We start from the raw sequence: 57671 nt of genomic DNA, 5'->3' as shown, positions 1-57671 counted from the left end.
CACACCGGCAGCGAGGCGGCGTGGGTCGGGTAGTCCATGATCTTCACGTCGAGCACGGTGGTCAGGCCACCGAGGCCCTGGGCGCCGATGCCCAGCTGGTTGACCTTCTCGAACAGCTCCAGACGCATTTCTTCGATGCGGTTCTGCGGGCCACGGGCTTTCAGCTCGTGAATGTCGATGGATTCCATCAACACTTCCTTGGCCATGACAGCGGCTTTCTCGGCAGTGCCGCCGATGCCGATGCCCAGCATGCCCGGCGGGCACCAGCCGGCGCCCATGGTCGGAACGGTCTTGAGTACCCAGTCGACGATCGAGTCGGACGGGTTGAGCATGGCCATTTTCGACTTGTTCTCGGAACCGCCGCCCTTGGCCGCCACGTCCACTTCCACGGTGTTGCCCGGGACGATGGAGTAGTGAATCACGGCAGGGGTGTTGTCCTTGGTGTTTTTGCGAGCGCCCGCCGGGTCGGCGAGGATCGAGGCACGCAGGACGTTTTCCGGCAGGTTGTAGGCGCGACGCACGCCTTCGTTGATCATGTCGTCCAGGCCCATGGTGGCGCCATCCCAGCGCACGTCCATGCCGACACGCACGAACACGGTAACGATACCGGTGTCCTGGCAGATCGGGCGGTGGCCGGTGGCGCACATGCGCGAGTTGATCAGGATCTGCGCCATCGAGTCACGCGCCGCTGGCGATTCTTCGCGCAGGTAGGCTTCGTGCATCGCCTGGATGAAATCCACGGGGTGGTAATAGGAAATGAACTGCAGGGCGTCGGCAACGCTCTGAATCAGGTCGTCTTGCTTGATCACGGTCATGAGTCGCGCTCCTCTAAAAGACGGGAACATTCAATAAGGTGCCTGCGGCTTGGGTGCATCGGTCGGTCGCAAGCACCTTTCAAGGCACGCCGGGGCTGCTGGCGCGACGCTAAAAAGGCGCGGCAGTATACCGCGCCTCGGTGGCGGGCACATCTGCCGGGAGTCATTCGTTGGTCGCATGGCTGCAGGTTTTTGACGCCAAATACCCGGCCCGAAAATCAATGGTCATTTATCGCCTGCGCCACTAAAGTGGCAGCCGGTCTGTAGGGTAGGACACTCGGTCAGCCTCTTATCGCACGGTGAGTCAACGATTGACCCATAACGCCATTCAACGTCTTTTGCTCAAACGCTTCGCCCTCGCTGCAGCCACCTACGGATTGGCTTTGCTGCTGCTGTGGCTGGCGTATTTCACCGGTCACTACAACGATTCGCTGGCCGGCGTCGCCATCGGCAGTGCGCTGGTGGTGATCAGCCAGGCGATCCTGTTCGCCCTGTTCTTTTCCGGCTGCAACCTGCGCTTCTCCGACCCGAGCCTGACCGAAGCCCAAGTGCTGCTGGGCCTTGGCTGGCAGACGTGGCTGATTGCTCATCTGGAGGAGGCTCGGGGCGAGTTTCTGGTTTTCTATGTGCTGGTCCTGCTGTTCGGCCTGTTCCATCTGTCACAGCGGGCGTTCGTACGCTGCGCGATGCTGGTGTTCTTCAGCTTCTGCGCCATCACGCTGTGGGACGGTTACCACTTCCGTCTGCACGATCCGGCGCTTTCCGCGTTGCAGGCCTGCATCCTGCTGATCGTGCTGGCCTGGCTGGTGATCTATGCGCGTTTCGTCCAGACCTCGCGCCAACGCATGCGTCAGCGCCGGTTCGCCCTGCAGGCGCATCAGGACACCCTGCGCGGGATGATGCGCCAACTCGAAGACCTTGTTGCCACCGACGAGCTGACCGGGCTGTTCAACCGCCGGCATTTCCTGCGCCTGGCCACCCGCGAGTTGAATGCGATGGAGCCCGACGTGGTGCACGGTCTGGCGCTGATCGACCTCGACCACTTCAAGCGCATCAACGATATCCATGGCCACGCTGCCGGCGACCAGGTGTTGCAGGCGTTCGCCGGGGTAGCCGGGGCCTGCCTGCGCGACGGCGATGTGCTGGCGCGTTATGGTGGTGAAGAATTCGTGGTGCTGCTGCCCGATTGCAACGCTGAAAGCCTGACCGCCTGTTGCGAACGCCTGCGCATCGCCTTCACCGACGTTGAACTGGTGGGCCTGAATGTGAAAAACCTGAGCCTGTCCGCCGGCATGACCTTGCTGGAACTGGGCGACGATCTGGACGACGCCTTGCAGCGTGCCGATCAGGCGCTGTACCGGGCCAAGCGTGACGGGCGTAACCGTTGCGCGGCGGCATGGGAGAACGTCGATGCCTGAACTGCGAGTGGGTGAACGACAGTGGTCGGTGGCGTCGGGCAGCAACCTGCTCGATGCCCTCAATCAGAACGGCGTGGCGGTGCCTTATAGCTGTCGCGCCGGCAGTTGCCATGCGTGTCTGGTGCAATGCGTGCAGGGTTTGCCCGCCGACAGTCGCCCCGATGCCCTGAGCGCCGAACAGCGTGATCAGGGCTGGCGGCTGGCATGCCAGTGTCAGGTGATCGACGATTTGCAGGTGCACACCTTCGATCCCGTCACCGATGGTCGCCCGGCCACGGTCGAGGCGCTGGACTGGCTCGGCGACAGCGTGTTGCGTCTGCGCCTGACACCCCAGCGGCCGTTGCGCTACAGCGCCGGTCAGCATCTGGTGCTGTGGGCCGGCCACATTGCGCGGCCGTATTCGCTGGCGAGTCTGCCGGAAGAAGACCGCTTTCTTGAATTCCACCTCGATTGCCGCCAGCCCGGCGAATTCAGCGATGCGGCGCGACGCTTGCAGATCGGCGATCCGATCCGCCTCGGCGAACTGCGCGGCGGCGCGCTGCATTACGACCCGGACTGGCACGACCGGCCGCTGTGGCTGCTGGCCGCCGGCACCGGGCTCGGCCCGTTGTTCGGCGTGTTGCGTGAGGCCTTGCGTCACGATCATCGGGGCGCCATCCGCGTCATTCACCTGGCCCATGATGCCGCCGGGCATTACCTGGCCAAACCCCTTGAAGCACTCGCTGCGCAGCGGGAAAACCTCAGCGTCGAGCTGTGGACGGCGGCCGAGTTGCCGGGCGCTTTGGCGCAACTGCGCCTTGTTTCCCGGCAAACCCTGGCCTTAGTCTGCGGCTCGACGGCCAGCGTCGACGCGTTTGCCAAGCGTCTGTTCCTGGCCGGACTGCCGCGCAACCAACTGCTGGCCGATGTCTTCCTGAGCCGTGGTTGAGCGCTGATTCTTCAGACGCGAGACACACCATGACCGATGCCATCCTGCTGCACCGCGAACGCGGTTTGCTGACCCTGCGCCTCAACCGCCCGGACAAGAAAAACGCCCTGACCCGCGCCATGTACAGCCAGTTGGCCGAAGCGCTCAAGCAAGCCAATCACGATCCCGAAATCAACGCCGTGCTGATCACCGGCAGCGCCGAGTGCTTCACCGCCGGCAACGACATCGCCGACTTCATCCAACAACCGCCGAGCGACCTCGACAGCCCGGTGTTTCACTTCATGCTCAACTTGCTTGAATGCTGTAAACCGGTGATCGCCGCCGTGGCCGGGGCGGCGGTGGGGATCGGCACGACGCTGCTGTTGCATTGCGATCTGGTGTACGTGGCGCGGGATGCACGGTTACGCATGCCGTTCGTCAATCTAGGGTTGTGCCCCGAGTTTGGCTCCAGCCTGATCCTGCCGCGCTTGCTCGGGCAGGCCAAAGCCTCGGAGTTGCTGCTGCTCGGTGAAGGCTTCACGGGTGAGCAAGCCGCGCAATGGGGGATCGCCACCGAGGCGCTGGGCAGCGGCGAAGCCGCATTGACCAAGGCGCGGGAGATGGCGCTGCGGTTTGACGAGTTGCCGGCCGAGGCGGTGCGCATCAGCAAGCAATTGATGCGCGCGCCGGATCGCGAGTTGATTCGCAAAGTGATCGAGGAGGAGGGCGCGCTGTTCACCCAGCGGCTGCGCTCGCCGGAGGCGCTGGCGGCGTTGACGGGGTTCATCAAACGGCATTGAGATATCCGCCGACCGCTCCGCGCATCGATCGCCCCCGCACTCCGCGCATCGACCGCGGCCACACTGCGCGCACGGACCGCCGCCGCACTCCGCGCACCGATCGTTCCCACGCTCCGCGTGGGAATGCAGCCCGGGACGCTCCGCGTCCCATGCCGAAGCGGACGCGGAGCGCCCATTGAGGCATTCCCACGCAGAGCGTGGGAACGATCAACGTAGTAACGATCAACACTCCTGAAATGAAAAAGCCCCGCCATTCAAATGGCGGGGCTTTTCGTTTTCAGCGACCGGTCATTCAGACCTGCGGATCGCCTACGTGCAGGATCTTCATGCCGTTGGTGCCGCCGGTGGTGTGGTAGCTGTCGCCCTTGGTCAGGATGACCCAGTCGCCTTTCTCCACTACGCCGCGCTTGACCAGTTCGTCGATGGCTTTCTGGCTGACTTCGTTCGGGGCCAGCGAAGCCGGGTCGAACGGTACGGTGTACACGCCACGGAACATCGCCGCGCGGGCCTGGGCTTCGCGGTGCGGGGTGAAGCAGTAGATCGGCACCGACGAACGGATACGCGACATGATCAGCGGGGTGTAGCCGCTTTCGGTCAGTGCGATGATCGCCTTGACGCCCGGGAAGTGGTTGGCGGTGTACATGGTCGCCAGCGCGATGCTTTCGTCGCAGCGCTCGAATTCCTTGCCGATACGGTGGCTGGAGGTCTTGCTGGTCGGGTGCTTTTCAGCGCCGACACAGATGCGCGCCATCGCCTGCACGGCTTCCAGCGGGTAAGCGCCGGCAGCGGACTCGGCAGACAGCATCACGGCGTCGGTGTAGTCGAGCACGGCGTTGGCCACGTCGGACACTTCGGCGCGGGTCGGCATCGGGTTCTGGATCATCGACTCCATCATCTGGGTCGCCACGATCACCGCCTTGTTGTGGCGGCGTGCGTGCAGAATGATTTTCTTCTGGATGCCCACCAGCTCGGCGTCGCCGATTTCCACACCGAGGTCACCACGGGCAACCATCACCGCGTCGGAAGCCTTGATCAGACCGTCGAGGGTTTCGTCGTCGGCCACGGCTTCGGCGCGTTCGATCTTCGCCACCAGCCAGGCGGTGCCGCCGGCTTCGTCGCGCAGTTGACGGGCGTAGTTCATGTCGGCGGCGTCACGCGGGAAGGACACGGCGAGGTAGTCGACTTCCATTTCAGCGGCGAGCTTGATGTCGGCCTTGTCTTTTTCAGTCAGGGCCGGCGCGGTCAGGCCGCCACCGCGACGGTTGATGCCTTTGTGGTCGGACAGCGGACCGCCGATGGTCACGACGCAGTTCAGCTCGGTGGCGGTGGCGGTTTCAACGCGCATGACCACGCGGCCGTCATCGAGCAGCAGCTCGTCGCCCACGCCGCAGTCCTTGACCAGGTCCGGGTAGTCGATGCCGACCACTTGCTGGTTGCCTTCGGTCAGCGGATGGCTGGTGGAGAAGGTGAACTTGTCACCGATCTTCAGCTCGATGCGCTTGTTGGCGAATTTGGCGATACGGATTTTCGGGCCTTGCAGGTCACCCAGCAGGGCGACGAAGCGACCGTGCTTGGCCGCGAGGTCACGCACCAGCTTCGCGCGAGCCTTGTGCTCGTCGGGGGTGCCGTGGGAGAAGTTCAGACGGGCGACGTCCAGGCCAGCCAGAATCAGCTGTTCGAGAACTTCCGGCGAGTTACTGGCCGGGCCAAGGGTAGCGACGATTTTGGTACGACGGACGGACATGCAAAGACTCCTCAGGTTCAAGCGCCAGCGAAGGCTACTATGCTCGAAGGGTGTAGTCATTGTTCGTTTGCACTACTTATTGGTTTCTTTATTGAAACGAACATTTTTGAACATTCGGCCGGCGTAGGCCTACCGCTCGTCGAGACTGTTATTTCTATCAGGTGGCGTGGTTTTTACGGCGCGATATAAAAAGCTGAACCTCGCCAATGGTTGGCGAGCCTCCGAGGCAAATGATATGACCAGTGAAAACGATACTCAGATTCAAAATGAGCCTCCCCGTGTTCTGGAGCCATTGGACGGGTCTGCTCCCGGAGTGTTTTTTATCGTGCGAGGAACTGGTACACCAGGGAATGTGGCGGTTTGCTACAGCACGAAAGACCCAATGAATCCGATTTTTGGGCAGTCAATTAGCGACACTGGCCAGTGGCAAAACCACATTGACCTTCGTAAATTTGGTTTCTATATGGTCGAAAAGACCAGGGATGGCACTGTTGTTTCCCCACGCTCGGAGGTTGTGAACATCAATTTGGAATGAGACGGCAGCTCGATTGGGAGGAAAAGGGGCCTCGACACAACAGCGTGCATTGAAGATTTTCGGCGTTAGGTCGATACAGTGCACAAGACAGGAGAACCTCCCATGCGATTGTTGCCCATTGCCGCCCTTGCCCTCAGCGTCCTCGCCGCTTCGGGCTGCACCCGTTGGTCGATGAACCATCATTTGAACAACGCCTACAGCGCCTATGACCGGGGCAATTGCGAGCAGGTGATGCTTGAACTGTCCAAGGTCGAACGCGCCAGCCGCGCCCGCCCTTATGTGTGGCCGGAAGTGTCGATGATGCGCGGCCAGTGCCTCGAACGGCAGAAAATGTTCGTCGATGCGGCGCAGACCTATCAGTTCATCATCGCCTCGTACCCCAACAGCGAATACGCCTACCGCGCCCGCGCGCGTCTGGAAACCCTGCAGAGCCTGGGTCACTACCCGACTCGCAGCGCCGCCGCCGTGGTACGTCCAACCCGCTTCTGATGGCGGTTGTCATACAAAAGCTGGCTGCTTGTATAGGGTGAGCTATAGTCGAATGACACCGGTACAAATCGATATCTGTACCGGCGCAACACCTGCGACTGGCATGTGAAGTACGTGGCAAGCGCCACACCGGGAGCGGGGAGAGCGGGCCTGAAGGACGGGTTCGTTCCGAAGCACAGTGCGGCCCGGGCATCGGGCCCTGCATGGCGATACGTTCATGTTTACCGACCGTCGAATCGAACGGCACCAGTTGCCGTATTTTCTGCGAGTGTTCAACAGCGTCACCGATAAACCCGTCGGTTTTCTGGGCAACGTCTCTGAAGACGGTTTGATGCTTATCAGCCAGTTGCCGATGATGATCGGTGCGCAGTTCAATCTGCGCCTGAAAATTCCCCTGGGGCAAGGCAGCCAGCAGGTCATCGACCTGACGGCGTGCTGCCTTTGGTGCCACGAAGACGCGACCCCTCAACATTACGACGCCGGCTTCAGCCTGTTTCGGACACCGCCGGAATACGGGCAATTGATCGAGGCGTTGAAGCAATACTTCAGCTTTCAGCCGTTGCCGGCTTCTGCCTGACTCAAAACCTTCAAAAGCATCGTCGGAACGCCGCCCGGAGCAAGCCCGCTCCCACAAGGACAGCGCTGATCCCTGTGGGAGCGGGCTTGCCCGCGAAGGCGCCAGTACTGACACCGTCTATTTGACGGCTGGCTAGCCGATAGCAATCGCCCGCTCGTTATCCAGCGTCCTCTCCGCCAGCAACAACCCCATCTCACTCAACTGATAGATCGCCATCGCCAGATGCCGCGGCTTGTCGTCCAGGCTGTCGGCCAGGTCCAGCAACAGAATGCTCACCGAGGAAAAGGTCTCGTAGGTCTGGATGGCAATCGCCTCGGGGTTGATATCCGGGTCGACCTTGAACATCTGCATGCCGCGATCCACGGAATTGCGCGACTTTTCAGGTTTGGGGTTGAGGTAGAAGTCGAGGGCCTTGTGGGCCGCGTCGTGGAGTTTCTTTGAATCGACTGAAGCGTAGGGGGAGACCGGATCGGGTTGATCGGTCGGGTCCGTTGGATCGGTGTTCAGCGGTGGATTTGGTGTCGGTTTTTTCATTTCGCAATTCCTGTTTTAGAGCCACCACCCGATCGCGACTAAGCAAAAGGGTGGTGGCTGTGAGCAGGTTAGTCGACCGGAGGAATCGCGAAAACCGGTGCGCCCGAGAGCGCCCTGCACACAGCCACCATCGAGTGCGGGGATAGGGAATACCCGACTTGATGACGCTTATGCACCTTCGCGATACCTCTCGGGCGACTAAACCCGGCCGCTGATTGGCAGCGACGGGGATCAAGTTACGGGGCAACGCCAAGGCGCACAAGCCGGCGGATTCTGAGGGATTTGTAGGCAATGGCACAAGGCATCGTAGCCCGTTGTTACGACTTGCAGGACGCTGTCTGACTGGGTTGTGGGAAGAGTTACCGTTTGTCGGGACTGTCAACTCTGACAGGTCTTTTTTTTCTACCCAAGGATTAAAAGAGCGGAACAGATACCTGCATAGTGCAGATCAAAAGGAGTGTTCAGATGGCTGACGAAACCGATGACTCTGTTACCGGCCCTGTAGCCCCGCACATTGTGCCAACACTGGATGGCACGACTCAGACGCTTCCTTTTTCCAGAAATCTACAAGTTCCGGGGGGGGACTTCACCCATCAACGGACCTGGCAGGTTGATCTCTATAACGAATCAACTTTCGAGAGGACGCTTTCGTATGGTCAGACACCTTATCCCAGCATCGGCGTAACGATTAACGACACACACGGTTTACGTCAGGGTCGCTGTCAGCTTCACGTCCAGTACAAGATTGTTGATGGTGGATCTTCGGAGTGGGGATTTTCGGGTTTTTTTACGGTAATCCTCCCGGTGCGAATTACCGCACCCGCACAAAATTCCAATGTACAAAGGACGGTAACCATTTCGGGCACGGGGGCTTATTCAGGCGCAACAATAAAGATTTTGGTGGGTGAGGACGAATATGGGTCTGGGTCCGCGACCTCCTCCAGCTGGAGTGTTCAGGCCAGTAACCTCCCGATAGGCACGGCAATAAAAATCGTGGCCACTCAGACACTGAATGGCGTAACCACGCCGGCTTCGCCCCAGCTGTTGGTGAACGTTCTGGATGACGCAAGGGAGCCCATAATAAATCAGCCAAAAAACGGTGATGTGTTAACCGACCACGCAACCACGTTTTCCGGAACGGGAGAGAACTCCGCAACTATTAATCTCTTTGAAGCCGGAAATGAAACTGTAAGTTACGGTTCGACTACGGTCATGGGCAATAGCTGGAGCGTGTCCGCAACCCAATTACCAGAGAGGGTCATCACCTTTCAAGCCCGGCAAAGTCACAACGGAACTACGAAAAGGTCCAATCTCGTCTCTGTCACGGTACAGATTACGCCCGAGCGTCCGGTTATCGATAACCCTGCGCCCGGTTCAGTTCAGAACAGTACATTCCCCATGGGCGGCACAGGGGGCGTTGCTGGAGCTGTCATGGAGATACTCCAGGATGGCAACCATTCAATCAAACTCGGTGAAGCTCCAGTCGTCGGCGACAGATGGACTGTGCAGGTGAATGTCGACCCGGGGCGGCACTCACTGGTCGCCCGGCAAACCAAAAAAAATGTCCCATCCGACGTCAGCGACCCTCGATACTTCGACATCCGCCCACCCGCATTGACCAAGGTCAACGTCACTGTTCCAGTCGCAACCACCGTGAAGTTTGACGGTGATGGTCATGAAGGTGCCACGGTCGTGATAACGGTGGTCAGTGGCCCGGGTGGAGCGGCGCCGGGGGAAGCAAAAGTCGTAAGCGGCAAGTGGGAAACCAGCGCAACGAACTGGCCCGATGGCCTCTACAAGATGAGTGCGATCCAGAAGGTTTCCAACAACGCGGGGGGCTGGATCGAATCTGCGCCATATTCGTTCGAACACCTGTTCAAGTTTCCACCTCCCTCCGATGTGGTCTCCACACCGGACTACACGACGACGCTCTCCGGCAAAGGTGTTTCAGGCGCTACGGTGTCGCTTTATGACTCTGACGGAACCACCAAAATCGCTCCGGATGCCCAGGTCAATTCCGGCCAATGGTCCAGTAGAGCCTATGTCGAATGGGGGCCTACGTATGATCGAATCGTTCGCATCCGACAATCCCTGAATGCCCAGCAATCCGAATTCGTCGAGCACAAAGTCCGCATTCCTCCGATTGCGCCCGGCATTGACAGGGTTCCACCTGAGGGGCTGTCGCCCACCTTCACCGGTATCTGCGAACTGAACGCCCGGGTCAATCTCGTGTTCAGCGGTAGCGGCACCTCGTACCCCGCCACGGTGACCGGCAGAACCTGGAGCTATCAGCGTGCGGCACCTTTTGCCCCGGAGATCGACCATACCGTCACAGCGACCCAGATTGCCGCCCAGCAGACTTCGCCTGCGGCCACCGAAACGTTCCGGCTCTTCAAGCCCATGATTCCGCCGGTCATCACTCAACCTGTAAAGGATTCCGAAGTCGGTCGTGACGTGATTTTTCAAGGAAGCGACGGTATGAACGGTGCCACGGTGTATTTGTGGGACTACGTGAGCGGCGATCCTTTGGGCGATAAAAAGCTGACTGCCGACGGGCCATGGGAAATCCTTGTTGAGAAGCTGAAATTTGGCCCTTGGGTGGTTCGGGCAAAACAGGAGATCGATGGGCGGGAGTCGGCGGACAGTGAGTCGCATCCCTTTGATGTCGTGTTGCTTGCCCCGGAGTTCACATCACCGCAAGAGGGCGGCAGACTGACACGAACTTCGATGATCGAAGGTCAGGGGGAACCGCTGGGGACGGTCGATGTTTTCCTGGAAGGTACTACCGAGCCGATACTCAAACAGGTGCCAATAGGCCTCGACGGCAAATGGAAAGACGAAGTGACATTGCCCGTGGGACAGAAAGTCATTCGGGCCAGGCAATATTTCGAAGACCAGACCTCCAGAGACAGCGTGCCGGTGAACTACAGCGTGGTTCCAGCCCCTCCGGTGTTGGAAACTCCTGTGCCGGAAGCGCATGTGGGCCAAGGCTCGGTCGCGTCAGGTTTCGGCGTGCCGGGGGACAGGATCATCGTCTGGATGATCCGTGTCGGGGCGGTGAAGGCAGGAGAAACCACGGTGCAGGCCGATGGTACCTGGTCAGTCGCCATGAACGTCACGCAGCCCTCTCGAGAAAACCACTTGGTGGTGACGGCCACGTCGGACGATTTCCAGTCCGACGGTTCCGCTGCGCGGAGAGTGATTCTGGGCACCTACCAACCCGTCATCGAGAAACCCGCCGAGGGGCAACCGGTCAGTGATCCGGTTCGTTTTGCAGGTTTGGGCCGAGCGGGCGTCTTGCAGGTCCGAAGCTGGTTCAACCCTGAGCGAGAGTGGGCGCAGGCCACGGTTTCCGGCGGCAGCTGGCAAGGCGATGCGACGGGACCGTTACCCTCCGGCGGCCAATGGTGCTGGATCCACCAAACCATCACCGACGATGCTGGCGGCGCGACGATTTCCGACCATGTAATGAGCTCGCGCTTTGAGGTCGACCCGACGTCGCCAGGCAAAAATCCACCTGATCATTCCGATAAACGGCGTGCATGACTGTCATTTCTGACAGTTGTCATGAGCCGCCGACTGGCGCCAAATCGAATCAACCGAACAGATGACCTGCCAACACGTGCGGGTCGTCGGGATGGCTTTTACCGCAAGGAAATTCACTATGGCCAAGACCCGCAAACGTCCCGCCGAGCAAATGTATGAACAATTGTTCCCTACCGGTGCGCGCCGCCAAGAATATCCTGACCTGCAAGCCTATCTGAGCCAGGGTGGCTCGATTTTTCCCTTGGTGGAAAAGGGTATTGAGGGTCTGGTGAAGGATTACCGGATGAGTCGCGAAGATGCGCAAGCGTTCCTGCGCCAGGCCAGCAGTATGGCCATCTACATCAGGCGTCGGTTCATCGAGCATTCCTTGACGGGCGGCCAGCAGGAAAAAACCGGGAAAGCGCTGAAAAAAGCCTCATCAAGCGGGCTGCTGTCAATGGTTCCGGGACCCACTTTCGAGACATTGTTCAACCCGGACTTTGACGGTTCCTGCCCACCGAATGCGCTGGAAAGCAGGTGGTCACCTGTGGCTTATCTGGTCGAGCTGTTGCAATGGGTCAGCGAGCGTATCGAGAGTGTCGGGGACACCGAGTCTGATTACCTTCTGCACAACCGTCGCACCGACCTGAAACAGTTGGATGTTGATTTCAACGCGGTTTATCAGTCGATCTCTGCGGTCGACATCATCAACCATGTGCTGGAAACGTTCATCAAGACACACGGGGCAGTGACCGATCTGGTAGATGCCTTGCTCAAGGCGCGTTACCCCAATGAGCTGCCTTACTTCCAGCATTGGGTCACCATCGACTCGATAACCCGGCAGTTGGGCATGTCGGTGGGGAATTTCGCCCACATGGTTGACCTGCAGTTTCCTTACTTTCTGCGAGCGGCCGGCTGGGACGAAGATGCCGGCCGTGCGCTGGCCCATGCATCGCGTCTGGGGCCTTACCAGCGAACGTTGTTGACTGAGGCGCGAGCAGACTTCGAAGACCGGGAAACCTTCTTCAACGACAACTACGGTTCGGATAATTACGATAAGTATCAGAATCTCAATCAGTTGAAATTTTTCGGCGAGCGGACTTCACTCGATGTCCCCGGCGTTGAATCTCTTCTATCGTTCGGCGCGTTTGCACCGGTGCGTTCCGCGAATGTGGCATTCGCGGATGAGCCGTCACCAGGCCCGCAAAGCGCACGTTTCGGCTCAGTCTACGTAAACGCCGCAACAGACCCGCCTATCGTTGTTGAGGACGCCAGCCTGCGTCAAACACTGACGATTGGTCCGGATACGCAGGCTGATTTCGAATACTACGATCGACTGAACCGCAAGGTACGTCTGGACAAATGGCTGGACCTGCGCAGTTTCGAGGTGGACGCAATGCTGGTGGCCGCCATGCGCGCAGACGTGCGCGGTGGAGCGAAGGCCGGTGATTGGTGGATAACCGATAACGTGGTGCATGCACTGGGGCTGTTCCAGCTGCTGCGTGAAAGGTATGGATGTGAAGCGCTGGACTTTGCCGCCTTCCTGGATGAGATAGCGGTATACGGAATCGGCGAAGAACCCTCGCTGTTCGATCAGGTGTTCAACGGGCAGGGCGACTATCGCCAGCCCTTCATGCTCGATGGCAAGGATTTTCCGGCGATACCCGCAACAGGTAGCAGCGACCCGACGGTCATTCAATTGTGCAGTGGTCTACAGATCGATCTGTTGACCTACGGTTACCTGGCACTTGCGATAGCCGATGCTCAGGGACTTGGTAAGAACCTGAAACGTACGGCAGCGGTCGTTTCAGCCTTTTACCGGTTGGTGAAGCTGGCGCGGTTGCTGGGTGTCACACCGGTCGAAATTGTGCTGATGTTGACCTTGATGGGAGAGGGGAACAGCTGGCTCAACGGTCTGGCGGGTTTGCCAAGAATCAATGCAAAACCGGGTGAAACGCCGGATGTCTTGAATCTCATCTATGCGCTGCATTCGTGCGTAGGCTGGTGCAAGGATCGCAACCTGCCGGTACTCGGGATGTTGCAGATGGTGGCGGAACCCCAAGCCAGTGGCACGGCCACCGAAGCGCAGCTGCAATTTTTTGAACAAGTAGCAAATCTTCTGCCAGCAACCCTGTTGACCAATGCCGGATTCCTGATGGCCGACGTTCCGCCTGTGCCTGCGGGAAACTGGCTCAAATTCCTGGATTCGCTGGCCGACGCCGATGGCCTGGTGCTTGCTTTCGCCGGGAGCGAGTCGCAATACCTGATCAAAGCTCGCCAGCAGCTGGACCTTGCAGTGCAGGATGGTCTCCCGGTCATGGCTCCCAAGCTGCGCGCCGACATCGTCGAAAAAATGCTGGTTGTTCTGTTGCAGACCAGGGAGGCGCAAGTCTCGTTGGCCAAGGAAGCTTTGGCCGTCCTGACCAGCCTTGATTCCGAGCTGGCAATAGGAGCTCTCACTTGGGCCGGCACCACGGTCTATCGACTGCTGCACGAGGCCTCCGGGCGAGTCGCGCAGAACCCGCAAAATGTCCGAAGCGAGCGCTTCGTCGAAGTGGATCCGCTGCTCAAGGCTTTGGCCAATGTGCAACGCTTGAGTGCGGTCGTAACAGCACTGGGGCTGAGTGCCACCGTGCTACAGGAATATCTGGATTATGGTCATCGGGCGTGGCTCGGCCAGTCGAGCAAACACGAATTCTCGATGAGCACGCTCTATTACCTGGCGGCGCTCACCCGTGCGTTCGAGATGAGCGAGCAGCCAGCGCAGGAACTGCTGGATTATCTGCGTGCCGTTGACGATCTGCCAGGCAACATCGCCGGAGATTCACTGAGGCTTGCCCAGGAAGCCGGCTATATCAAGTTGGCGAGGTTCTTTCGCTGGAGCGTCGAGGAGGTGCGCGAGTGTGTTTTTCACATCGATCCATCGCTCAAGATTCTGAAAACCCTGCATCAACTGGATCTGTTGATGCGCATCCGCACGCTGGCGGAGCACAGCGGTATGGATGCCCGGACGATTTTCAAGCTTGGCAACTTGCCGGAGGCCATTGACAAGACGGCCTACGCTGAAGCGGCCGAGCACGCCCTGTTGAGCCAGTCGGAAACGCGAACGCTTGATCCGCAGCTTGCTCTTGATGCGGAGTCACTGGTCGACAGGACATACGAGGTGGACTACACCGAGGTCGTGGCCAACAAACCGGGAGCGAAAATCACCTTCACCGTGACACTGAAGGATGCCGAAGGAGCGCCACTGAAGGGCATCAGGGTGTACTGGCAGGCCAGCCTCGGCACCATCGCGACAAAGGTCACCGATGATAAGGGAGTACTCCAGGCCGAGTTCATTCCAGGCGAGGTGCTGGGTAGCGATACGCCAAGCTTCTGGATGGATCTGTTCAGGCCGGTCAACGTGACCGAAATTCGGGTTGTTCCCGACGCCACGACATTGTTCTTCCCAGGTCCCTTGATGTCCCCAATTCCGCTGGCGAGCGTACCTGCGGGCGAGGATGTGCAGTTGTACGCCGAGCTGCGGGACGACTTCAAAAACCGTGGGCCAAACCAGCTCGTAGAGTGGCTCGCCTTACCTGCCGAAGGGGATGAAGGCAAGTCGGCCGTCATTCGGCCATCGGGGCAATCCTTCACCGATCAGCAAGGGCTGACAAAAGTATTTGTCCATGCGCCTGAAGGTGGAACGTTCACATTTGAGGTCCGCAGCCAAAGCAGTAATAAAAGCGCTTTTTTCGAACCGATCCCTTTCCTGCCGCCGGCTTGAGTCGGGTCGTTCGCGGGGCGTGAAATTACGATGATTGCTTGAGGAGCAAAGACCATGGCATCGATTGGCAACATTGGCGGGTTGCAGGAAAAGCGTCGTCAGGCGTTGCTCGCGTACGCCATCGGGCAAATCCGCAAAGACAACGTCAAAAAGTACCCCTTTGTGAGAACGCCGGATGATCTGCTGGAACTTCTTCGGCTGGATCCTCTGGATAGCCATCTGGTGCAAAGCGCCAAGGTCGCCGAAGCGGTGAGTTGTGTGCAGCAGTACATTCACGCGGTGTATCACAAGCTCGAGCCTGGCTTTGAGAAAGTAGAATTCGAGAGGAAGGATCTGGAAGCGTGGAATTATTCCGGCGACTACTCGACCTGGGCGGCGGTGAAGATGATCCAGACCTATCCGGAAAACGTCGTTCACTCGTCTGTGCGTATTGGCAAGACCAGCCTGTTCAAAACGTTTGAAAACGACTTGAACCAGGCACGTCTTACGACTGACAGCGTTCAAGCAGCGATGCAGGCGTATCTCGAAGAATTCGTGAAAATTTGCGATCTGGAAATGGTCAGTGCCTATATGGACGGAACGTCTCCGGAACGGGCGGATTATTATTTCATCAGTCGTACACGCAGTGATCCGCGCCAATACTATTGGCGAAAGGCCGAGGTTGAACTCGGATCCGAAGAAACTGCGTTGAACCCGGCAGCCTGGAGTGAGCAGTTGCCTGTGGATATTCCTGTTGACGTACGGGTGCTGGATACGCGGCCAGTGGTCTGGAACGGGCGTCTGTGTGTCGTATGGGCCACCTGGCGCGACAGGATCGAGCGACAGGATCAGTTTCTATACGACAGACTGGACGTTTACGTGGCCTTCAAGCGCCAGAACGATCAGTGGTCGCCGCCGACGACGTTGCTCACCCGGGAATTTCCGGAACGAACTTCTCCGGATGGCGCCCGGCTGATCGCCACCGTCCGGTTTGATTATCAGGATCACAAGAGCAAACTCGGGGTATTGCTGACCACAAGCACCGGCGCCATCCAGGAGAGCATGGTGCATGATGTGTTCTTGCGCCCAGTCCCTCATGACAATGGCGCCTGGCTCGAGCATGTGGCGAGCAAGCGCTTCACTGGCGGTGAGATGATTCAACATCCGCTGATGAATCAGCCGGGGGTGGTAGCCAGTGATTCGCCGGCAGGCGCTCTGACGGGGTTTCTGGGACTGCACGCCACGGCTCATCGCGTCGGCGCGGATGATGTGCTGGTGGTTCAGGGTTACTGCTGGTTGACAGGGCTTTCCGGAGACGATGTTTCCCTGACGTTGACCTTGGTAGACAAGCTTCCTGGCGACCCCGATCCGCTGACCGCAAACTATAAACGGGCAGGCGGCTGGAACACCACTTCGCAGGTTTTTACTCGCCCCAAGGGTTCCTGGACACAACCGGTTGTCTTCACATTCGGCGGTAGCGTCCAGGGGACCAAACGCTTCGAGGTGCGGGTCAAGGATCTGACGGATTTCGTTGTTCCGACCTTGCACAAGAACACTCAGAATGCGGCGCAGTTTCTATCGTTCAACCAGGCGCATCTTGCGCTCAAGTTCACCCGACTCAATACGCTGTTCGGCCCCGAACTGGTGTCGCTTGCCAGCATTTCCGTCGATGCCGTGCTGGACTGGTTCACTCAGTTCCTGAAGGAGCCAGGGCCTTCGAGTGCGCCGTTCAAAGAGCCAAACGGTGCGTTCGACAGTGCCAACGGCCGTCATTTCTGGGAGCTGTTCTTTCACATGGCGCATCTGGTCGCCACGCGTCTGCGCGATGAGGAGCGTTTTCAGGATGCGCTCGACTGGCTCAATTACCTGTTCGCTCCCCAGGCGCCGGCTGATCCGGAGGATCCGGCTGATCCGGAGGATCCGCCCGAGGGCTACCCGAGACCGCAGTATTGGCGATGCCGGCCGCTGAACAGTGACGGCAATCCGGGACATGAAGCCTGGAACCCGATGGACCCCGATGCCATTTCCTATGGGAAGCCGAGGCACTACCGGATTCTGGTGTTCTGCGAGTACGTTCAGACATTGATTGCAAAAGGGGATTGGTACTATCGCCAACTGACCCGAGACAGCCTGACGGCGGCCAGACTGTGTTACGTCCATGCCCAGTTTCTGATGGGCAAGGCACCGTCGGTTCGCGCAGTGAACCGCTGGCAATCGATCAAGCTCGGCGCTCTTTTGTCCGCCAGCGAGTCGCGACCCAGGCTTGAGGCTTTTGAAAAAACACTGGCGTTCAGCCTTGGGGATTTTCCTCTGGCCACCGATGCCGACGCCCGTTCAGGATTGCTCGGCTCGGACATTTTCATAGCCCCTCTCAATGAGCAGCTGCTTCGACTTTACGCGTTGCCTGGCGAACGGCTGGATAACTTGCGCAGCAATCGCAGCATCGACGGTACGCCACTGCTCATTGATTTGTACTCTGCGCCCGCAGATGCCAGACAACTGATGCTCGATCTGGCTGCCGGGAGCAGTGGTGCGCCAAGGCCGATGGGTGGTCGATTGAAAGTCATCGCTTTCCGCTGGCGTGTCTCGTTCGAGGTCGGGTTGCGCGCTGCGCAGCTGTTGTCGGAGTTTGGTGCGCAGGTCCTGAACCTGATGGAACGAGCGGACCAGGCTGAGCTGCAGGAAACCCAGCAACAGCAATTGGTGGAGCTGGGCGACTTTGCTCACAAAATGCAGGAACAGACCCTCGAACAGTTACGCCTGCAGGTCACTGCACTGGAGCAGAGCAAAGCCGTGGCACAAGAGCGTGCCGACGCTTACGAGCGACTCTATGTGGAAGACGTTTCGGCGGTCGAATACGAGGTGATGGACAAGATTCAGCTTTCGAAAACGCTTTCACTCAGCGCTTCCAGCCTCAAGCCGGCAGCCGCAGTCATTGCCTCGCTACCCAACATTTTTGGATTGGCGAACGGCGGACACAGGCTTGACCAAACCATCGATGCCGTGGTGTTCGGGCTGAACATTGCCGCCTCGGTCAAGCAAATGGAGGCCGACAAACAAGCGACGACCGAAGCCTACCGGCGCCGCCGCAATGATTGGGACCTGCAGCGCAATTTGGCACTTGCGGAAGTCCGCGCGCTGGATGCACAGATCAGCGCGCAGAGACAATCGGTGCTGGCGGCTCAGACCAATCTGGAGCAGACCCTGCGAGCCAATGCCCATGCATTGACGCTCTTCAACTTCCTCAAAAAGCGCGCGACCAGGGCCGAGCTGTTCAGATGGATGCTGGGACAGCTCAAGGCGTTGCACTATCAGGCTCACGATGCGGTTGCCAGCCTGTGCCGCAGTGCGCAGGCATCGATGAACGCCGAGACCGGCGATTACGATTCGCTGCGCCCGTTACCTCAGGTCTGGCTGGACGCTCGCCACGGCCTGACGTCGGGTGAGCATCTGCGAATGTGGCTGCTGAGTATGGAGCATGACTACATGCAGCGTTATCAGCGACGGCTGGAGCTGCGCAAGACGATATCCCTGCGCCAATTGTTCGATGACACCATTGATCCTCAGTTCGCTCTTTACAGCTGGTCGGAAGCACTGGGGCAATTGAAGAAGGGATCGCTGGATTTCTGCCTGACCCAATTGCTGTTCGATCGCGATCATCCGGGGCATTACTGCCGGCAGATCAGTTCGGTCGCGGTCCATCTGCCCGTCGTGAAAGGCGCTTATCAGGATGTGCATGCAACGTTGGTGCAGATCAGCAGCAAGATCGCGACCAAGGCAACAGCGCAATCGGTCGCGCATCTACATGATCCTGCGGGTTCCGCAGCGCCTTCCGATGTGTTGATCAACCTGCTTGCCGGCCAGTCGATTGTCGTATCGACGGGACTGGCCGATAACGGCCTGACCAGTCAGAAACCCGACGAAGGCTTGCTCAATCCGTTCGAAAACACCGGAGCGGTCTCCTGCTGGCAGTTGAAGTTCCCCTGGCCGCTAAAAGAACCACAGGCCGCCATCCTGAATTCCCTGACGGACATCATTCTGGAGATCTGTTTTACCGCCAGGGCGGGCGAGCCGACCTTCGTGCGTCAGGTCGAGGACATGGTGACCTTGGCCGAGTCACCCGACAAAAACAAAAAACGCAAAGGAGCGGGCAGACATGCGTAAACAGAATGTGCTCGCCAACCAGAGCCTGGTGAAAAATGGGTCATTCCGTCAGACCTTGACCGATTGGACGGTGTACCCGAGAGGCAGTACCTGGGTTCGGGTTGTGGGACAGGATTACAACGGCCTGCCAGTCAATACATTGTCCGTCGGGTATGCGGCCTCAGTCAGCCAGGAAATCGTCGCACCCATGGATCCAGGCGTTAACGCGGTCTATGTCCTGAAGTTTCTGTGTGAGTCGCGTCATACCGGCACTGGTTTGGTACGCATCAGCAGCGAGGGGATGCCGCCACTGGAGATTCAGATTCCTCCTGGTCGTCAACGCAACGCAGGACAGCCGCTCGCGTTTGAGCCGGTCCCGTACGAGGTTGTGCTGGATTCGACGTTCAGCAAGGGTGCCACTCTGACTTTCAGTGTGACCAGCGCGCCAAGTGAGCCTGATGACTATCATTTGTTGCTGTACCTCACTGACATCACCATCGAATTACACCTGCAGCCGTTGGTGTTGCAGGCCTTCAGCCTCGACGAGGAGTCACACCCGCCGACCGCACTGGTGCCTCTGTGCCTGGGGGCGCAGGATCTTGGGATCCATCGGCTGGAATTCGATGTCGCAGACGGGAATACCTGGCGGGGTACCGATTACTCCCTGGAGGTAGACGACAATCCGCTGGGGGCGATCGTCGCCGATCCTGACTGGTCGGTTGATCATCCGCTGGACGGGCGTCGTTCGCTGCGTTGCCCGCCGCTCGACCTGACTGCGCCACATTCGATGACACTTACGCTGTTCAATCAGTACACCGCCGAACCCTATCGGTTGGTGGCTTCGCTGTGGCATCACCGGTTGAAATTTCTGCAAGTGCAGGAGGCGGCTTATTTTCCGGTGCTTGAGTACAACGAAAGCGTCGAGCTGGGTGTGCAGGTGGGATCGTTTTACACGGGCCAAACCCTTGAAGGGCTAACCGTTGCCTGGACCGTGGTCGGGGCATCCATTCAGGTTGTGACCGTCACCGATGCGGGTGGTTGGGTTTACTTTCCTTTCGAGCCGGATGTTGCGGGGATTTTCACTGTCGTCGCCTCGGTCGCGAGCCTTTTTTATGCTTCGGGTGTTGTGACGCAGAGTCTGGAAGTGCAGGTATTGGCGAAGAGCCCCTGGCCGGAGGTCATGGCCGTAGTCGCTGACAAGGCAGATCCTTGGGCGTTAAAGACCGGATGGCCAAATCGGGGTTCTCCTTATCAGCTGTTGGTCACGGTGCCAGATGTTTTGGTGGGAACGACCCTGTCGCTTGGATGGGATGGGGATTCCCAGGAGCAACTTGATGTCGGCGTCAGTCCGGCGATCAAAGAAGAGGTGCCGATAACGTCCACTCTTCAAATGCTTTGGACGATGATCAATGGGGATAAGCTGGACGGCCGCTTCAGGTTGCAGTTGATTTGCTCGAAGCTACTCAAGCCATCGCCGCATAAAAACATGCGCCTGGCACGCAACGAGATTGAGATAGGCAGGGTGCGCGAGGCGGATAAAACCTGCGTCGTGGATGAGAACGAAAGTGCTACCGTTCAGGTCGAGGTATTGCATCTGGTGGCGGCTGGCAAGGGTGACCCGGTTCAGGGAGCGTTGGTCAAGTGGCTGTTGCCGGGCGGGAGTGCTGTTGATTCGACCACCGGCGCAGGTGGCTGGACCAGCTTCAACTGGCAGCCGCCCAGCGCCGGAAACCATTCGGTTGTTGTACAGATCCAGGCGCACCCGGACGCCATACCGGTCGAGCGGACTTTTGTTATCCCTGCAGATGCGACCAGCCCATGGAAAAGCCACGTCAGGTTTTTCCTTGATGACGTTGAAGTTGAGCGCAATACGCTTGGGTTGCTCTGCCGCCGTGGACAGACCCATACCCTGAAAGTCTTGCCGAACACCGCCAGCCCGTGGATCGGGAAAAATATCAGCCTGCACTGGCGCAAGGCGGATCCTGTGATCGGATTGACCATCAGTGAGTTGGGGTCACCCAAAACGCTGCGCTCCGAGGGTGTTGAATGGAGGTTTTCCTCTCAGGCAGGCACCAGTCAAAGCCGGCCGTTCGAAGTCGAGTTGCATATTGAAGGCGATGCCAGTGTCCGCGAATTGTCCGGGCGTTTGATGCACCCGGATCTTACGGTAGAGCTGAGCCTGCTGCTCGATCAGGTTTTCGCACCACTGACTGGTCAACCGTTCCACCCCTGCCTGGGTGCGCTTCATCAGTTCAATGGGTTACCCAATGCGCTCAGCCCATTACTGGGACTGGAGCTGCTTCTGGAGTGGACGGGAACGTCTGCCGACGAGTTGGGTGCAACGGTCACCCCTGCGCTGGACCGGCCGCAGCGCCTGGACGCCGGCGGGGCGATATGGGCGCTGGACTTTATCCGTGCGGTAGCCGGTCAATTCATGCTGACCTTGTCTTTACCTCAGCTTGGTTTTGCCTTTACTGCCACCCCTATGGTGCTGGATCACAACAAGCTCAGGCTGACGGTGCTGCGAGGTCCTGCGATAGACCCTGTCGTCGGGATGGACAAGGCGTGGATTTGGGCCTGGTTGGTTTCTCATTTTTCCGGTGAACCGGTTGCAGGTGCAACGGTGACATGGGAGGCCGGAGACACAACGGTTGAAGTCAAGACCGATGACGAGGGTAAAAGCGGTTTTGCGTATGAACCGAAATCCTCCGGAGTGCATCCGGTCACTGGTTCGATCACCAGCCGTTTTGACAACTTTCAAGAGTCGCGCTCGACAGAGGTTAACGCTTTGGGCGTCGATCCCTGGGAGCAGATGTTGTCCGCTTTCGACGGATTGCCCCAGCATCGGCTCGGTACAAAAACCTACTTCCCGCGCCGCAGCGCGGAGCATGCGCTTGAGGTTTCGGCACCCGTCGGCAATGCCTTGATCGGACGCACGCTGACACTGGGGATGAGCGGCGAGGGGCCTGCCGCGCTGGGGTTCGCTTTCATCCCGGCCAACACGCTTGGATTGGCACGAGTATTCAACGGTACTTTGCAGTTTCCGTTCTCTGTAAAAGATCTGAAGGACGGCAGCTGCGCGCTGCGCCTCGCCGCCGAGCGGCTGGCGCGACTGTCGCCGCCGATGCATATGTCGGTGGGGAAAGGCGATCAGGTGCTGACGATCAGTGCCGCCAGTCGTGCCGCCCCGACCCTTTATTGGGGAGAGGCGTTTGTTGGAGTCGTGAGCGTTCGCTCGTCGATAAGCGGGAAGGCGATGGTCGGTGTGGAGGTCAATTACTCAGGAGAAAACGGAGAGATTTTTACCATGGTCACGGACTATTACGGGAATGCGAAAGTGCAGTTCGTCCCGAAAACTCCTGGTCCGTCAGCTGTGATTTGCTCCGTGGGGACGGGGGCGTCTTCGCAGTCGGTTACGCTCCCCTATGAGTTGTTGGAACCACGGGAAATAGCGTCGCTCACCAGTCCGAATACCTCAGGTCCTGTCGGGACAAGAGTTTCAGCAGAGATCCTGGTGGTGTCGGCGCGCAATGGCCAGCCACTGCAGAATGTCGAAGTCAAATGGGCATTTTTGGACCAAGTCCTTCCACCGTCGACGACGGACGGTGCGGGTAAGGCGACGGTGGAATTCAGACTGCCCAACATGAACCGTGCGCTTCTCGAAGCGACCGTTGTGGGTGGGCTTGCGGGTTGGGAAGGAACACATCTCGAATTCAGAGTGATACCAAATGAATAGTTCGTTGGTTACTTCTCAGACCTGGCTGCAGAACTTCAGGCCATACGTAAATGGCGTAAAAGTAAGGTGGCCTGACTTGTATTTGAATCTGGTGGCGGGAGAGTGCGTCGACCTGACGCTGGAGTTTGAATACAGCTATTTGATTGGTGATCCGGAGTCCCCTCTGAAGTTGTGTTGTGAGCCGGACGCGGAGTCGTTGGGGCTGGCGTGTGATCCACCTTTTGGACAGCTGGTCGAGATGGCGGAAGGGCTTATTGAGCTGACTTGGCATATTTGTGCCGAGCGGGAATCCAGTGGACCGTTTGAGTTACATTTCGAGATGCCCCTTTATCAAGGCATGCCGCAATCACCGCCGATCCCCGGGACGATCATCAATTATGAGCAAGAGTTTGACGTATTCTTCGACAGCTTTCCGGTTACGTTCGGAGCGGGTACGGCCTTTCCTTGTCATGGCGCACAACACACATTAACCGTGCGGTCTAAACCTTCCAGTCAGTTTTTGAATACGCATGCGTACCTTCTGATCGTTGGAATAAACCCTGATATGGCGTTCGAACCTTCATTGTCGGATAGCCAGTTGGTGACTCAGGAGGGGGCGACATGGACGCTGAACTGTCTCAATACTTCCCGGAACGGGGAGTTCGATTTAAAACTGGTTCCACAAAAAACGAGCCTGGCCTCTTTACCCTTGAGGATTTCATTGGCGCATAACCTGGTGACTGCCGAACATTTTGGGGGGCCAGTCGAAGGATTCCCGGACTATCCGAGAAAACTGGTTGGCATTCGTGCGATCTCTTCATTTTTGAACACTCCGGCAAGTGATGTGGAGGTTATTCTTGTTAAAGGGAACGATACATCTCGTCCGAGGACTGACGCTAAGGGAGAGCACCAGATCAATGTGGAGGCGGACGTTTATGTCAGGTACTCGATTATCAATAAATATGACGGCAGCACTGCTTGAAGTTTGCTTCTGATCATACACATTACCCAGTGTGCATTTTGTAAAAGAGGCGTATTGCAAATGTCCAGACTTCCATTGTCTTCAACCTGGGGCGCAAACTTCAGGCCTCATTTCGAAGGCATACGATACAGATGGGGCGATCTGGTATTGAACCTGGTAGTGGGTAAGCGTTACACGCTGACAATGGAATATGATGAAAGTTATTTGACGGAGGATCCTGAATCGCCTATCTCCTTACATTGCAGACCGGGACCCCTGGCAAGTGGAATTGAATTCTCTCCTCCAGAGCAACAACTGGTTGACCTTGCATGGGATCCGCACCATTTCAGTAGCGTGACATGGACTATTTCGACGGAACAGGCGCATCCCGGTCCATTCCATCTTTATTTCTCAATGCCTGGTTACCATGGCATGCCTGATTCACCTTCTATTTCAGGACAGATTGAAAGCGTGGTCGTCGATTCCCTGACGTGTGATCGTCCAGTCACTTACACCGGATATGAAGTTAAGGCTCAGGCCCTGGTACTGACTTCTCCGAGTGGTCAACCCGTTTCGGGAGTTGCACTCAGCTGTACCTATGCGGAGCGGCCCCTGCCGTATGCAATCACTGATGAAAAAGGCATTGCATCATTCACTTTCGCGGTAACAGAAATTGGCGAGCATGATTTGGTTGTCACGTCGTTGACAGCCTCTCCCGATTCAAAGACTCAGAAAATAGTGGTCCAGGCATTGCAACCTGCAAGAGTCTATGGCGTGTCTGCCTATCCACTCACTCTGCGTATTGGAGAGTCTTCCAGTATTACGGCGACTGTACGAGATGTGCTGACTCTACAGCCTTCGGAGGGGAGAAAAGTGCATTGGAAGGCAGACGATCAAGAGTTCGATATGAGCTATACGAATTCATCGGGTAAGGCGGAAACGAACTGGGTTGCTACAAGATCCGGAGCGGTAAAGATTTGGGCTTATGTGTATAACCAGAACAATACCGAGGTGGGCTCGGTTGATTTGAATGTTCTGTAAGCAGACGGCGCCAGACCAGGAAAATTGCTCCTCGCTTACAGTACACCTGCTTTTTTCCAGCCAAGGTATCGGGACACGAGTGTTGTACTCAAATGCTCTGGAGGTGTGTCGAGCACAGCTAATCCATGAGTGTTCAAGCGCTGTTGAATGTTGGCTCTGGTGTTCAGGTAGTCCACGGTTGCACAGTAAGTGAGCGCGTCCTGCAAGGTGTTCACCGCCTGCAGGTGCGAGGGTTCAAGAGCTGCTTCCTGCAGACTGACCACCAGCACTTGATGGTGCTGGCCAAGGTGTCTGACGGCATTGAGCAATTCACTATCGTCCTCATCCCGCAGATTGGTCACCAGCACCACCAATGCCCGGCGTTTTTGTCGGGCCAGCACCTGATTCACTGCCGCCGGATAATCAGCAGGTCGTTGCGTGCTGTCGAGGTCGTAAACTCCATTGAGCAGCACATTCAGCTGCCCGGCGCCTTTGACGGGCGCAAGGTAACGCGGCGTGTCGCAGGCAAACGTACACAACCCCACCGCATCGCCCTGGCGCAACGCCACGTAACTCAGCAGCAGGCAGGCATTCAGTGCATGGTCGAAGTGCGACAGCTCCCCATCCTGACTGCGCATCTGTCGCCCGCAATCGAGCATGAAAATAATCTGTTGATCGCGCTCGTCTTCGTACTCCCGGGCAATCGGTGTGCGGTGGCGGGCGGTGGCTTTCCAGTCGATCTGACGCAGGCTGTCGCCTTCGCGAAATTCCCTGAGCTGATGGAATTCCATTCCCAGGCCACGACGCTGGCGCTGACGCACGCCGAGCTGGCTGAGCCAGTTGTCGACCGCCAGCAACTGGCCGCCGTAGAGGCGGGCGAAGTCGGGGTAGACGCGGGTGTGGTCGGTGATGGTCAGCAGGCGTTTGCCGGACCACAGGCCGAAGGGGCTCGGCAGGTTGAGTTCGCAGGTTTCGAAGGTGTAGTGGCCGCGTTTGAGCGGGCGCAGGCGATAGCCGATCAGGCTGCGCTGGCCGGGTTGCAGCTCGGTGGAGAGCGGCAGGTTTTCGTAGCCGAGGCTGTCGGGTACGTGGTCGAAGATTTGAATGGCCAGTGGCTGGTCGAGCTCGTGTTCGACTTCCAGCCGGATATCGCTCCAGCGACCGAGGGCCAGGCTGCCGGGCACCTGTCGTTGCACGCGGGGCGAGGGCAGACGCTTGAGACGCAGCGCGTCCAGCAGGCTCAGCGCAAACAGCGCCAGCAACAAACCCCAGTTGATCGACAACAGGCTCGATGGCACTTCCACATCCAGCGCCTGCAACGTGCCCAGCACAATGCCGATGGCCAGCAGGATCGCCAGCCAGATCAACAGCAGGCGCGAGGGTTTCACAGGCGCGGCGCCGGGATCTGGTCGAGCAATTGCTGGAGCACCTGATCGACTTGCAGGCCTTCGATATCCAGCTCCGGTGCAAGGCGTACGCGGTGGCGCAACACCGCCAGTGCGCAAGCCTTGATGTCGTCGGGAATCACGAATTCACCACCGCGCAGCAAGGCCCGGGCGCGGGCGCAACGGACCAGTGCAATGGAGGCGCGTGGCCCGGCGCCTAGGCTCAGCCCCGGCCAGGTGCGGGTGCTGCGCGCCAGACGCACGGCGTAATCGAGCACCTGATCGTCCAGCGGCAAATCGCTGGCGATGCGTTGCAGGGCTTGCACGTCCTTGGCCTGCAACACCGTGCGCAGCGGTTGCACGTCGAGCATGTCGGCACGGGTCGAGCGGCTGACCTGCCGCACCATGTCCAGCTCCTGATCGGCGTCGGGGTAATCCATGCGCACCTTGAGCATGAAGCGATCGAGCTCGGCTTCGGGCAGCGGATAGGTGCCTTCCTGTTCGATCGGGTTCTGCGTGGCGAGCACCATGAATGGCTGGGCAATCGGCAGGGCCCGGCCTTCGAGGGTCACCTGACGTTCCTGCATCGCTTCGAGCAGGGCGGCTTGGGTCTTGGCCGGGGCGCGGTTGATCTCGTCGGCCAGCAGCAGGTTGGTGAACAGCGGGCCCTTGCGCAGTTTGAACTGCTCGGTTTGCAGGTCGTAGACCGCGTGGCCGGTGACGTCGCTGGGCATCAGGTCCGGGGTGAACTGAATGCGCGCGAACTCGCCGCCGAAGCACTTCGCCAGGGCGCGTACCAACAGGGTCTTGCCGAGGCCGGGAACGCCTTCGAGCAGCACGTGGCCGCCGGCGATCAGCGCGGTCAGCACATCTTCGATCACCGGGTTCTGGCCGATCAGCGCTTTTTGCAATTCGCCGCGTACGGCCTGGGCCAACTGGCTGGCGCGTTGGCGTTGCTGGGCCACATGGCTGGGCGAGCCGGGTTCGATGTGTTCGGTCATAGCGTGTTCCTCAAGGCTTGCAGGTGGGCGACCTGACGGCAGAATTCGGCGCTGGACAGGCGCCGCTTCGGTGCCGGGCTCAGGGCCTGGCTGATGGCACGGGTCGGTTGGCGGGTCAGGCGCGACAGCACCAGCCATTGTTCGGCGACATTCAGTTGGTCGAAACCGGGATGTCGATGACGGGCGCGGCGCAGAACGTCCTGCTGCAACGTTTGCAGCAAGGTCTGCTGGCCGTTGTGACGCAGGATGAAATCGGCACTGGCGCGCAGGTGTTCCATCAACTGTCGACGACCACTCGGTGCCGGCGCCTGCACCGGGCCGTGACGCACGCCGACATGCCACAGCCACAGACCGATCAAGGCAATCAGGGCCACGATGGCTTGCGGAAAATACCGCCAGAGCAGGGCCGGCAGACTGTCGTGCTCGGTGTTGAACAGCAGGGTCACAGCGGTATCGGCGCTCAAATACCAGAGCAGCCAGGCATTGTCGTGTTGCGCAATGGCCGGGGTTTTCCACAGATCGGCATCGGTGACCACGGTGATCGTGCCGAGGCCGAAAGCCAGTTGCATCATGTGCGTGGCTTTCGCGCTATTGGCCCAGGCCTGGGCGAGGTTTTTCGGGTCCTCGAGATGGAAGGCGGTGTCGAATCCGGCGTAGGCGGGTGCGTCCTCGTCTTCCAGATAGAGTTTGGTCAGATTCGGGTAGGGGTCTTCGGCGTCATCCGGTGGCGGATCCTTGAGATCCTTGCTGAAGAGTTGATGCAGTTGCACGCGGTCGAGCAGCAGGTCGTTGCTCTGGCCGGTCTTTTCATCCCAGATCGATTCGGCGACGAACACCAGCCGTCCGCCGGCCCGGGCCCAGTTCAAAACCTGATCGACCTGACGCGGGGTCATTTTCGAGCGGTCGTTGAACATCAGCAGCGTGTGCTGGCGCGGATCAATGTCGGGCAACACGGCGAGGCTTTCGGCATGACTGACGTCGATCCCGCGCTCGCGCAGAAACATCTCCGCTGCCAAATAAGGATTGGCTTGCGCAGCGGGGGACGGGCCGTGATCGACTTCGGCCTGGTACGGCGTGGCCTTGAGGTACAGATAAATGCCCAGCGCACCGAGCAGGGCGACGATTAACGCGCCGCCCAAAAGCCAGAGTGCGCGCCGGTTCAACGGGCAACTCCGTGGCCGAACAGGGACCGCCAGCCATCACACAATTCCTGTTGCAGATGCGCCGCCGGCACGCGGTGCCCGTAGGCCATGTTCTGCCAGTGACCGGTGAGGTGACGGCTATAAGTGAGCAGATCCGGGCGCTGCAACTGTTCGATCCGGGCCAGCACTTCGTTTTCGGTGTCGGCGGGTTTCAAGGTCAGGTTGAATTCGTGAAGCAGATGACTGAGCAACGCCCGATACAGCAAGCCCAATGCCGCGCGCGGCTCGGTTTGCCAGAGCTGTTCCGCGTGGCTGGCGATGTCATCTGGCAGGCTTTCCTTTTGCAGGTCCAGACCAAAGGCCTGTTGCGGCAAGGGCCTTTTTATCTGTTCGGGCAGGTGCGGACGGCGGCTGACGAACGTTTGCAGAAAATCCCGGTAGCGCCAGAGCAGCCAACTGAGTCCGGCGATCACCGCGCCCCACAGCACGACTTCGATCGCCTTGGCCAGGCCGTCGAGGTGTCGGCCGTCCAGCCAGCCAAGCAGGGTTTTCAACCATTGCGGTGCCTCGCCTTCCCTGGTTTTTTCGGCAGCAGCGGGATCTTCGCCGAAGCGATAACGGGTGACGGTTTCCTTGTTCTTGAACGGCGGTTGTTCGAGCAAGGCCTTGATGCTGTCGCGTGATGCCTCGCTGGTCAGTGGCTGGTTCAACAGCCGCGGTGCATCCGGAGCTGTGGCAGGCTCGGCAGCCCAGGCTGAGGGCAACCCCGGCAACAGCAGACACACCGCCAGCAGCAAGCCGATTGCGCTGCTGTTCAAACGCTGGCGCAAGCGGCGGAACACCAGTTCGATGTCCCACGCTTCGAGGACGGTGCGGCGGTTCAGATACAAGCTGAATCCGCAGGCGACATACACCGGCCCCCAGATCACCAGGATCAACGCATAGAACGCATTGGTCAGATGCTCCAGCCAGCGCCATTCGTAGTCGGCCGCGAAGATCAGGCTTTGCCAGTCCCAATCGGTTTCGACCCGTTGCGGCAGTAGCAGATAGAACAACACCATCAGGCCGATCCACAGCGCCGTTTCCAGATGCACACCGATGATCGTCAGCCATTGCGCGGCGCCGGCATTGCGTCGCAGCAGCACCTGTAAACGCTGTTGGCGAGCGGTGCCGTCGAGGCCTTCGAGTTGCAGCACGGGCAGCAGGAAGCTGCGGCTCAGGCTGAAGCGACGCCAGGTCAGGCTGGCGAGCAGTTGCGGCTTGAGCAGGCGCGGCCATTGGCGCAAGGCCTGTTTCAAGGTGGGTGTTTCGCCGAACAGTGCCTTGGACAGGATGTACAGCGGCAGGCGCTCGTAAGCCGGTTTCAGCCACCAGAAGATGAACACGGCGAGTGACGGTGAATCCCACAGCAACAGGCTGAGTATTGCGAACAGCGGCAGGGTGACGAGGGCCCAACTGGTCATCAGCAGGCGCCGGTGCTGCTGGCTCATGAGCACGCCCAGGTCCATGGCTTCCCAGGTGGTGCGCGGACGGATCGCCACGGTGGCGTCACTCAGGCGCATGACGGGTCCTTCCGGCGAACAGCAGATAGATCGCCACGCCGAGCCAGAGCCCGGCGCCGACCAGGTATTTGGTCTGCGGCGAAACCCCGGTGCGCGACGACCAGTAGGCTTCGATAAACGCCGCGATCAACAGAAACAGCATCACGCCGCAGATCAGCAGGATGCTCTGGCGCGCCGCAATCTGCAGGGCTTCGATTCGTGTCAGGCGTCCCGGCGCGATCAACGCCCAACCCAGTTTCAGTCCTGCCGCACCGGCCAGGGCGATGGCGCTGAGTTCGAACGCACCGTGTCCGATCACGAACGACCAGAAGGTCTGGCCGAAGCCAATCTCGCTCAAGTGTCCGGCCACCGCGCCGATGATCAACCCGTTGTAGAACAGGAAAAACGCACTGCCCACTCCCAGCAGCAAACCGCTGGCGAAGGTCTGAAAGGCGATGCCGATGTTGTGCATGATGTAGTAGCCGAACATCACCCAGTCTTCGCTCGCCGCGCGTTCGGCCGAACGCTCGAGATGGCCGGCGGCGGGGTCGTACATGCTCTGCATCTCGCGCACCTGATCGGCGGGGATCAGGTTGTAGACCAGCTCCGGAAACAGGAACACCAGCAAACCGAAACCGGCCAGGCTGCCGAAGAACAGCACGGCGGCGGCGAGTACGAAGCGCCATTCGGCGCGCACCAATTGTGGAAAACCGGCCAGGATGAAACCCAGCACGTTAGCGCCGAGCTGGCTGCGATGACGGTAAAGTTGTTGATGACCGCGCAGCACCAACTGTTGCAAGGAGTCGACCAGAAAACTGCTGTAGCCACGGTCCTGCGCCAGGGCCAGATGCTGGCAGAGTCGCCGATAAGCCTTGGGAAATTCCGCCACCTGCGAAGTGTCCTTGCCCCGTTCCAGACGTTCGAGGGCGAGGCTGAAACGCTCCCATTCGGCCTTGTGGCAGGATTCGAAAAGGCTTTGCTTCATGTCGGCCCCAACAGGCCGCGAGCGATGCCGTTGAGTTCACCGACTGCTTTCGGCGCACTGATGTGCAGCGGCTGGGCCAGCAAGGCAGCGAGTTCGTTGACCCGCGCCGTCGACAGTTCGCCCTGGCGCTCGGCGAAGGCGAGCAGGGCGCGTTGTTCAGTCAGGGTCAGCGGGATCGGCGAACGACGGGGTTCGGCCTCGGGCAACTGTGGACGCATGAGCGAGCGTTCGCTGTAGATCACCAGCGTGCCGGCCGCGATGTCGCCGAGGCGTTTGAAGGTCGGGTGTTGCAGGCAACTGATCGCACCGAGGAAATAGCCGAACGGCATCAGGTCGACAAATCGCAGCAGGTTGCGCAGCAGGGAAGCCGACCAGCCGACCGGCGTGCCATCGTCGTGCACCACTCGCAAGCCCATCCATTGCTTGCCCGGCGAACGGCCTTGACGCAGTACTTCGAACAACACCATGTACCACCAGCTCACCACGAACAGCAGCAGTGAGCCCAGGCCGATACCGAGTTTGCCGAGCAGCGCCAGCACCATGAGCAGCAAGCCCAGGATCAGCCCGCGCAACCCCAGATCAATGGTGAACGCCACGGCGCGCACCATCAGGCCGGCGGGACGCAGCGGCAGGTCGATGCCTTCCGGCGTTTCGACCTGATGCCGTGTGTCCAGTGGCGGGGCCAGCGGTGCTTTCCTTGGCGGTGCTGTGGTCTCGAGCATGGGCTACCTGATGTTGCCGGATCGGGATGCAAGTGCGTCCGATGCTAGCAGCCTCTCGGGGGGAAACGACATAACTATGTCATACACATCCTTCAACCAAAGGTGACTGAATGATGCGGTGCTGGCCGCGACCGCGGTCGAACGCCTAGACTTTGCCGATCTTCAGTTCAGGAACCGCCCGTGACTTCCATCTTCTGGTACGACTACGAAACCACCGGCATCAATCCCCGATGCGACCGCCCGTTGCAGGTGGCCGGGATCCGCACCGACCATGAACTCAACGAAATCGATGCGCCGGTCAATCTCTACTGCCAGCCCAGCGAAGACATCTTGCCGCACCCGGCGGCGTGTGCGATCACCGGGATCACGCCGAGCCGCCTCGCCGAGCAAGGCTTGAGCGAAGCCGACTTCATGACCCGGGTCCACGCCCAACTCGCGGCTCCCGGCACTTGCGGCGCCGGGTACAACACCCTGCGCTTCGACGACGAAATGACCCGCTACAGCCTGTACCGCAACTTTTTCGATCCCTACGCCCGTGAATGGCAGGGCGGCAACAGTCGCTGGGACTTGATCGATGTGGTGCGCGCCGCCTACGCATTGCGCCCCGATGGCCTGGTCTGGCCGACCGATGATGAAGGCCGGGTGACGCTCAAGCTCGAACGCCTGACCGCCGCCAATGGCATCGATCACGGCAATGCTCACGAAGCCTTGTCGGATGTTCGCGCCACGATTGCCCTGGCCCGGTTGATCCGCCAGAAGCAGCCGAGGCTGTATGACTGGCTGTTCCAGTTGCGCAGCAAACAGAAGGTCATGGACCAGATTCGTCTGTTGCAGCCGATAGTGCACATTTCCGGCCGCTTCTCGGCCGCGCGCAGTTATATCGGCGTGGTGCTGCCGCTGGCCTGGCACCCACGCAACAAGAACGCGTTGATCGTTTGTGATCTGCACCTGGATCCGCAGGGGCTGCTCGACCTGGATGCCGAAACTTTGCGTCAGCGCCTGTATACCCGGCGTGACGACCTGGCCGAAGGCGAGTTGCCGGTGCCGCTCAAACTCATTCACATCAACAAGTGCCCGGTGGTGGCGCCGTTGGCGGTGCTGCGTGCTGAAGATCAACAGCGTCTGGGTCTGGACATGGCGTTGTATCAGGCACGTGCCTTGCGACTAAGTGACGCACAACAAGTTTGGAAAGATAAAGTCTCGGCGATTTATGCCAGCGAAGATTTCACCTCGAGTGAAGATCCCGAACAACAGTTGTACAACGGATTTATCGGTGATCGCGATCGTCGTTTATGTGAGCAAGTGAGGGCGACCGATCCTGCTCAATTGGCGCGAGAGCAATGGCCGTTCGATGACGAACGTTTGCCTGAATTGTTGTTTCGATATCGAGCACGTAACTTTCCCGATACGTTGAATTTCGAAGAGCAAGAGCGCTGGAAAATCTTTTGTCGGCAACGCCTGTCCGAGCCGGAGTGGGGGGCGCCTAATACCTTGCAATCTTTTGCCGAGGCCATGGAGCAATGGCGGGTTAGTGCTGCGCCGATGCAGGCCGAGGTGCTGGTTGAATGGCAGAACTATGTCCAGGCATTGCGCAAACGTTTGAATCTTTGAAATCGAACATGTCCGGCGCTTGAATGTCGGGCATAAAAAAACGCCAGCGTTCGCTGGCGTTTTTTGTATCACAGAAGCGCTCTGCGACAAGGGTTGCGGCTTAGCCCAGCAGGGTAGCCCAGCCTTCAACCACGTCACCGCCCCACTTGGCTTTCCACTCTTTCAGAGTTTTGTGGTTGCCACCTTTGGTTTCGATGACTTCGCCGTTGTGCGGGTTCTTGTATTGCTTAACTTTGCGAGCACGCTTGGTGCCGGTAGTTTTGGCTGCGCCGCCACGTGGAGCCTTGGTTTTGGACTCTGGATCCAGCAGCGCGATGATGTCGCGCAGGGATTTGGAATATTCGCCCATCAGTGTGCGCAGTTTGCCTTCGAATTCCAGCTCGGCTTGCAGTTTGTCGTCTTGCGACAGGTTCTTCAAACGGGCTTGCAGCTCTTTGATAGCTTCTTCGGTGGCACGATATTCGTTGATCAAGGACATGATTACTACCTTATGTGGGAGTGCGCGATGGCAGGGGACAGTGCGGCAATAATAGTCAGGCTGTTTCATCAAGTAAACATTTAACCGGGGTTTTTATTTGAATTAGTTACGTTGAAAAGCCCTGAATTGAATGTTCAGTTAAATATTGTGATGGAGTCTTCACAGATATTCACACAGCTCTGTTCAAGCATGGCTATTGCAACGCCATCATTCTGGCGTTTACGCGCGTCAAAAAAGCTGCGACGGGCTGCGGTGAGGCTCCTTGGGTCATCAATACTGCAGTTTTCCCGCGCAGTCGCTAGAATGGCGGCCTTTGCGAAGTTCTGGAGTTTCCCCCTCATGCGCACTTTTCGGTTGGTGATTTCTTGCCCGGACCGCGTTGGCATCGTTGCCAAAGTCAGTAACTTTCTGGCGGCCCACAATGGCTGGATCACCGAAGCGAGCCACCACTCGGATAACCAGGTCGGCTGGTTCTTCATGCGTCACGAAATCCGTGCCGATTCCCTGCCTTTCGGTATCGAGGTGTTGCGCGAGAAGTTTGCACCGATCGCCGAAGAGTTCTCGATGGACTGGCGCATCACCGACACCGAGCAGAAAAAACGCGTGGTGCTGATGGCCAGCCGCGAATCCCACTGCCTGGCTGATCTGCTGCACCGCTGGCACAGCGACGAGCTGGATTGCGAGATCTCCTGCGTGATTTCCAACCACGACGACCTGCGCAGCATGGTCGAGTGGCATGGCATTCCTTATTACCACGTGCCGGTCAATCCGCAGGACAAGCAACCGGCCTTCGATGAAGTGTCGCGTCTGGTCAAGCAGCACGACGCCGAAGTGGTGGTGCTGGCGCGCTACATGCAGATCCTGCCGCCGGACATGTGCCGCGAATACGCGCACAAGGTCATCAACATTCACCACAGCTTCCTGCCGTCGTTCGTCGGTGCCAAGCCGTACCATCAGGCTTCGATGCGCGGCGTGAAGCTGATCGGTGCGACCTGCCACTACGTGACCGAAGAGCTGGATGCCGGCCCGATCATCGAGCAGGACGTGGTGCGTGTCAGCCACAGCGACAGTATCGAAGACATGGTGCGTTTTGGCCGTGACGTCGAGAAGATGGTGCTGGCCCGTGGCCTGCGTTATCACCTGGAAGACCGCGTGCTGGTGCACGGCAACAAGACCGTGGTGTTCTGATTCAGGATCGCTCCCACGCAGAGCGTGGGAGCGATCCATGGACCGTGAGGAATGACCGATGAGCGATCCACTGGACAAAGCCACTTCCAAGGCACCCGCCACCCTGGGCGAAGGCTGCCTGAGTCGTTATGACCCGGATGACCTGAGCCCGGAGGACGGTACGGAGTTTCCCGGTGCTGCCGAACTGTGGGAACAGCTCAAGGACGAAGAGGATGACCTCAAGAAGCCTGTCTGACGCTCAGCAGCTTTTTCAGCAACGGCCGGCCCAGCATCAATAGAAACACCGGGCCACCCACCAGCAGATAGAAGTAATACGTCACCACCCGCCAGATCAGGATCGCCGCCGCCGCGGTGGACTTGCCGACCATCGGCGCCAGCAGCGCCGCCGAGGTCAATTCCGCTGCACCGGCACCGCCCGGCAACAGGCTGAATTGCCCCGCTCCCAGCGAAAGCATCTGGATCAGAAAGGTCCAGGCCCACTGCACATCCGTCCCCAGCCCGCGCAACGCCAGATACAGCACGCTGTATCGCAGCGACCAATGCACGCAGGTCAGGACGAACACCTTGATCAATGTCGCCCAGGGCAACTTCAGCGCATCGGTGAAAGCTGCCAGAAAGTGCAGTAACTGCCGCGCCCAGCGCCGTCGAGTTCGCGGTTCGATGTTCATCCCGGCCAGCAGTCGTCCGCTCAAGCGGATCAAACGGCGGTGATAGCGCGCGACCAATATGCAGCTCAGCAAGCCCCCGGACAATGACACGGCGCTGACAATCAGCAGCCATTCCATACGATCGCTCAGATGCTGGAACAGCGCGTAGATCAGAATTCCGCTCAGGGCGCAGAGAAAAAACAGCAGATCGCTCAACTGATCCATCGCAAACACGGCGCTGCCCCGGGCCGGGCGCACGCCGCTGCGCGCCAGTAGCGCCATGATCGTCAACGGCCCTCCGCTGCCGCCGGGCGTGGCGCACCAGGCGAATTCGGCCGCCATCACCACCCCGAGGCTTTTCACGGGCGTGACCCGGTCTCGCTGATCGCCGAGCAGCAGCCGCAGGCGCAGGGTGTTGATGCCCCAGCACAGCAGCACCATGGCGAACATGATCAACAGCCAATTCAGCGGGAAAGCCTGCAGGCGCTCCCAGGTCTCGCCGCCGCCGAGCAGGACAGGAACCGCCACGGCCACCAGCAGGCCGATCAGCAGCAGAATGCCGCGACTCAAGCGGCACGCTCGGCTTGAGTGCGCTGGCGTGTCAGCCAGTCGATTTTGGTCATGGGCACGCGTCCGTCCGCCAGCAGTCGTTCAAGGGTGCGCCACCAGTAATCCCGGGAAAAGCGGTGACGCATGTCCACCGGGTGCAAGCCTAGACGAATTACCGGCGCCTGACGCCAGCGCTGCTCTCGCTGTTCGCTGACGATCTTTGACACACCGCGACGCCAGGCACTGCGCGCGCTCCACACCAGTCCGGGGGCCTCGACCGCCGCGAAATCCGGCAAGTGATAAAGATGCTGCGGATCGCTGGTGTAGCGCAGCGGCAATTCGCGCAGTGCTTCGCGCGTGCCGGCGCTCATCAACCAGGCCGGGGCCACGAAACCGTGCAGCGGCCAGTCGTGGCGTCGAAACAGATCGATGCCCGGGCGCAGGCGGGCGAGGGCGGCTTCACGGGACAACTGATAGAACTCGCCTTCATGGGTGTAGACCCGGCGCATGAACCAGTCGCGAGCAGTACGCGGGCCGGGCTCGGTGTCCTCATGAAAGTGGCCGTGCAGCGCCAGTTCATCGCCGCGGGCGACGCGCTCGTCGAGCATGCGACAGAACTCCGGGTGGGCCTCAAGGGCGTCGTGGCGATGGAAGTCCGGGACCACCAGCCACGTCATCGGGATGTTGCCCAACCGGTCAACGGCTTCGACGAACCCTCGATAATCGGCCCACGTGGAGGGTGCCACGTCATGCAGCACCAGCATTACCGCCGGACGCTCGTGAGATTCAGCCATTGGCCACCCGAGGAACCGAATCGCCGAGAACCGCGTGGTAATGGCTCAGCAGGCTGTCGACCACCGTGTCCCAGGCGTAATGCCGTTCGACATGTTGGCGTGCCTGTCGACCGATTACGTCAGTCCCGCGACTGAACAGTTCGCGCACGGCATTGGCCATGGCTTGCGCATTGTTCGGCGCGCAGAGCAGGCCGCAGGATTCGCTGACGATTTCTTCGAACGCCCCGGCCGCCACCGCCACCACCGGAATGCCACAAGCCATGGCCTCCAGGATCACCAGGCCGAAGGTTTCCTGATCGCCGGCATGGATCAGCGCGTCGGCACTGGCCATCAACCGCGCGACCTGTACGGCAGGGCAGAACCGGTCGATCACGCTGACGTTGTCCGGGACGGACGCCGGCATCGACGAGCCGACCAGCAACAAGTGATAACGCAGCCCCAGGCGTTTCATGCAGTCGAGCAGCACCGGCAGGTTTTTCTCCTTGGAACCGCGACCGGCAAAGATCAGCAGGCGCGTGTCCTCGGCGATCCCCAGCTCGGCGCGTAATCCAGCGTCGCGGGCATCCGGGTGGAAGGTCTGAAGGTCAACGCCCAGGGGCTGCACATATACGTTACGTACCCCCAGTCTGCTGAGCTTGTCGGCCATGACCTGGCTGGGTGCCAGCACCCGGTCGAAATTGCCGTACAACTTGCGCACATACGCATCGACATTTGGCGTGACCCAATGGCCCATGCGGTTGCCCACCAGCAGCGGCAGGTCCGAGTGGTAGAAACCGATCACCGGCACATCCAGTTGTCGCCGTGCATCGAGCGCGGCCCAGGCGGTGAGGTACGGGTCGCCGACTTCGATCAGATCGGGTTGCAGATCCTGCAGGACGTTTCGCCAAGGGGCCAGGCGCAGGGGAAAACGATAGCCCTTGCCGAAGGGCAGGGCAGGGGCGGGAACCGTATAAACGCCGTCAGACTCACCAAAATCCGCCCCGGGGATCAGCAGGCTGTGGCGGATGCCGGGCTTGCCCCCCAGCCGACGGTGCTTGGCATCCAGATAGGTGCGCACGCCGCCGCTGGCCGGGGCGTAGAACATGGTGATGTCAGCGATATGCACGGTGAACGTCCCTCCGCAGTGATCTCCCTTGGTTGACCTTTATCAAGAATAGATGTTCGGTCGGGGTTTCGCGGTGGGGGGCGGCAGGGGGATTTGTGCTGGGGTTGAGGGCGTCAGGCCCTCACCCTAACCCTCTCCCAGGGGGAGAGGGGACTGACCGAGGTGTTTGGTCGTGATACATCGACCTGAAAGTTTCGCGCCGAGCTCAGGACCTGAAAACCCTGAAGATCTGCTCCCTTTCCCCCTCGCCCCCTTGGGGGAGAGGGTTGGGGGTGAGGGGGTAGGCTTTTGATCTTGATCTTAGATCCGGAAACTACCCACCAACTGCTTCAGTCTCGAAGCCTGCTGCTCCAGATCCGAGCAGGCACGCAACGTCGCCTGCAAGTTCTCGACACCTTCCTGGTTCAGCGTATTGATCTCGGTAATATCCACGTTGATCGACTCGACCACGGCAGTCTGTTCCTCGGTCGCGGTCGCCACCGACTGGTTCATCCCGTCGATTTCACCAATGCGCTGGGTCACGCTGTTCAGGCGCTCGCCGGCGAGGTTGGCGATGTCCACGCTGTCCTGGCTGTGTCGCTGGCTGTCGCTCATGGTGCTGACGGATTCGCGGGCGCCGACTTGCAGCTCCTCGATCATGGTCTGCACCTGTTGCGCCGATTCCTGGGTGCGGTGGGCGAGGTTGCGCACCTCGTCCGCCACCACCGCAAAACCGCGCCCGGCTTCACCGGCCCGCGCTGCCTCGATGGCCGCGTTGAGCGCCAGCAGATTGGTTTGCTGGGAAATGCTGGTGATCACTTCCAGGATCTGGCCGATGTTCACGGTCTTGCTGTTCAGCGATTCGATATTGCTGCTGGATGCGCTGAGCATGCTCGACAGTTGATTCATCGCCTTGATGCTGCGCTCCACCACTTGCTGGCCGTCTTCAGCCAGGCCACGGGCGTCGCTGGCCTGGGTCGAGGCTTGTGCGGCGTTGCGAGCGATTTCCTGGGCGGCGGCGCCGAGCTGGTTGATCGCCGCCGCCACGCTGTTGGTGCGCGAGGCTTGCTGGTCGGAGTTGTACATCGACGAGTTCGAGGCCGCGACTACCCGCAGGGCGACTTCGTTGACCTGGCCGGTGGCCGACGACACTTCGCGGATCGAGCCGTGGATACGTTCGACGAAACGGTTGAACGCCGTGCCGAGCACGCCGAATTCGTCCTGGTTCTGGATGGTCAGGCGCTTGGTCAGGTCGCCTTCGCCGTCGGCGATGTCTTCCATGGCGCGGGTCATCACGTGCAGCGGCTGGATCAGAATGCGGATCAGCATGCCGAGCAGGGCGATGATGATCGCCACCGCAATCACGGTGGCGATCACCGCCGAGGTGCGGAATTCGCTGAGCATCGAGAAGGCTTTGTCTTTGTCCACCGACAGGCCGATGTACCAGTTCACCGACGGCAGGCCTTTGATCGGGGTGAAGTTGACGATGCGGGTCTTGCCGTCGACGGTGACTTCAGTGAAGTCGCTGCTGATGCGCGGGGTGTCCTGCGGATAGGCTTCCTTCAAGGACTTCATCACCAGGGCCTTGTCCGGGTGCACCAGAATCTTGCCGTCGGCGCTGACCAGGAACGCGTAACCCATGCCAGAGAAATCCCGGGCGCTGAGGGTGTTGATCAGGGTTTGCAGGCTCAGATCGCCGCCCACCACGCCCACGCTCTGGCCGGCCTTTTTCGCGGCGGTGGCGATGGAAATGATGGTCTGGCCGGTGGCGGCGTCGATGTACGGTTCGGTCAGGGTCGAGGTGCTGCTGCTTTCCGCACCTTTATACCAAGGGCGAACGCGCGGATCGAAACCGTCCGGCATCTTCGCATCCGGGCGGATGGTGAAGTGCCCGGTGGCATCGCCCAGGTAGGACGCCATGAAAGTCGAAGTCAGGGCTTTCTGTTCCAGCAGGCTGGCGACGGCGGCAGGCTCGGGGTTGATCGCAATGTTCTGGGCAGCGTTCTCGATCAGCAGGATGCGCCCGCTGAGCCAGGTCTGAATGTTGTCGGCTGTGACCTCGCCCATCTCGTTGAGGTAATTGTCCAGGTCCTCGCGGATCGCATTGCGTTGCAACCAGTCGTTGTACAGCGTGAACGAGGCGAAGGCGGCAATAACGATGAGGGCGGCGGCAAGCAAAATTTTATGGCTGAAACGCAGATTTTTGTTCATGGCTTGGGGTTCCGCTAAGGTCTTATTATTCAGGGCGTGCTTCTATAGATGCTCGCTAGGTGGGCTTGATGAGTACAAGCAGGTATTTCCGCTTCTCCTTAGGGAAATCTCCGATGCGGATGTCAGTCGCATCTGTCACCTTTAGCTATCGGCCATGCTCGACAAAGATTAACCATTGGGTGACCAAATGCCTGACTCCTTGCAACTCGTAATCGGCGCCGACCTCGCCGGGCAACCGATCGCCCAGGCCATGCGCCTGGCCAACCGTCACGGGCTGGTGGCCGGGGCCACCGGTACCGGCAAGACCGTCACCTTGCAGCGTCTGGCCGAGGCGTTCAGCGACGCCGGCGTCGCGGTGTTCGCCGCCGACGTCAAGGGCGACCTGTGCGGCCTCGGTGCTGCCGGCAATCCCCAGGGCAAGATTGCCGAGCGCATCGCCGGCATGCCGTGGCTCAATCACAAGCCTCAGGCGTATCCCGTGACCTTGTGGGACATTCACGGTCAGTCCGGTCATCCGTTGCGCACCACGCTGAGCGAAATGGGCCCGCTGCTGATCGGCGCCTTGCTGGAACTGACCGACAGCCAGCAATCGGCGTTGTACGCCGCTTTCAAGGTGGCGGATCGCGAAGGCCTGTTGCTGCTGGACCTCAAAGACCTCAAAGCGTTGCTCAATCACCTGAAGGACAATCCGCAGCTGTTGGGCGAAGACGCGGCGCTGTTCACCACCGGCTCCAGCCAGGCGCTGTTGCGGCGTCTGGCCACGCTGGAGCAGCAGGGCGCCGAGGCGTTGTTCGGCGAACCGGCGCTGCAACTGGAAGATATTCTGCAACCGACCGCTGACGGTCGCGGGCGCATCCATTTGCTCGACGCCAGTCGTCTGGTGCATGAAGCGCCGAAGGTCTACGCGACCTTCCTGCTGTGGCTGCTGGCCGAGCTGTTCGAGCAATTACCGGAACGCGGCGATGCCGATAAACCGTTGCTGGCGCTGTTCTTCGATGAGGCGCATTTGTTGTTTGGCGATACGCCGAAGGCGTTGCAGGAGCGGCTGGAGCAAGTGGTGCGGCTGATCCGTTCCAAAGGTGTGGGCGTGTATTTCGTCACCCAGTCGCCGGGCGATCTGCCGGACGATGTGCTGGCGCAACTGGGGCTGCGGATCCAGCACGGCCTGCGCGCGTTCACCGCCAAGGAGCAGAAATCCCTGCGGGCGGTGGCGGACGGCTTCCGGCCGAATCCGGCGTTCGACACGTTATCGGTGCTCACCGAACTCGGGATCGGCGAGGCTTTGGTCGGCACGCTGCAAGAGAAGGGCACGCCGGAAATGGTGCAGCGGGTGCTGGTGGCACCGCCGCAATCGCGGATCGGGCCGTTGACCGAGACCGAACGCACGATGCTGATCGCCGGTTCGCCGTTCAAGGGCCGTTATGACAAGCCGATCGACCGGGAGTCGGCCTATGAAATTCTGATGGGCCGCAAGGGGCTGGGACCGGAGGCGGAAGCGGCGCCGGGCAAACCGGCGATTGAGGAGCCGAGCCTGGCGGACAAGGCCGGAGAGTTCCTCGGGACGGCGGCGGGGCAGGCGCTCAAGTCTGCGATGCGCCAGGCAGCGAATTCGCTGGGTAAACAGTTGGTGCGCGGTCTGATGGGGTCATTGCTCGGGGGCAGCAAACGCCGCTGATCAACCAAGGCTCAGGGTTTAGGTTTGGCGTGGGCGGCCAGTCGTTCCAGTGCCGCTCGCAGATTCGGATCGCTGATCCCGTCGGCGGTAGCCTGGATGGTCGCCGCCGCATCCGTCGACAGGTCGATCGTCGGCCCGTTCGCCTCGCGCTGGAGGGTCGGTGGCCGCACGGCGAATTTTATCCGTGTCAGATTGGCGAACTCATCGAACATCTGCAGTTGCCGTTGCAGGCGTTTCTGCTGATAGCGCAGGCGCGTGGCCCAATGGCCGTCGGTGACGATCAGCAACAGTTCGCCTTCGCGCCACTTGGCTACGTGGCAGTGCGCGCGGGCGGCAGGTTGCAGCTGGCTTTCGAGCAGACGTTGCAGATGGGCCAGACGCTGGGCATGACCGAGGATGGCTTTCAACGGCCTGGCTTCGCGTAGCAGAACGGCGGGCGCTCTGGCTGTGAGAGGGCGAAATGCCATGATCTAGGACCTGAAGTGACAGAGGCGCCATGGTAGCAGATGGCAGCCATTTCACTCGCCCATTGCTTTTGTCCCTGCTTTGCCCATTAAATCAACGACTAACTTCTTCCCTGTACGGCTTGAAGTTGAGCAAAACGCCCCTATTTTAAGTGAGCCCCGTCAAAGCGCAGTGCCAGCATCGTGGAATATCCCCACTTTCCTCACCACCGTTTCCGGGTAGAATGCTCGTTCGCATGCGGCCATGAGGGCTGCACGGGCGACTCACGGGGCCGCCCTCCATCCCTTTAGTGTGGAAGATCCTGCCGATATGTTTGCGCCTTTGTTAAAGAAACTTTTTGGAAGCAAGAACGAGCGTGAAATCAAACGCATGCTCAAGACGGTGCAGCTCGTCAATGCCTTCGAAGAGAAGATGGTCGCCCTCTCGGACGATCAACTGCGCGCCAAGACCGCAGAGTTCAAGGACCGCATTGCCAAGGGGGAGACCCTCGACAAGCTGTTGCCCGAAGCCTTCGCGGTCGCCCGTGAAGCCGGCAAGCGTGTCATGGGCATGCGCCACTTTGACGTCCAGCTGATCGGTGGCATGACCCTGCACGAAGGCAAGATCGCCGAAATGCGCACCGGTGAGGGCAAGACGCTGGTGGGTACTCTGGGCGTTTACCTCAACGCGCTGTCCGGCAAGGGCGTGCACGTTGTGACCGTGAACGATTACCTGGCCCGCCGCGACGCCAACTGGATGCGTCCGCTGTATGAATTCCTCGGTCTGAGCGTCGGCATCGTGACGCCGTTCCAGCCGCCGGAAGAGAAGCGCGCCGCCTACGCCGCCGACATCACCTACGGCACCAACAACGAATTCGGGTTCGACTACCTGCGCGACAACATGGCGTTCAGCATGGAAGAGAAATTCCAGCGCGAACTCAACTTTGCCGTGATCGACGAAGTCGACTCCATCCTCATTGACGAAGCGCGCACCCCGCTGATCATTTCCGGTCAGGCCGAGGACAGCTCCAAGCTGTACATCGAGATCAACAAGCTGATCCCGAAACTCAAGCTGCACGTCGAAGAAGTCGAAGGCGAAGTCACCCAGGAAGGCCATTTCACCGTCGACGAGAAGACCCGTCAGGTCGAACTCAACGAAGCCGGTCACCAGTTCATCGAAGAGCAACTCGCCAGTGTTGGCCTGCTGGCTGAAGGCGAGAGCCTGTACTCGGCGCATAATCTGGGTCTGCTGACTCACGTTTACGCCGGCCTGCGTGCGCACAAGCTGTTCAACCGCAATGTCGAATACATCGTGCAAGACGGCCAGGTCGTGCTGGTTGACGAGCACACCGGTCGCACCATGCCGGGTCGTCGTCTGTCCGAAGGCTTGCACCAGGCCATCGAAGCCAAGGAAAACCTGAATATCCAGGCCGAAAGCCAGACTCTGGCATCGACCACGTTCCAGAACTACTTCCGTCTATACACCAAGCTGTCCGGCATGACCGGTACCGCTGATACCGAAGCATTCGAATTCCACCAGATCTATGGTCTGGACGTTATGGTCATTCCGCCGAACAAACCGTTGGCCCGTAAGGACTACAACGACCTGGTGTTCCTGACCGCCGAAGAGAAATATGCGGCGATCGTCAACGACATCAAGGAAAGCATGGCTGCCGGTCGTCCGGTGCTGGTGGGTACTGCGACCATCGAAACCTCCGAGCACATGTCCGCATTGCTCGTGAAGGAAGGCATCGAACACAAGGTTCTGAACGCCAAGTTCCACGAAAAAGAAGCTGAAATCATCGCGCAGGCCGGTCGTCCGGGCGCACTGACCATCGCTACCAACATGGCCGGTCGTGGTACCGACATCCTGTTGGGCGGCAACTGGGAAGTTGAAGTCGCGTCGCTGGAAAACCCGACCCCTGAGCAGATTGCCCAGATCAAGGCCGACTGGCAGAAGCGTCACCAGCAAGTGCTGGAGTCCGGCGGTCTGCAGGTGATCGCGTCCGAGCGTCACGAATCCCGTCGTATCGACAACCAGCTGCGTGGCCGTGCCGGCCGTCAGGGTGACGCCGGTTCCAGCCGCTTCTACCTGTCGCTGGAAGACAGCCTGATGCGTATCTTCGCCTCCGACCGGGTGAAGAACTTCATGAAAGCCCTGGGCATGCAGCCTGGCGAAGCGATCGAACACCGCATGGTGACCAACGCCATCGAGAAGGCACAGCGCAAGGTTGAAGGCCGCAACTTCGACATTCGCAAGCAACTGCTCGAGTTCGACGACGTCAACAACGAACAGCGTAAAGTGATCTATCACATGCGTAACACGTTGCTGGCTGCGGACAACATCGGCGAAACCATCGCTGACTTCCGGCAGGACGTGCTGAACGCCACCGTCAGCGCGCACATTCCGCCGCAATCGCTGCCAGAGCAGTGGGACGTGGCCGGTCTGGAAGCGTCGATCGCCAGCGACTTCGGCGTGAAGCTGCCGATCCAGCAATGGCTCGACGAAGACGATCACCTGTACGAAGAAACCCTGCGCGAAAAGCTGATGAACGAGCTGATCGCCGCGTACAACGAAAAAGAAGACCAGGCTGGCGCCGAAGCCCTGCGCTCGTTCGAGAAGCAGATCGTGCTGCGCGTTCTGGACGACCTGTGGAAAGACCACCTGTCGACCATGGATCACCTGCGTCACGGTATCCACCTGCGTGGTTATGCGCAGAAAAACCCGAAACAGGAATACAAGCGCGAGTCCTTCACGCTGTTCTCCGAGCTGCTGGATTCGATCAAGCGCGACTCGATCCGTGTGTTGTCGCACGTTCAGGTTCGCCGCGAAGATCCGGCCGAGGAAGAGCAACGCCTGCGTCAGGAAGCCGAAGCACTGGCCGCCCGCATGCAGTTCGAACACGCTGAAGCGCCAGGTCTGGATCAACCGGAAGCACTGGTCGGTGAAGAGGTCGATGTGGCCCTCGCCACCGCCCCGGTGCGCAACGAGCAGAAGCTGGGCCGCAACGAACTGTGCTACTGCGGTTCGGGCAAGAAATTCAAGCATTGCCACGGGCAGATCCAGTAAAACCCGTTTCAATCGCTGAAATACCCGCGCCGCGACCGGCACCAGCCGTCGCGGCGTTTTGCCATTTACACCACCGTCACTACGCTTGGCGGTGCTGACATCATTGAGTAAGGAGCGCATTCATGGCTGTTGGTCTTGGTCCTTTGCCAACGTTGCACCCGGTTGCCGGTTTTGAACTCGGTATCGCTTCGGCCGGCATCAAGCGCCCGGGGCGCAAGGATGTCGTCGTGATGCGTTGCGCCGAAGGTTCCACCGTGGCGGGCGTGTTTACGTTGAACGCTTTCTGTGCAGCGCCGGTGATCCTGGCCAAGAAACGCGTGCAGAACGCTGTGCGCTACCTGTTGACCAACACCGGCAATGCCAACGCCGGCACCGGCGAACCGGGCCTGGCCGCCGCCGAGCGCACCACCGCCAAACTGGCTGAACTGACCGGCGTGGATGCCAGCCAGATCCTGCCGTATTCCACTGGCGTGATCGGCGAGCCGCTGCCGGTCGAGAAGATCGAAGGCGCCCTGCAGGCCGCGCTGGACGACCTGTCGGAAAACAACTGGGAAGCCGCCGCCACCGGCATCATGACCACCGACACGCTGCCAAAAGGCGCCAGCCGCCAGTTCCAGCATGATGGCGTGACCATCACCGTCACCGGCATCAGCAAGGGCGCGGGCATGATCCGTCCGAACATGGCGACCATGCTCGGTTACATCGCCACCGACGCCAAAGTCTCCCGCGACGTGCTGCACAACCTGATCCTGGACGGCGCCAACAAGTCGTTCAACCGCATCACCATCGACGGCGACACCTCGACCAACGACTGCTGCATGCTGATCGCCACCGGCAAGGCTGCGCTGCCGGAAATCACCCGTGCCGAAGGCGAGCTGTTCACCAAGCTGAAACAAGCCGTGTTCGAGGTGTGCATGGACGTGGCCCAGGCCATCGTGCGTGACGGCGAAGGCGCGACCAAGTTCGTGACCGTTGAAGTCAACGGCGGCGGCAATCACCAGGAATGCCTGGACGTCGGCTACACCGTGGCCCACTCGCCGCTGATCAAGACGGCACTGTTTGCGTCCGACCCGAACTGGGGCCGAATCCTCGCTGCCGTTGGTCGGGCCGGCGTGCCGGACCTGGACGTAAGCAAGATCGACGTATTCCTTGGCGAGGTGTGCATCGCCAGCCGTGGCGCCCGCGCCGCGACTTACACCGAAGCCCAGGGCTCGGCGGTGATGCAACAGGAAGAAATCACCATCCGTATCGAACTGGGTCGCGGCGATTGCAGCGAAACCATCTGGACCACCGACCTGTCCCACGAGTACGTGAAGATCAACGCCGAATACCGCACCTGATCCCTGCCGAAGAAGGAGGTCTGCGGACCTCCTTTTCTTCTGTCCCATGAAAGGACCCGAACATGAGCCTTCACCTGATCATCGGCGACAAACTGCTTTCCTCCTGGTCCCTGCGCGCGGCACTGGCGCTTGAACTGACCGGCGCGCCCTACACCGAAGAACTGGTCAAACTCGGCAAGCCCGACACCCGCGAGCGGTTGCTTACCCATTCGCCGACCGCCAAGGTGCCGCTGCTGAAAACCGCCCGCGGCACCATTGCCGATTCGCTGGCGATTGCCGAATACCTGGCCGAACAGTTTCCTTCCGAGCAACTCTGGCCGACCGATATCTTCGCCCGAGCCCAGGCGCGATCCGCCTGCGCGCAGATGCACAGCGGCTTTTTCGCCATGCGCAACCACATGCCGTTCAATCTGAGCCATGACGCGCCGCTCAACCCGGTGCCGCCGGAAGTGAAGGTCGACATCGAACGCATGCTCGCGCTGTGGGCCGAATGCCGCGCCGCCGCGAATGAACCGGGGCCTTACCTGTTTGGTCGGGTGTCGCTGGCCGATGCGTTCTTCGTCCCGATTGCCGTGCGTCTGCGCACCTATCAGGTCAAGCTGCCGGCCGATGATCAAGCCTATGTTGAAACCGTCTACCAATGGCCAGCCTTCAAGGCCTGGCAAAAGGCCGGACTGGAGGAATTGCAGTCGTGAAACGTGTACACGTCGCCGCCGCCGTCATTCGTGATGGCAGCGGCAAAATTCTGATCGCCCGGCGTGCCGATACCCAGCATCAGGGTGGCCTGTGGGAGTTTCCCGGTGGCAAGGTCGAAGCCGACGAGTCGGTGCAAACCGCACTGGCCCGCGAGCTGCACGAAGAGTTGGGCATCGTTGTCGGCGCTGCCCGGCCGCTGATCAAAGTGCGCCACGATTACCCCGACAAGCAGGTGTTGCTGGATGTCTGGGAAGTGTCGAGCTTCACCGGCGACCCCCATGGCGCCGAAGGCCAGCCTTTGGCCTGGGTTTCCGCCAGAGCGCTGACGGATTACGAATTCCCGGCGGCCAACCAGCCGATCGTCGCGGCTGCGCGTCTGCCCGCTGAATACCTGATCACCCCGGAAGACCTGGAAACCCCGGCCTTGCTGCGCGGTATTCAGAAGGCGATTGCCGGCGGTATCAAGCTGATCCAGCTGCGTGCGCCCAATGGTTATGACCCGAAGTACCGCGATCTGGCGGTGGATGCGGTCGGCCTGTGCGCCGGCAAGGCGCAGTTGATGATCAAGGGCCCGTTCGAGTGGCTGGGCGATTTCCCGGCCGCTGGTTGGCACATCACCTCGGCGCAGCTGCGCAAGTACGCGGCGGCAGGGCGTCCGCTGCCGGCGGAGCGCTGGCTGGCGGCGTCCTGCCACAACGCGGAAGAGCTGGCGCTGGCCGAGCAGATGGGTGTGGATTTCGTGACCCTGTCGCCGGTGCAACCGACCCTGACTCACCCGGATGCGCAGCCGTTGGGCTGGGAGCAGGCATCGACGCTGATCGAAGGTTTCAGCAAGCCGGTGTTTCTGCTGGGCGGAGTCGGACCGGCGGAGCGTGAAAAAGCGTGGAATGCCGGGGCTCAGGGTGTGGCGGGGATTCGAGCGTTCTGGCCTGAGGCCTGATTCTTTATTGAGGCTGATGTCCCTTCGCGAGCAAGCCCGCTCCCACGGTTGATTGCATTGCCGCAGGAGGAACTCGATCAACTGTGGGAGCGGGCTTGCTCCGGGCGGCGTTCCGACGAAGGCGTCCTGTTCGGCGCTACACCTCTGAAGGTTTCGCCGCCGGCTGCCACAGGATTTCTGCAACACCCTGGCGCCGCGCAATCAACCTCGCCGCCACAAATAACAGATCTGACAAGCGATTGATAAACGCCAGGCCAACCCCGGCCAACGGTTCGATCGCATTCAAATGCTGGCAACGCCGCTCGGCACTGCGCGCCAGGCTGCGACAGACATGGGCCTGGGCAATCAGCATCGAACCGCCCGGCAGAATGAAATTCTCCAGCGGCCCCAATTCTTCATTCCAGACATCAATAGCGGCTTCCAGCCGTTCGATTTCTGCTGTGTTCAATGCCTGATACTCCGGCATCGCCAGTTCACCGCCAAGGTCGAACAAACGGTGCTGGCAGGGCACCAACACATCGATCAACTCATTCAGCCCTGGGCAGGTTTCGCGCTCGGCGATCAATCCGGCCAGCAGCACGCCGACCTGACTGTTCAGCGTATCGACCTCGCCAATGGCCTCGATGCGCGGGTGATCCTTGGGTACCCGGCGGCCGTCGCCCAGTCCGGTTTCGCCCTTGTCGCCAGTGCGGGTGTAGATTTTCGACAAGCGAAAGCCCATGGTTTACCTCGGTAGTTGATTGGTTTCGGCGGCGATGGGCGCCGGTTGCGCCAGCGGCAGACGCAGGGTGAAGCAGGTGCCTTGCCCTGGCGCCGACTGCACTTCCATTTGCCCTTTGTGGTTGTTGGTGATGATGAAGTACGACACCGACAGCCCGAGGCCCGTGCCCTGGCCGATTTCCTTGGTGGTGAAGAACGGCTCGAAGGTGCGCTTGCGCACGTTCTCGCTCATGCCGATGCCGTTGTCCTCGACCTGAATCTCGGCCCATGGCGGATTGAGCCGGGTGCGCAGGGTGATTCGCCCTGGCTCGCTGTCATCTTCGCGCTGGTGGATCGCCTGCGCGGCGTTTTTCAGCAGGTTCAGCAGCACCTGTTCGAGTTCGTTGGCCGTGCCGGGCACCGGGCCCAGCGCCGGGTCGAACTGGCGAATGATCGCCTGACCCTTGAAGTCGAAGCCGATGGCCAGGTCAAAGTCGTTACCGGCGATTTCCACGGCTTGATCGATCAGCGCCGGCAGGTCGCACGGCGCCATCTGGCGGTTGCTGCGGCGACTGAAACTGAGCATGTGCGTGACAATTTTCGCCGCCCGCGCGCCGGCCTGCTGGATGCCGTCGAGCAGTTGCGGGACTTCCCGGCCTTGCAGGTAGCGGTTCACGGTATCGAGTTCGATGCCCAGTTGCTCGGCCTGCTCGAGGTTCTTCGGCAGGTCTGGCGACAGGCGTCGGCGGATGTTCTGCACGTTGTGCAGGATCGCCCCCAGCGGGTTGTTGATTTCGTGGGCCATGCCGGCGGCGAGGCCGCCGACCGACAGCATTTTCTCCGACTGCACCATCATTTCTTCCAGCGACAGGCGCTGGGTGATGTCGTCGATGCGGATCACCACGCCGCGCCCGGCGCCGCCCATCAACGGATAGAAGGTCAGGGCGTAGTGCTTGGGCTCGTCGTCCTTGAACCACGTCACCCGCTCGATTTTCGCCACCGTGTGCTGTTCGACGGTCTGCTTGAGTTGCGGGAGGAACGGCTTGAGCGGCTCGAACGCGAGGAAGATCGGCTGGTTCAGCGCTTCGTCCAGCCGGGTACCGGAAAGGGCGCTGGCCTCCTGGTTCCATTGGGTGACGTAGAGCTGTTCGTCGAGGGCGATCAGCGCCGAGGGCATGGAGTCGATGATGCTGTTGAGGTAGTTCTGGAACCCGGTGAGTTTTTTCTCGATCTTGCTGCGCACCTGGACTTCCAGTTCCAGCTTGCGGTTGGTGTGGCGGGTTTCTTCAGCCAGACCCTGGGCCTGATCGTAAGCTGCTTGCGAGTCATCGCGGGCGCGCTTGAGTTGCTGCTCCCGGGCCTCGATGCGCGAGAGCATGGTGTTGAACGCTTCGGCCAGACTGCCGATTTCGTCATGGTTGCCCCGGGAGGCACGCAGGGCGTAGTTCTCTTCGCGGGTGACCTGGCGGGACAGTTCTTCGAGCTGATGGATCGGCCGGGTGATCAGGCGTTTGATTTGCCGGGCGATAACCAGCCACAGCAGCACACTGAAAATCAGAATCCCCAGACTCGCCGTAAGCGTGCCGGTGTAGAACGCCACCGGCAGCTCGCTGCTGGCCACCAGTAACAGATGGCCTGGCGCAGTGCCGGGGCGGGGCAGGGTGATGAGTTGGTTGCTGCGGAACTCGGTCAGTTGCCAGGCTTCGATGTGCCGGTAGCGTTCCGGCAGGTTGAGTTTGTCGCCGTGCTGCAACTGCGCCAGGCGTTCACCTTTGCCGTCGTACAGAGCCGCGGCACGCAGCGGGGAATAGCTGTCGAGCTCCTTGAGCAAACGCTCGGCGCTTTGTGGCGACTGCAAGGCGTCGGCCACCAGGCTCGGGTTCGACACCAGCCGGCCGATGGTCTGCAACGCCTGGGGCGCCATGCTTTCCTGGGAAATGTAATAGGCGGCGCTGATAAAGGTCAGGTTGGCGACCAGCAACACAGTGGTCAACAGCACCAGCAGAGCGGCCAGCAGTTTCTGGCCGACCGGCAGGTTTTCAAGACGCTGGCGCAATGGCATCAGGTTTATCGCAGCAAAGGAACAAGTGGCCAGCGTAGCCGCTGCTCAGTCGACGGGCAATCCGAGACTGTGCAGATGAGCGCTCAGGCGCTCTTGCAATTGCTTGAGATGCGGCAGGTTCAACTGATGACGCTCTGCAACCTTGCAGGCGTGGCCGAGCAGATAACTGATCTCGGTGCGGCGTTTACTGGCCACGTCCTGATACATGGACGAGAAATTCGCCGCCGTGGCCTGGATCACCCGTTCGACTTCCTGTTGCAGGTTGTCCGCCGCGGTCGGTTGCCCGCAGCGTTCGAGCAGTTCGGTCAGTTCGCCGCACAGGGTGGCGACCTCGCAGTGATGTTGCTGCAAGCCGCCGTTGCGGCAATCGTGCAGCACCGTCAGCGGATTGATTGCACAGTTGAGTGCCAGCTTGCGCCACAGACGGGTGAGGATGTCGGCGCTCCATTCATGGGGGATTTTCGCCGCCTCGAGATCGTCCAGCCAGATCGGTGCTACCGGATGACCGGCGTCCCCTAGCCAGGTGTAGCCATGGCCTGCGAACACCACGCGCCAGTCGCCGTCGCGAAAAGCGCCTTCGGTGCTGGAGGCGCTGATACAGCGGGCCTGCGGGACTCGCGCGGCCACGGCTTCCTGGCTGCCGAGGCCGTTCTGCAAGAGGATCAGTTCGGCGTCCGGTGCCAGGCGATGGGCAAGCCCGGCTACGGCCTTTTCGGCGTCGTAGGCCTTGCAGGCCACCAGCAGGCGGCGGATCGGTTCGGGGCTGTCCGGGGTTTCGCCAGGGATGGCGTAGCTGCTGGCCACGCCTTGCTCGACGAGGGTCAGGCCGCCCGCCGTCGCATAGTCGTGCAAGCGGTCAATGTCGCGCAGGATCAACCGAACCGGCAGGCCGGCCCGGGCCAGGCGTGTGGCCCAGAGCGTGCCGAGACTTCCGGCGCCGAGGACGTGCCAGGGGGTGGACATCAGTTTTTCACTCGGTAAGGTACTGGCATGCAAGGCTCGCCGTGTCGGTGGGAAAAGACCCGTTATAATGAGCCCGATTTTAACCGCAAGCCAAGCGCGCCGCGTCCCGTACGAGCGCGCCTTTTTATTGGAGAACTTACATGCCGTCGTTCGACGTGGTATCCGAACTGGACAAACACGAACTCACCAACGCGGTCGAGAACGCCGTGAAGGAACTCGATCGTCGTTATGACCTGAAAGGCAAGGGCAGCTTCGAATACAAGGAAAAGGACCTGACCGTCCACCTGACCGCTGAAGCCGATTTCCAGCTGGAAGCGATGATCGAGATCCTCAAGCTGGCCCTGGTCAAGCGCAAGATCGACGTGCAGTGCCTGGAAGTCAAAGACTCCTTCGCCTCGGGCAAGCTGATGAAGCAGGACGCCGTCCTCAAGGAAGGCATCGACAAGGAACTGGCGAAGAAAATCGTCGGCCACATCAAGGAAGCCAAGCTCAAGGTGCAGGCTGCCATTCAGGGCGAGCAGGTACGTGTGACCGGCAAGAAGCGTGACGACCTGCAGGAAGCCATCGCGGCCCTGCGTGCCAAGGAATTCGGCATGCCACTGCAGTTCAACAACTTCCGCGACTAAGCTTTTCGGTCGGGAACCTCTCGGCGTTAAATGCGTCCGAGGCCCAAGCAACGGCAGAAACGATTGAGCCCTGTCCGGTTCGGTCTTTCTGCCGCTGGTTTTTTACAGCCCGGGAAGCCGGCAATCAGGAGATAAAAGATGGATTTGAATGCTGAGGTGGACAACCTGGTCAAGGCGTCCCAGGCGTGGATTCCGATGATCATGGAATACGGCAGCCGTGTGCTGCTGGCGGTGATCACCCTGGCCATCGGCTGGTGGCTGATCAACAAGGTTACGCAAAAGCTCGGCGGCCTGCTGGCCCTGCGCAATGCCGACCTCGCGCTGCAAGGTTTCATCAGCAGCCTGGCCAACATCATTCTCAAGGTGCTGCTGATCGTCAGCGTGGCGTCGATGATCGGCGTCGAGACTACCTCGTTCGTCGCGGCAATCGGTGCGGCCGGCCTGGCCATCGGTCTGGCGTTGCAGGGCAGCCTGGCGAACTTCGCCGGCGGCGTGCTGATTCTGCTGTTCCGTCCGTTCCGCATCGGTGACTGGATCGAAGCTCAGGGTGTGGCGGGTACCGTCGACAGCATCCAGATCTTCCACACCGTGCTGCGCACTGGCGACAACAAGACCATCATCGTCCCGAACGGCAACCTGTCGAACGGCATCATCACCAACACCAACCGTCAGCCGACCCGCAAGGTTGTGTTCGACGTAGGTGTGGATTACGAAGCCGATCTGCAAAAGGCCCGTCAGGTGCTGCTGGATCTGGCCAAGGATGAGCGCGTTCTGCAGGATCCGGCACCTCAGGCCGTTATTTCGACACTGGGTGACAGTTCGATCACTGTTTCTCTGCGCGTCTGGGTTAAAACGGCGGATTACTGGGATGTGATGTTCATGTTTAACGAACAGTCGCGTGATCGTTTAAAGACTGCAGGCATTGATATTCCTTTTCCACAACGAGTGATTCGTGTGGTGCAGGAATCGGCAGTGTAATGATAGGTTGCTAATTAATTGCCTGACTTATCGGTCAGGCATCTATTACAAGTGACAGGCAATAAAAAAGGCCCATCCGAAGATGGGCCTTTTTGTTTTGTTACCGCAACTAACTCGGTGCGATTACAAAATCGACAGCGGGTAGTCGACGATCAGACGGAACTCTTTGGTATCGCCTTCGCCTTCGTCGGCGTTAGCGAAGTGCCAGGCTTGACGAATACGGAAGGACAGGTCTTTGGCCGGGCCAGACTGAACTACGTATTTGGCTTCGAAGTTGGTTTCGTTGTGTTTGCCATCTTCGCCATACAGACCAGCGTAGGCGCTGCCTGCTGGAGTGTGGGTGCCGTCGATGTCCCAGCCTTTAACGTAGCGGGTCATGAAGCTCAGACCTGGAACGCCGTACTCGGCCATCTTGATGTCGTAACGGATCTGGGCAGATTTCTCGCCAGGACCGTTGAAGTCAGAGTACTGGATGGAGTTGGCGAGGAAGATCGAGTCGCCGCCACGGTTGTTCTTGCCCACGCCGATGTAGTCGAACGGAGTGTCGCCGTTGACCTTCTGGAAGGCCAGGGTGATGGTGTGCGCTTTCAGGAACGAGAGAGCGGTGGCCAGGGAGAACGCGGTGTTGCTGATGTCACCGGCTTTCGCGCTACCGGTGTCGGTGGTGCGATAGATGTTGAAGTCGGTGTTCAGCGAGGTGTCACCACCGAACGGAGTGGTGAGGTTCACGTTGGCGTAGTACTGGTTCCAGATGTCTTCCAGTTTGGCGCCGTAGAGCGATGCGCTCAGGTTTTCGGTGATGCCGTACTTGCCACCGAAGTAGTCGATGGTGTTGGCTTCAACGCCGGCGTAGGTCGCGTACAGACCGCCTTCACGGGAGTTGCGGTCCTGGCTGGTTGCCGAGTAGAAGTGACCGGCTTCGAGGTCAAGGTCTTTGATCTCGCTGCTCTGCAGTTGGAAACCGCTGGCAGTTTGCGGAAGGATACGGGAGCCGCCGACAGCGAACACCGGAGCGGTGCTAGGCTGCATGTCACCGATTTTCAGCTCGGTTTTCGATACGCGGAACTTGATGGCAGCGCCGGCTTTGCCTTGGCTGTCGTCAGGGTCGCGGGAACCGTTTGCATTGAATTCGTTGCTGCGGCTCATGTTGCCGGAGCCGCTGGTGCCGGCGCCGCCGTCCAGTTTGATGGCCAGGTAGCCGAACGCATCAACGCCGACGCCAACAGTACCTTGGGTGTAACCGGAGCTGAAGTTGCCCCAGATACCCTGGGTCCAGTCTTTAACGTCACGGGCACCGTCTTTGTTGTCACGGTTGAAGTAATAGTTGCGAATCAGCAAGTCAGCTTTCGCGTCTTCAACGAAGCCTTTCGCTTCAGCCTGGTCACTTACAAACGGGGCGGCCGTAGCCATTTGAGTACTGGCTGCTGCAGCAACTGCCAGTGCGATCATGCTCCACTTCATCACGCGCATCGTGATTTGCTCCTTTGGTTTTAGAAGAGTACTGCCGTCCCACCTGTTTTATTATCTGGGCGGCTCTTTCTTTTTGTGTCGGCGCAAACTTATATCACGCCGACCATGTTGGCGATACTTGCGAATCCAACCTTTCAGCTTCTTTACGAGCGTGTCGCAAACGGCTTGGTAGATGTCGCAAATTTACAGTCCAAATGCAATGGGACTGACAACTTCAGCGCTGTTTTACAGAGCTTGAGCATCGGTAAAAAAGAGTCCCTTGGCAAAACGCTTGAATCTCCATCGGGCAACCCTGCCACTGTTTTTATGGGGCTCAAGGCATCCACTTCTTGTGGTGCGCTTATAGTCCATATGGGTATGAATGCAACAAGCGTGCACAAATCGCTGAATTGTTCCGGTTTTTTTCAAGGTGCTCGTCTGATGCTGTAAAAACCTCATAAAACCGGGGGCTTCGAGGGCCTTTCGAACAGGCTTGACGCCATCCTTCGCATGGTGTTGCTCCCTGAAAGTCGCAGCGCGACAACCAAAAACGTTACCGGTTCACCCCGTCAGTGAGTATTCGGCGGATGCCCGACGCACTGAGCGTAGACGTGCTGTGCGGTTTTGGTGCAAAAAATTTCAATGGCTGTACTGAATTCATACAGTTGAGCGGTTGAAGGGCCGTAAACGCCACGATATGACCCGGTCCTTGCGCCGTGTTCATTGGCAGGTTCCGTACTGGTGCGCTCGAGCTGCAAATGGCTCATTCCGGGGCGCTGGAAATCCTTGCAGTAGCGCATTCGCCGTGAAGGACTCCACAATCGCAGGTATGCTGCCGTCCAGTCGTTTGGCGCGCTGCTTTCGCAGTGGGGCGCTAAGCTGAAAACAGGTCAACCGCCGGGAGTGCGCGCAGTGTTTGCTTTAGATTCACGACTTCAACAGGACACCCTGACCATCGGCGATTTCCCGCTCTGCCGACTGCTGTTGTCCAACGATGCCAACTACCCGTGGTTCATCCTGGTGCCACGCCGCGACGATATCAGCGAGTTGTTTCAGTTGGATGTCGCCGACCAGCAGCGCTTGTGGCAGGAAACCACAGCCCTGGCCGAGGTACTCAAGGACTCCTTCGACGCCGACAAGATGAATGTCGCGACCCTGGGTAATGTTGTCAGCCAACTGCATATGCATGTCATCGTGCGTAAACGGGACGATGCCGCCTGGCCGGCGCCGGTCTGGGGTAAGCACCCCGCCAAGCCTTACAATGCCGAGCAAGTGGCCGCGATCCGCGAGCGCCTGCGTCTGGTGCTGGACGACGATTTCACCTTTCTGGAGGGCTGAGTCATGAGCCTCGAACAACGTGTTACCGAGCTGGAAAGCCGCCTGGCGTTTCAGGACGACACCATTCAGGCATTGAACGATGTGCTGGTGGAGCAGCAGCGGGTGGTTGAGCGTCTGCAATTGCAGATGGCAGCTGTACTCAAGCGTCAGGAAGAGATGGTCGGCCAGATCGGATCCTTTGAGGAAGACGCGCCGCCGCCACACTATTGAGAGGCGTGCGGGCATGCTCCCGTGAAAAAAAACGCGCATTAAAAAACCGCGAACAGCCAGGCTGTTCGCGGTTTTTTATTGCCGGGAGGCGTGAATCAGCGACGCGGCAGGGCGGCGATCACGTCTTCGGCCTGCAGGCCCTTGTCACGGTTCATCACCGAGAACTCCACGCGCTGGCCTTCGACCAGAACGCGGTGGCCTTCGCCACGGATGGCGCGAAAGTGCACGAAAATATCATCGCCGGAATCCCGGGAGATAAAGCCGAAGCCCTTGGAGGTGTTGAACCACTTGACGGTGCCGGTATCGCGGTTGCTCATGTCGTAGCTTTGCGTAGCGGCGGCCGGTGAGGATTTATAAAAGCTGACGGCCAGGTGCAGGACCACGGCAATCAGTGCAATCACCAGGCTGAACAGTACGGCTGGCTGGCCGGCGATGACAGGCATCGGCGCGATCAGGGTCAGGGTTTGCAGGACGACGGTCAGGACCAGCAAGGCGCTGACCAGGTTTTGCAGATGCTGGCGCGGACCTTTGTTCCAGTAAGGGATGACTGGCGCAAGGATCAGGTTCAGCAGGCCGAAAAAGGCCAGGTAAAGTGCATCGGGTTGTTGCAGGTAAGGTACCGCTTCGGACTTCAGGCTAGGTATGAAGGACAGCAGCAAGGCTGCTGCGCCCATTAGCAGGTGGACGATTTTCAACATTTTTATTGACTCACGTTATGACGGCTCACAAGGAAGAGCTGAAGGCGCACGGTTCGCTTCGGAACAATAAAGAGGCGTTGGACACGTACCCGGCATCAGCCTATGCGCAGGCCCGGAAAACGGGGCGTAGCGACACACTGCCTATTTAACAGCAAAGCCTGCGGGTACTCAAATTACGCCGGCCAGCGGCAGGCGTCGGACGATTTGTCGCGTCTATC

45 protein-coding genes and 1 pseudogene (1 of these 46 running past the window's edge) are annotated in these 57671 nt (G+C 59.7%); 25 read left to right on the top strand and 21 right to left on the bottom strand.

The annotated features are described in order from the left end of the window. Nucleotides 1-815 carry the 5' portion of a fumarate hydratase gene (locus L6D74_RS21755; protein WP_236190327.1) on the bottom strand. It extends 709 nt beyond the left edge of the window, so 815 of the gene's 1524 nt are visible here — the first part of the coding sequence; it begins with the start codon at nucleotides 813-815; its stop codon lies off the left edge, out of view. A 311-nt stretch (nucleotides 816-1126) separates the two neighbouring features. Between L6D74_RS21755 and L6D74_RS21750 the strand changes: the two genes are divergently transcribed. From L6D74_RS21750 to L6D74_RS21740, 3 genes are read left to right on the top strand one after another with little or no spacing between them, the layout of a single operon-like run. After that, a complete protein-coding gene (locus tag L6D74_RS21750; RefSeq protein ID WP_236190326.1) occupies nucleotides 1127-2233 on the top strand; it encodes a GGDEF domain-containing protein in 1107 nt (368 codons plus the stop codon). Beyond that, on the top strand, nucleotides 2226-3161 hold the full coding sequence (locus tag L6D74_RS21745) for an iron-sulfur-binding ferredoxin reductase (RefSeq protein ID WP_236190323.1): 936 nt from the start codon (nucleotides 2226-2228) through the stop codon (nucleotides 3159-3161). The genes L6D74_RS21750 and L6D74_RS21745 overlap by 8 nt, the downstream gene beginning before the upstream one ends. 29 nt (nucleotides 3162-3190) lie before the next feature. Beyond that, on the top strand, nucleotides 3191-3940 hold the full coding sequence (locus tag L6D74_RS21740) for an enoyl-CoA hydratase-related protein (protein ID WP_236190321.1): 750 nt from the start codon (nucleotides 3191-3193) through the stop codon (nucleotides 3938-3940). A gap of 292 nt (nucleotides 3941-4232) precedes the next feature. Here L6D74_RS21740 and pyk read toward each other — a convergent pair whose 3' ends face one another. Next, entirely contained in the window at nucleotides 4233-5684 is a 1452-nt protein-coding gene (gene pyk / locus L6D74_RS21735; protein ID WP_085697206.1) for a pyruvate kinase, read from the bottom strand. A gap of 235 nt (nucleotides 5685-5919) precedes the next feature. Between pyk and L6D74_RS21730 the strand changes: the two genes are divergently transcribed. The 3 genes from L6D74_RS21730 to L6D74_RS21720 all read left to right on the top strand — a co-directional run bounded on the left by L6D74_RS21730 (nucleotide 5920) and on the right by L6D74_RS21720 (nucleotide 7285). Then, nucleotides 5920-6219: a hypothetical protein gene (locus L6D74_RS21730; protein WP_236190319.1), complete on the top strand. Its 300-nt coding sequence runs from the start codon at nucleotides 5920-5922 to the stop codon at nucleotides 6217-6219. A 102-nt stretch (nucleotides 6220-6321) separates the two neighbouring features. Further along, complete coding sequence (locus L6D74_RS21725; protein WP_166225833.1) at nucleotides 6322-6708, top strand: tetratricopeptide repeat protein; 387 nt, start codon at nucleotides 6322-6324, stop codon at nucleotides 6706-6708. Nucleotides 6709-6925: 217 nt separating this feature from the next. Continuing rightward, nucleotides 6926-7285 carry a PilZ domain-containing protein gene (locus L6D74_RS21720; protein ID WP_236190316.1) on the top strand — a complete coding sequence of 120 codons (360 nt, stop codon included), beginning with the start codon at nucleotides 6926-6928 and terminating at the stop codon, nucleotides 7283-7285. Between the two features lie 132 nt (nucleotides 7286-7417). On the opposite strand, the gene L6D74_RS21715 is transcribed toward L6D74_RS21720, so the two are convergent. Beyond that, nucleotides 7418-7819: a DUF6124 family protein gene (locus L6D74_RS21715; protein ID WP_236190314.1), complete on the bottom strand. Its 402-nt coding sequence runs from the start codon at nucleotides 7817-7819 to the stop codon at nucleotides 7418-7420. 465 nt (nucleotides 7820-8284) lie between these two features. Here L6D74_RS21715 and L6D74_RS21710 point away from each other — a divergent pair, with 465 nt between their 5' ends. The 6 genes from L6D74_RS21710 to L6D74_RS21685 all read left to right on the top strand — a co-directional run bounded on the left by L6D74_RS21710 (nucleotide 8285) and on the right by L6D74_RS21685 (nucleotide 24949). After that, nucleotides 8285-11365, top strand: a complete 3081-nt coding sequence (locus tag L6D74_RS21710) for a hypothetical protein (protein WP_236190312.1) — start codon at nucleotides 8285-8287, stop codon at nucleotides 11363-11365. 118 nt (nucleotides 11366-11483) lie between these two features. Then, nucleotides 11484-15110: a Tc toxin subunit A gene (locus L6D74_RS21705; RefSeq protein ID WP_236190310.1), complete on the top strand. Its 3627-nt coding sequence runs from the start codon at nucleotides 11484-11486 to the stop codon at nucleotides 15108-15110. Between the two features lie 54 nt (nucleotides 15111-15164). Then, the gene (locus L6D74_RS21700) at nucleotides 15165-19253 is read left to right on the top strand and encodes a Tc toxin subunit A-related protein (RefSeq protein WP_236190309.1); all 4089 of its coding nucleotides are present in this window, start codon (nucleotides 15165-15167) and stop codon (nucleotides 19251-19253) included. Beyond that, the gene (locus tag L6D74_RS21695) at nucleotides 19246-22968 is read left to right on the top strand and encodes a hypothetical protein (RefSeq protein ID WP_236190308.1); all 3723 of its coding nucleotides are present in this window, start codon (nucleotides 19246-19248) and stop codon (nucleotides 22966-22968) included. The genes L6D74_RS21700 and L6D74_RS21695 overlap by 8 nt, the downstream gene beginning before the upstream one ends. Nucleotides 22969-23044: 76 nt before the next feature. Next, entirely contained in the window at nucleotides 23045-23929 is an 885-nt protein-coding gene (locus L6D74_RS21690) for a hypothetical protein (protein ID WP_236190307.1), read from the top strand. Nucleotides 23930-23989: 60 nt separating this feature from the next. Continuing rightward, complete coding sequence (locus L6D74_RS21685; RefSeq protein WP_236190306.1) at nucleotides 23990-24949, top strand: carboxypeptidase-like regulatory domain-containing protein; 960 nt, start codon at nucleotides 23990-23992, stop codon at nucleotides 24947-24949. Nucleotides 24950-24984: 35 nt separating this feature from the next. Here L6D74_RS21685 and L6D74_RS21680 read toward each other — a convergent pair whose 3' ends face one another. From L6D74_RS21680 to L6D74_RS21655, 6 genes are read right to left on the bottom strand one after another with little or no spacing between them, the layout of a single operon-like run. After that, entirely contained in the window at nucleotides 24985-26316 is a 1332-nt protein-coding gene (locus L6D74_RS21680) for a DUF58 domain-containing protein (RefSeq protein ID WP_236190305.1), read from the bottom strand. After that, on the bottom strand, nucleotides 26313-27314 hold the full coding sequence (locus L6D74_RS21675; RefSeq protein ID WP_236190304.1) for an AAA family ATPase: 1002 nt from the start codon (nucleotides 27312-27314) through the stop codon (nucleotides 26313-26315). Before L6D74_RS21675 ends, L6D74_RS21680 begins: the two co-directional genes overlap by 4 nt. Then, the gene (locus L6D74_RS21670) at nucleotides 27311-28477 is read right to left on the bottom strand and encodes a DUF4350 domain-containing protein (RefSeq protein WP_236190303.1); all 1167 of its coding nucleotides are present in this window, start codon (nucleotides 28475-28477) and stop codon (nucleotides 27311-27313) included. Before L6D74_RS21670 ends, L6D74_RS21675 begins: the two co-directional genes overlap by 4 nt. Beyond that, entirely contained in the window at nucleotides 28474-30018 is a 1545-nt protein-coding gene (locus L6D74_RS21665) for a DUF4129 domain-containing protein (RefSeq protein WP_236190302.1), read from the bottom strand. Before L6D74_RS21665 ends, L6D74_RS21670 begins: the two co-directional genes overlap by 4 nt. Further along, nucleotides 30005-30982 (bottom strand): stage II sporulation protein M, encoded by a 978-nt coding sequence (locus tag L6D74_RS21660; protein ID WP_236190300.1) that lies wholly within the window; start codon nucleotides 30980-30982, stop codon nucleotides 30005-30007. Before L6D74_RS21660 ends, L6D74_RS21665 begins: the two co-directional genes overlap by 14 nt. Next, entirely contained in the window at nucleotides 30979-31704 is a 726-nt protein-coding gene (locus tag L6D74_RS21655; RefSeq protein WP_236190298.1) for an RDD family protein, read from the bottom strand. Before L6D74_RS21655 ends, L6D74_RS21660 begins: the two co-directional genes overlap by 4 nt. 180 nt (nucleotides 31705-31884) lie before the next feature. Here L6D74_RS21655 and sbcB point away from each other — a divergent pair, with 180 nt between their 5' ends. Beyond that, nucleotides 31885-33315, top strand: a complete 1431-nt coding sequence (gene sbcB / locus L6D74_RS21650) for an exodeoxyribonuclease I (protein WP_236190297.1) — start codon at nucleotides 31885-31887, stop codon at nucleotides 33313-33315. A gap of 100 nt (nucleotides 33316-33415) precedes the next feature. On the opposite strand, the gene mvaT is transcribed toward sbcB, so the two are convergent. Continuing rightward, nucleotides 33416-33793, bottom strand: coding sequence for a histone-like nucleoid-structuring protein MvaT (gene mvaT, locus L6D74_RS21645; RefSeq protein WP_007951234.1), 378 nt, complete (start codon nucleotides 33791-33793; stop codon nucleotides 33416-33418). Nucleotides 33794-34132: 339 nt separating this feature from the next. Between mvaT and purU the strand changes: the two genes are divergently transcribed. Together purU and L6D74_RS21635 are read left to right on the top strand one after the other, a co-directional pair. Further along, nucleotides 34133-34981: a formyltetrahydrofolate deformylase gene (gene purU, locus L6D74_RS21640; protein ID WP_011335666.1), complete on the top strand. Its 849-nt coding sequence runs from the start codon at nucleotides 34133-34135 to the stop codon at nucleotides 34979-34981. 58 nt (nucleotides 34982-35039) lie between these two features. Continuing rightward, the gene (locus tag L6D74_RS21635; protein ID WP_007951232.1) at nucleotides 35040-35216 is read left to right on the top strand and encodes a hypothetical protein; all 177 of its coding nucleotides are present in this window, start codon (nucleotides 35040-35042) and stop codon (nucleotides 35214-35216) included. Here L6D74_RS21635 and L6D74_RS21630 read toward each other — a convergent pair. From L6D74_RS21630 to L6D74_RS30150, 5 genes and pseudogenes are all read right to left on the bottom strand, one after another. After that, on the bottom strand, nucleotides 35200-36198 hold the full coding sequence (locus L6D74_RS21630) for a glucosaminyl phosphatidylglycerol flippase (protein ID WP_236190296.1): 999 nt from the start codon (nucleotides 36196-36198) through the stop codon (nucleotides 35200-35202). The genes L6D74_RS21635 and L6D74_RS21630 overlap by 17 nt on opposite strands. Continuing rightward, on the bottom strand, nucleotides 36195-36971 hold the full coding sequence (locus L6D74_RS21625; protein WP_236190295.1) for an N-acetylglucosaminyl phosphatidylglycerol deacetylase: 777 nt from the start codon (nucleotides 36969-36971) through the stop codon (nucleotides 36195-36197). The genes L6D74_RS21630 and L6D74_RS21625 overlap by 4 nt, the downstream gene beginning before the upstream one ends. Further along, the gene (locus L6D74_RS21620; protein ID WP_236190294.1) at nucleotides 36964-38076 is read right to left on the bottom strand and encodes an N-acetylglucosaminyl phosphatidylglycerol synthase; all 1113 of its coding nucleotides are present in this window, start codon (nucleotides 38074-38076) and stop codon (nucleotides 36964-36966) included. The genes L6D74_RS21625 and L6D74_RS21620 overlap by 8 nt, the downstream gene beginning before the upstream one ends. A 300-nt stretch (nucleotides 38077-38376) precedes the next feature. Next, nucleotides 38377-39141 (bottom strand): methyl-accepting chemotaxis protein, encoded by a 765-nt coding sequence (locus L6D74_RS30155; protein WP_371855245.1) that lies wholly within the window; start codon nucleotides 39139-39141, stop codon nucleotides 38377-38379. A 93-nt stretch (nucleotides 39142-39234) separates the two neighbouring features. Beyond that, nucleotides 39235-40266 (bottom strand): annotated as a pseudogene (locus tag L6D74_RS30150) (HAMP domain-containing protein); the annotation flags it as partial. Between the two features lie 187 nt (nucleotides 40267-40453). Between L6D74_RS30150 and L6D74_RS21610 the strand changes: the two are divergent. After that, complete coding sequence (locus tag L6D74_RS21610; RefSeq protein ID WP_085647613.1) at nucleotides 40454-41941, top strand: helicase HerA-like domain-containing protein; 1488 nt, start codon at nucleotides 40454-40456, stop codon at nucleotides 41939-41941. 11 nt (nucleotides 41942-41952) lie between these two features. Here L6D74_RS21610 and L6D74_RS21605 read toward each other — a convergent pair whose 3' ends face one another. After that, nucleotides 41953-42408: a DUF721 domain-containing protein gene (locus L6D74_RS21605; RefSeq protein WP_085610816.1), complete on the bottom strand. Its 456-nt coding sequence runs from the start codon at nucleotides 42406-42408 to the stop codon at nucleotides 41953-41955. A 307-nt stretch (nucleotides 42409-42715) separates the two neighbouring features. Between L6D74_RS21605 and secA the strand changes: the two genes are divergently transcribed. The 4 genes from secA (at nucleotide 42716) to L6D74_RS21585 (ending at nucleotide 48430) form a co-directional block, all read left to right on the top strand. Continuing rightward, nucleotides 42716-45454 (top strand): preprotein translocase subunit SecA, encoded by a 2739-nt coding sequence (gene secA / locus L6D74_RS21600; RefSeq protein WP_064599018.1) that lies wholly within the window; start codon nucleotides 42716-42718, stop codon nucleotides 45452-45454. A 122-nt stretch (nucleotides 45455-45576) separates the two neighbouring features. After that, nucleotides 45577-46794 (top strand): bifunctional glutamate N-acetyltransferase/amino-acid acetyltransferase ArgJ, encoded by a 1218-nt coding sequence (argJ, locus tag L6D74_RS21595; protein ID WP_039765981.1) that lies wholly within the window; start codon nucleotides 45577-45579, stop codon nucleotides 46792-46794. Between the two features lie 62 nt (nucleotides 46795-46856). Then, the gene (locus tag L6D74_RS21590) at nucleotides 46857-47489 is read left to right on the top strand and encodes a glutathione S-transferase family protein (protein ID WP_236190293.1); all 633 of its coding nucleotides are present in this window, start codon (nucleotides 46857-46859) and stop codon (nucleotides 47487-47489) included. Then, nucleotides 47486-48430, top strand: coding sequence for a Nudix family hydrolase (locus tag L6D74_RS21585; RefSeq protein WP_236190292.1), 945 nt, complete (start codon nucleotides 47486-47488; stop codon nucleotides 48428-48430). Before L6D74_RS21590 ends, L6D74_RS21585 begins: the two co-directional genes overlap by 4 nt. Nucleotides 48431-48566: 136 nt before the next feature. On the opposite strand, the gene L6D74_RS21580 is transcribed toward L6D74_RS21585, so the two are convergent. Genes L6D74_RS21580 through L6D74_RS21570 form a run of 3 tightly spaced genes read right to left on the bottom strand, consistent with a single transcriptional unit; the run spans nucleotide 48567 to nucleotide 52154 of the window. Beyond that, nucleotides 48567-49151 carry a cob(I)yrinic acid a,c-diamide adenosyltransferase gene (locus L6D74_RS21580; RefSeq protein WP_236190291.1) on the bottom strand — a complete coding sequence of 195 codons (585 nt, stop codon included), beginning with the start codon at nucleotides 49149-49151 and terminating at the stop codon, nucleotides 48567-48569. A 3-nt stretch (nucleotides 49152-49154) separates the two neighbouring features. After that, nucleotides 49155-51191 carry a sensor histidine kinase gene (locus L6D74_RS21575; protein WP_039765991.1) on the bottom strand — a complete coding sequence of 679 codons (2037 nt, stop codon included), beginning with the start codon at nucleotides 51189-51191 and terminating at the stop codon, nucleotides 49155-49157. A 45-nt stretch (nucleotides 51192-51236) separates the two neighbouring features. Further along, nucleotides 51237-52154 (bottom strand): putative 2-dehydropantoate 2-reductase, encoded by a 918-nt coding sequence (locus tag L6D74_RS21570; protein WP_236190290.1) that lies wholly within the window; start codon nucleotides 52152-52154, stop codon nucleotides 51237-51239. 140 nt (nucleotides 52155-52294) lie between these two features. On the opposite strand from L6D74_RS21570, the gene L6D74_RS21565 reads away from it, so the two are divergent. After that, a complete protein-coding gene (locus tag L6D74_RS21565) occupies nucleotides 52295-52780 on the top strand; it encodes a YajQ family cyclic di-GMP-binding protein (RefSeq protein WP_011335651.1) in 486 nt (161 codons plus the stop codon). Nucleotides 52781-52918: 138 nt separating this feature from the next. After that, nucleotides 52919-53758, top strand: a complete 840-nt coding sequence (locus L6D74_RS21560) for a mechanosensitive ion channel family protein (RefSeq protein ID WP_064599011.1) — start codon at nucleotides 52919-52921, stop codon at nucleotides 53756-53758. A 123-nt stretch (nucleotides 53759-53881) separates the two neighbouring features. Here L6D74_RS21560 and L6D74_RS21555 read toward each other — a convergent pair whose 3' ends face one another. Next, nucleotides 53882-55228 carry an OprD family porin gene (locus L6D74_RS21555; protein WP_236190288.1) on the bottom strand — a complete coding sequence of 449 codons (1347 nt, stop codon included), beginning with the start codon at nucleotides 55226-55228 and terminating at the stop codon, nucleotides 53882-53884. Nucleotides 55229-55303: 75 nt separating this feature from the next. Here L6D74_RS21555 and L6D74_RS21550 point away from each other — a divergent pair, with 75 nt between their 5' ends. The 3 genes from L6D74_RS21550 to L6D74_RS21540 all read left to right on the top strand — a co-directional run bounded on the left by L6D74_RS21550 (nucleotide 55304) and on the right by L6D74_RS21540 (nucleotide 56755). Continuing rightward, nucleotides 55304-55657 carry a hypothetical protein gene (locus tag L6D74_RS21550; RefSeq protein ID WP_236190286.1) on the top strand — a complete coding sequence of 118 codons (354 nt, stop codon included), beginning with the start codon at nucleotides 55304-55306 and terminating at the stop codon, nucleotides 55655-55657. Between the two features lie 462 nt (nucleotides 55658-56119). Beyond that, nucleotides 56120-56545, top strand: coding sequence for an HIT family protein (locus tag L6D74_RS21545; protein WP_236190284.1), 426 nt, complete (start codon nucleotides 56120-56122; stop codon nucleotides 56543-56545). Between the two features lie 3 nt (nucleotides 56546-56548). After that, a complete protein-coding gene (locus L6D74_RS21540; protein WP_039766003.1) occupies nucleotides 56549-56755 on the top strand; it encodes a SlyX family protein in 207 nt (68 codons plus the stop codon). Nucleotides 56756-56850: 95 nt separating this feature from the next. Here L6D74_RS21540 and L6D74_RS30005 read toward each other — a convergent pair whose 3' ends face one another. Next, the gene (locus L6D74_RS30005) at nucleotides 56851-57453 is read right to left on the bottom strand and encodes a cold-shock protein (protein ID WP_064599005.1); all 603 of its coding nucleotides are present in this window, start codon (nucleotides 57451-57453) and stop codon (nucleotides 56851-56853) included. Nucleotides 57454-57671: the final 218 nt, after the last annotated feature.

The organism is Pseudomonas pharyngis, assembly GCF_021602345.1.
In the GTDB taxonomy this organism is placed as follows: domain Bacteria; phylum Pseudomonadota; class Gammaproteobacteria; order Pseudomonadales; family Pseudomonadaceae; genus Aquipseudomonas; species Aquipseudomonas pharyngis.
This window is presented reverse-complemented; position numbering and strand designations above follow the sequence as displayed.

Excerpts from the sequence above, each read along its gene's own strand:
- L6D74_RS21745 (WP_236190323.1), top strand. The coding sequence starts at position 2,226 with ATGCCTGAACTGCGAGTGGGTGAACGACAGTGGTCGGTGGCGTCGGGC.
- L6D74_RS21740 (WP_236190321.1), top strand. The coding sequence starts at position 3,191 with ATGACCGATGCCATCCTGCTGCACCGCGAACGCGGTTTGCTGACCCTG.
- pyk (WP_085697206.1), bottom strand. The coding sequence starts at position 5,684 with ATGTCCGTCCGTCGTACCAAAATCGTCGCTACCCTTGGCCCGGCCAGT.
- L6D74_RS21730 (WP_236190319.1), top strand. The coding sequence starts at position 5,920 with ATGACCAGTGAAAACGATACTCAGATTCAAAATGAGCCTCCCCGTGTT.
- L6D74_RS21725 (WP_166225833.1), top strand. The coding sequence starts at position 6,322 with ATGCGATTGTTGCCCATTGCCGCCCTTGCCCTCAGCGTCCTCGCCGCT.
- L6D74_RS21720 (WP_236190316.1), top strand. The coding sequence starts at position 6,926 with ATGTTTACCGACCGTCGAATCGAACGGCACCAGTTGCCGTATTTTCTG.
- L6D74_RS21715 (WP_236190314.1), bottom strand. The coding sequence starts at position 7,819 with ATGAAAAAACCGACACCAAATCCACCGCTGAACACCGATCCAACGGAC.
- L6D74_RS21710 (WP_236190312.1), top strand. The coding sequence starts at position 8,285 with ATGGCTGACGAAACCGATGACTCTGTTACCGGCCCTGTAGCCCCGCAC.
- L6D74_RS21705 (WP_236190310.1), top strand. The coding sequence starts at position 11,484 with ATGGCCAAGACCCGCAAACGTCCCGCCGAGCAAATGTATGAACAATTG.
- L6D74_RS21700 (WP_236190309.1), top strand. The coding sequence starts at position 15,165 with ATGGCATCGATTGGCAACATTGGCGGGTTGCAGGAAAAGCGTCGTCAG.
- L6D74_RS21695 (WP_236190308.1), top strand. The coding sequence starts at position 19,246 with ATGCGTAAACAGAATGTGCTCGCCAACCAGAGCCTGGTGAAAAATGGG.
- L6D74_RS21685 (WP_236190306.1), top strand. The coding sequence starts at position 23,990 with ATGTCCAGACTTCCATTGTCTTCAACCTGGGGCGCAAACTTCAGGCCT.
- L6D74_RS21675 (WP_236190304.1), bottom strand. The coding sequence starts at position 27,314 with ATGACCGAACACATCGAACCCGGCTCGCCCAGCCATGTGGCCCAGCAA.
- L6D74_RS21665 (WP_236190302.1), bottom strand. The coding sequence starts at position 30,018 with ATGCGCCTGAGTGACGCCACCGTGGCGATCCGTCCGCGCACCACCTGG.
- L6D74_RS21660 (WP_236190300.1), bottom strand. The coding sequence starts at position 30,982 with ATGAAGCAAAGCCTTTTCGAATCCTGCCACAAGGCCGAATGGGAGCGT.
- L6D74_RS21655 (WP_236190298.1), bottom strand. The coding sequence starts at position 31,704 with ATGCTCGAGACCACAGCACCGCCAAGGAAAGCACCGCTGGCCCCGCCA.
- mvaT (WP_007951234.1), bottom strand. The coding sequence starts at position 33,793 with ATGTCCTTGATCAACGAATATCGTGCCACCGAAGAAGCTATCAAAGAG.
- purU (WP_011335666.1), top strand. The coding sequence starts at position 34,133 with ATGCGCACTTTTCGGTTGGTGATTTCTTGCCCGGACCGCGTTGGCATC.
- L6D74_RS21635 (WP_007951232.1), top strand. The coding sequence starts at position 35,040 with ATGAGCGATCCACTGGACAAAGCCACTTCCAAGGCACCCGCCACCCTG.
- L6D74_RS21625 (WP_236190295.1), bottom strand. The coding sequence starts at position 36,971 with ATGGCTGAATCTCACGAGCGTCCGGCGGTAATGCTGGTGCTGCATGAC.
- L6D74_RS30155 (WP_371855245.1), bottom strand. The coding sequence starts at position 39,141 with ATGTACAACTCCGACCAGCAAGCCTCGCGCACCAACAGCGTGGCGGCG.
- L6D74_RS21610 (WP_085647613.1), top strand. The coding sequence starts at position 40,454 with ATGCCTGACTCCTTGCAACTCGTAATCGGCGCCGACCTCGCCGGGCAA.
- L6D74_RS21605 (WP_085610816.1), bottom strand. The coding sequence starts at position 42,408 with ATGGCATTTCGCCCTCTCACAGCCAGAGCGCCCGCCGTTCTGCTACGC.
- secA (WP_064599018.1), top strand. The coding sequence starts at position 42,716 with ATGTTTGCGCCTTTGTTAAAGAAACTTTTTGGAAGCAAGAACGAGCGT.
- argJ (WP_039765981.1), top strand. The coding sequence starts at position 45,577 with ATGGCTGTTGGTCTTGGTCCTTTGCCAACGTTGCACCCGGTTGCCGGT.
- L6D74_RS21590 (WP_236190293.1), top strand. The coding sequence starts at position 46,857 with ATGAGCCTTCACCTGATCATCGGCGACAAACTGCTTTCCTCCTGGTCC.
- L6D74_RS21580 (WP_236190291.1), bottom strand. The coding sequence starts at position 49,151 with ATGGGCTTTCGCTTGTCGAAAATCTACACCCGCACTGGCGACAAGGGC.
- L6D74_RS21575 (WP_039765991.1), bottom strand. The coding sequence starts at position 51,191 with ATGCCATTGCGCCAGCGTCTTGAAAACCTGCCGGTCGGCCAGAAACTG.
- L6D74_RS21570 (WP_236190290.1), bottom strand. The coding sequence starts at position 52,154 with ATGTCCACCCCCTGGCACGTCCTCGGCGCCGGAAGTCTCGGCACGCTC.
- L6D74_RS21565 (WP_011335651.1), top strand. The coding sequence starts at position 52,295 with ATGCCGTCGTTCGACGTGGTATCCGAACTGGACAAACACGAACTCACC.
- L6D74_RS21560 (WP_064599011.1), top strand. The coding sequence starts at position 52,919 with ATGGATTTGAATGCTGAGGTGGACAACCTGGTCAAGGCGTCCCAGGCG.
- L6D74_RS21555 (WP_236190288.1), bottom strand. The coding sequence starts at position 55,228 with ATGCGCGTGATGAAGTGGAGCATGATCGCACTGGCAGTTGCTGCAGCA.
- L6D74_RS21540 (WP_039766003.1), top strand. The coding sequence starts at position 56,549 with ATGAGCCTCGAACAACGTGTTACCGAGCTGGAAAGCCGCCTGGCGTTT.
- L6D74_RS30005 (WP_064599005.1), bottom strand. The coding sequence starts at position 57,453 with ATGTTGAAAATCGTCCACCTGCTAATGGGCGCAGCAGCCTTGCTGCTG.